General features: G+C 49.5%; 62 protein-coding genes and 5 tRNA genes (1 of these 67 running past the window's edge). 62 read left to right on the top strand and 5 right to left on the bottom strand.

The window, feature by feature from the left end; all coding sequences use genetic code 11:
• From rsmD to J2T37_RS04615, 51 genes are all read left to right on the top strand, one after another.
• A protein-coding gene (gene rsmD / locus J2T37_RS04865; RefSeq protein ID WP_253354169.1) for a 16S rRNA (guanine(966)-N(2))-methyltransferase RsmD crosses the window boundary here: on the top strand, positions 1-189 show its final stretch. Its footprint begins 384 nt before the window's first position; the window shows 189 of its 573 coding nt (coding positions 385-573); its start codon lies off the left edge, out of view; its stop codon occupies positions 187-189.
• A gap of 119 nt (positions 190-308) precedes the next feature.
• On the top strand, positions 309-560 hold the full coding sequence (locus J2T37_RS04860) for a YfhL family 4Fe-4S dicluster ferredoxin (protein ID WP_253354167.1): 252 nt from the start codon (positions 309-311) through the stop codon (positions 558-560).
• A 97-nt stretch (positions 561-657) separates the two neighbouring features.
• Positions 658-741: transfer RNA gene (locus J2T37_RS04855), tRNA-Tyr, on the top strand.
• Between the two features lie 30 nt (positions 742-771).
• A tRNA-Gly gene (locus tag J2T37_RS04850) sits at positions 772-845 on the top strand.
• Between the two features lie 11 nt (positions 846-856).
• A tRNA-Thr gene (locus tag J2T37_RS04845) sits at positions 857-931 on the top strand.
• Between the two features lie 52 nt (positions 932-983).
• Entirely contained in the window at positions 984-2174 is a 1191-nt protein-coding gene (tuf, locus tag J2T37_RS04840; protein WP_253354147.1) for an elongation factor Tu, read from the top strand.
• Between the two features lie 6 nt (positions 2175-2180).
• Positions 2181-2256: transfer RNA gene (locus J2T37_RS04835), tRNA-Trp, on the top strand.
• Positions 2257-2411: 155 nt separating this feature from the next.
• A complete protein-coding gene (gene secE / locus J2T37_RS04830) occupies positions 2412-2684 on the top strand; it encodes a preprotein translocase subunit SecE (RefSeq protein WP_253354164.1) in 273 nt (90 codons plus the stop codon).
• A gap of 2 nt (positions 2685-2686) precedes the next feature.
• Entirely contained in the window at positions 2687-3220 is a 534-nt protein-coding gene (nusG, locus tag J2T37_RS04825) for a transcription termination/antitermination protein NusG (RefSeq protein WP_253354163.1), read from the top strand.
• Between the two features lie 114 nt (positions 3221-3334).
• Positions 3335-3766, top strand: coding sequence for a 50S ribosomal protein L11 (gene rplK, locus J2T37_RS04820; RefSeq protein WP_253354162.1), 432 nt, complete (start codon positions 3335-3337; stop codon positions 3764-3766).
• Entirely contained in the window at positions 3766-4461 is a 696-nt protein-coding gene (gene rplA / locus J2T37_RS04815) for a 50S ribosomal protein L1 (protein WP_253354161.1), read from the top strand. The genes rplK and rplA overlap by 1 nt, the downstream gene beginning before the upstream one ends.
• A gap of 229 nt (positions 4462-4690) precedes the next feature.
• Positions 4691-5191, top strand: a complete 501-nt coding sequence (gene rplJ / locus J2T37_RS04810) for a 50S ribosomal protein L10 (RefSeq protein ID WP_253354160.1) — start codon at positions 4691-4693, stop codon at positions 5189-5191.
• Between the two features lie 57 nt (positions 5192-5248).
• Positions 5249-5620 (top strand): 50S ribosomal protein L7/L12, encoded by a 372-nt coding sequence (gene rplL / locus J2T37_RS04805; RefSeq protein WP_253354159.1) that lies wholly within the window; start codon positions 5249-5251, stop codon positions 5618-5620.
• 191 nt (positions 5621-5811) lie between these two features.
• Positions 5812-9990, top strand: coding sequence for a DNA-directed RNA polymerase subunit beta (gene rpoB, locus J2T37_RS04800; protein ID WP_253354158.1), 4179 nt, complete (start codon positions 5812-5814; stop codon positions 9988-9990).
• A gap of 144 nt (positions 9991-10134) precedes the next feature.
• Entirely contained in the window at positions 10135-14316 is a 4182-nt protein-coding gene (gene rpoC / locus J2T37_RS04795; protein ID WP_253354156.1) for a DNA-directed RNA polymerase subunit beta', read from the top strand.
• A gap of 153 nt (positions 14317-14469) precedes the next feature.
• Positions 14470-17538 (top strand): Eco57I restriction-modification methylase domain-containing protein, encoded by a 3069-nt coding sequence (locus tag J2T37_RS04790; RefSeq protein WP_253354154.1) that lies wholly within the window; start codon positions 14470-14472, stop codon positions 17536-17538.
• Between the two features lie 335 nt (positions 17539-17873).
• Positions 17874-18245: a 30S ribosomal protein S12 gene (gene rpsL / locus J2T37_RS04785; RefSeq protein ID WP_002218431.1), complete on the top strand. Its 372-nt coding sequence runs from the start codon at positions 17874-17876 to the stop codon at positions 18243-18245.
• A gap of 115 nt (positions 18246-18360) precedes the next feature.
• On the top strand, positions 18361-18831 hold the full coding sequence (gene rpsG / locus J2T37_RS04780; protein WP_253354152.1) for a 30S ribosomal protein S7: 471 nt from the start codon (positions 18361-18363) through the stop codon (positions 18829-18831).
• Between the two features lie 18 nt (positions 18832-18849).
• A complete protein-coding gene (fusA, locus tag J2T37_RS04775) occupies positions 18850-20955 on the top strand; it encodes an elongation factor G (protein WP_253354149.1) in 2106 nt (701 codons plus the stop codon).
• Between the two features lie 92 nt (positions 20956-21047).
• Entirely contained in the window at positions 21048-22238 is a 1191-nt protein-coding gene (gene tuf, locus J2T37_RS04770; protein WP_253354147.1) for an elongation factor Tu, read from the top strand.
• Positions 22239-22254: 16 nt separating this feature from the next.
• Positions 22255-22566: a 30S ribosomal protein S10 gene (rpsJ, locus tag J2T37_RS04765; RefSeq protein ID WP_244785050.1), complete on the top strand. Its 312-nt coding sequence runs from the start codon at positions 22255-22257 to the stop codon at positions 22564-22566.
• A gap of 258 nt (positions 22567-22824) precedes the next feature.
• Entirely contained in the window at positions 22825-23469 is a 645-nt protein-coding gene (gene rplC / locus J2T37_RS04760; RefSeq protein ID WP_253354145.1) for a 50S ribosomal protein L3, read from the top strand.
• Complete coding sequence (rplD, locus tag J2T37_RS04755; protein WP_066077362.1) at positions 23469-24089, top strand: 50S ribosomal protein L4; 621 nt, start codon at positions 23469-23471, stop codon at positions 24087-24089. Before rplC ends, rplD begins: the two co-directional genes overlap by 1 nt.
• Entirely contained in the window at positions 24086-24394 is a 309-nt protein-coding gene (gene rplW / locus J2T37_RS04750; RefSeq protein ID WP_253354143.1) for a 50S ribosomal protein L23, read from the top strand. The genes rplD and rplW overlap by 4 nt, the downstream gene beginning before the upstream one ends.
• A gap of 11 nt (positions 24395-24405) precedes the next feature.
• Positions 24406-25239: a 50S ribosomal protein L2 gene (gene rplB, locus J2T37_RS04745; RefSeq protein WP_253354141.1), complete on the top strand. Its 834-nt coding sequence runs from the start codon at positions 24406-24408 to the stop codon at positions 25237-25239.
• A gap of 5 nt (positions 25240-25244) precedes the next feature.
• Positions 25245-25523 carry a 30S ribosomal protein S19 gene (gene rpsS, locus J2T37_RS04740; RefSeq protein WP_002215422.1) on the top strand — a complete coding sequence of 93 codons (279 nt, stop codon included), beginning with the start codon at positions 25245-25247 and terminating at the stop codon, positions 25521-25523.
• Positions 25524-25531: 8 nt separating this feature from the next.
• Positions 25532-25861, top strand: coding sequence for a 50S ribosomal protein L22 (gene rplV / locus J2T37_RS04735; protein ID WP_253354139.1), 330 nt, complete (start codon positions 25532-25534; stop codon positions 25859-25861).
• Positions 25862-25870: 9 nt separating this feature from the next.
• Positions 25871-26563, top strand: coding sequence for a 30S ribosomal protein S3 (rpsC, locus tag J2T37_RS04730; RefSeq protein WP_253354137.1), 693 nt, complete (start codon positions 25871-25873; stop codon positions 26561-26563).
• Entirely contained in the window at positions 26547-26963 is a 417-nt protein-coding gene (rplP, locus tag J2T37_RS04725; protein ID WP_253354136.1) for a 50S ribosomal protein L16, read from the top strand. Before rpsC ends, rplP begins: the two co-directional genes overlap by 17 nt.
• On the top strand, positions 26963-27154 hold the full coding sequence (gene rpmC, locus J2T37_RS04720; protein WP_253354135.1) for a 50S ribosomal protein L29: 192 nt from the start codon (positions 26963-26965) through the stop codon (positions 27152-27154). Before rplP ends, rpmC begins: the two co-directional genes overlap by 1 nt.
• On the top strand, positions 27154-27417 hold the full coding sequence (rpsQ, locus tag J2T37_RS04715; protein WP_253354134.1) for a 30S ribosomal protein S17: 264 nt from the start codon (positions 27154-27156) through the stop codon (positions 27415-27417). The genes rpmC and rpsQ overlap by 1 nt, the downstream gene beginning before the upstream one ends.
• A 222-nt stretch (positions 27418-27639) precedes the next feature.
• Positions 27640-28008 carry a 50S ribosomal protein L14 gene (rplN, locus tag J2T37_RS04710; protein WP_066077345.1) on the top strand — a complete coding sequence of 123 codons (369 nt, stop codon included), beginning with the start codon at positions 27640-27642 and terminating at the stop codon, positions 28006-28008.
• 11 nt (positions 28009-28019) lie between these two features.
• Positions 28020-28343, top strand: a complete 324-nt coding sequence (gene rplX, locus J2T37_RS04705; protein ID WP_253354133.1) for a 50S ribosomal protein L24 — start codon at positions 28020-28022, stop codon at positions 28341-28343.
• Positions 28344-28352: 9 nt separating this feature from the next.
• Positions 28353-28892, top strand: coding sequence for a 50S ribosomal protein L5 (gene rplE, locus J2T37_RS04700; RefSeq protein WP_070496111.1), 540 nt, complete (start codon positions 28353-28355; stop codon positions 28890-28892).
• Positions 28893-28895: 3 nt separating this feature from the next.
• Entirely contained in the window at positions 28896-29201 is a 306-nt protein-coding gene (gene rpsN / locus J2T37_RS04695) for a 30S ribosomal protein S14 (protein ID WP_253354132.1), read from the top strand.
• A 14-nt stretch (positions 29202-29215) separates the two neighbouring features.
• Positions 29216-29608: a 30S ribosomal protein S8 gene (gene rpsH / locus J2T37_RS04690; protein WP_253354131.1), complete on the top strand. Its 393-nt coding sequence runs from the start codon at positions 29216-29218 to the stop codon at positions 29606-29608.
• A 13-nt stretch (positions 29609-29621) separates the two neighbouring features.
• Positions 29622-30155 (top strand): 50S ribosomal protein L6, encoded by a 534-nt coding sequence (rplF, locus tag J2T37_RS04685; protein ID WP_253354129.1) that lies wholly within the window; start codon positions 29622-29624, stop codon positions 30153-30155.
• Positions 30156-30168: 13 nt separating this feature from the next.
• Positions 30169-30522, top strand: a complete 354-nt coding sequence (gene rplR / locus J2T37_RS04680) for a 50S ribosomal protein L18 (protein ID WP_253354127.1) — start codon at positions 30169-30171, stop codon at positions 30520-30522.
• A 17-nt stretch (positions 30523-30539) separates the two neighbouring features.
• A complete protein-coding gene (gene rpsE, locus J2T37_RS04675) occupies positions 30540-31058 on the top strand; it encodes a 30S ribosomal protein S5 (RefSeq protein WP_123795173.1) in 519 nt (172 codons plus the stop codon).
• Entirely contained in the window at positions 31051-31236 is a 186-nt protein-coding gene (gene rpmD, locus J2T37_RS04670; RefSeq protein WP_003684808.1) for a 50S ribosomal protein L30, read from the top strand. Before rpsE ends, rpmD begins: the two co-directional genes overlap by 8 nt.
• A 1-nt stretch (position 31237) precedes the next feature.
• Positions 31238-31672, top strand: coding sequence for a 50S ribosomal protein L15 (gene rplO, locus J2T37_RS04665; RefSeq protein ID WP_253354125.1), 435 nt, complete (start codon positions 31238-31240; stop codon positions 31670-31672).
• A 13-nt stretch (positions 31673-31685) separates the two neighbouring features.
• Positions 31686-32999 carry a preprotein translocase subunit SecY gene (gene secY / locus J2T37_RS04660; protein ID WP_253354123.1) on the top strand — a complete coding sequence of 438 codons (1314 nt, stop codon included), beginning with the start codon at positions 31686-31688 and terminating at the stop codon, positions 32997-32999.
• Positions 33000-33004: 5 nt separating this feature from the next.
• Positions 33005-33223 (top strand): translation initiation factor IF-1, encoded by a 219-nt coding sequence (gene infA / locus J2T37_RS04655; protein ID WP_003684714.1) that lies wholly within the window; start codon positions 33005-33007, stop codon positions 33221-33223.
• An 18-nt stretch (positions 33224-33241) separates the two neighbouring features.
• Entirely contained in the window at positions 33242-33355 is a 114-nt protein-coding gene (gene rpmJ / locus J2T37_RS04650; RefSeq protein WP_003697674.1) for a 50S ribosomal protein L36, read from the top strand.
• Positions 33356-33422: 67 nt separating this feature from the next.
• Positions 33423-33785 carry a 30S ribosomal protein S13 gene (gene rpsM / locus J2T37_RS04645; RefSeq protein WP_253354121.1) on the top strand — a complete coding sequence of 121 codons (363 nt, stop codon included), beginning with the start codon at positions 33423-33425 and terminating at the stop codon, positions 33783-33785.
• A gap of 19 nt (positions 33786-33804) precedes the next feature.
• The gene (rpsK, locus tag J2T37_RS04640; RefSeq protein WP_002216249.1) at positions 33805-34200 is read left to right on the top strand and encodes a 30S ribosomal protein S11; all 396 of its coding nucleotides are present in this window, start codon (positions 33805-33807) and stop codon (positions 34198-34200) included.
• A gap of 19 nt (positions 34201-34219) precedes the next feature.
• Positions 34220-34840 carry a 30S ribosomal protein S4 gene (rpsD, locus tag J2T37_RS04635; protein WP_123795178.1) on the top strand — a complete coding sequence of 207 codons (621 nt, stop codon included), beginning with the start codon at positions 34220-34222 and terminating at the stop codon, positions 34838-34840.
• 25 nt (positions 34841-34865) lie between these two features.
• On the top strand, positions 34866-35852 hold the full coding sequence (locus J2T37_RS04630) for a DNA-directed RNA polymerase subunit alpha (RefSeq protein ID WP_253354120.1): 987 nt from the start codon (positions 34866-34868) through the stop codon (positions 35850-35852).
• A gap of 24 nt (positions 35853-35876) precedes the next feature.
• Complete coding sequence (gene rplQ / locus J2T37_RS04625) at positions 35877-36251, top strand: 50S ribosomal protein L17 (protein WP_253354119.1); 375 nt, start codon at positions 35877-35879, stop codon at positions 36249-36251.
• A gap of 100 nt (positions 36252-36351) precedes the next feature.
• Positions 36352-36540: a hypothetical protein gene (locus tag J2T37_RS04620; protein WP_253354118.1), complete on the top strand. Its 189-nt coding sequence runs from the start codon at positions 36352-36354 to the stop codon at positions 36538-36540.
• A gap of 274 nt (positions 36541-36814) precedes the next feature.
• Entirely contained in the window at positions 36815-37102 is a 288-nt protein-coding gene (locus J2T37_RS04615) for a hypothetical protein (RefSeq protein ID WP_253354117.1), read from the top strand.
• 114 nt (positions 37103-37216) lie between these two features.
• On the opposite strand, the gene J2T37_RS04610 is transcribed toward J2T37_RS04615, so the two are convergent.
• Together J2T37_RS04610 and J2T37_RS04605 are read right to left on the bottom strand one after the other, a co-directional pair.
• On the bottom strand, positions 37217-38173 hold the full coding sequence (locus J2T37_RS04610; protein WP_253354116.1) for an ABC transporter ATP-binding protein: 957 nt from the start codon (positions 38171-38173) through the stop codon (positions 37217-37219).
• A gap of 13 nt (positions 38174-38186) precedes the next feature.
• A complete protein-coding gene (locus tag J2T37_RS04605; protein ID WP_253354114.1) occupies positions 38187-39074 on the bottom strand; it encodes an NUDIX hydrolase in 888 nt (295 codons plus the stop codon).
• Between the two features lie 155 nt (positions 39075-39229).
• Here J2T37_RS04605 and J2T37_RS04600 point away from each other — a divergent pair, with 155 nt between their 5' ends.
• The 7 genes from J2T37_RS04600 to J2T37_RS04570 all read left to right on the top strand — a co-directional run bounded on the left by J2T37_RS04600 (position 39230) and on the right by J2T37_RS04570 (position 45222).
• A complete protein-coding gene (locus J2T37_RS04600) occupies positions 39230-39823 on the top strand; it encodes a beta-class carbonic anhydrase (protein ID WP_253354112.1) in 594 nt (197 codons plus the stop codon).
• A 171-nt stretch (positions 39824-39994) separates the two neighbouring features.
• Positions 39995-40603, top strand: coding sequence for a nicotinate-nucleotide adenylyltransferase (gene nadD / locus J2T37_RS04595; protein ID WP_253354110.1), 609 nt, complete (start codon positions 39995-39997; stop codon positions 40601-40603).
• A gap of 84 nt (positions 40604-40687) precedes the next feature.
• Complete coding sequence (gene rsfS, locus J2T37_RS04590) at positions 40688-41074, top strand: ribosome silencing factor (protein WP_253354109.1); 387 nt, start codon at positions 40688-40690, stop codon at positions 41072-41074.
• A gap of 81 nt (positions 41075-41155) precedes the next feature.
• Positions 41156-41611 carry a GNAT family N-acetyltransferase gene (locus tag J2T37_RS04585; protein ID WP_253354108.1) on the top strand — a complete coding sequence of 152 codons (456 nt, stop codon included), beginning with the start codon at positions 41156-41158 and terminating at the stop codon, positions 41609-41611.
• Positions 41612-41635: 24 nt separating this feature from the next.
• Positions 41636-42106: a 23S rRNA (pseudouridine(1915)-N(3))-methyltransferase RlmH gene (gene rlmH, locus J2T37_RS04580; protein WP_253354107.1), complete on the top strand. Its 471-nt coding sequence runs from the start codon at positions 41636-41638 to the stop codon at positions 42104-42106.
• A 383-nt stretch (positions 42107-42489) separates the two neighbouring features.
• The gene (locus tag J2T37_RS04575) at positions 42490-44505 is read left to right on the top strand and encodes an OPT family oligopeptide transporter (protein ID WP_253354106.1); all 2016 of its coding nucleotides are present in this window, start codon (positions 42490-42492) and stop codon (positions 44503-44505) included.
• A 180-nt stretch (positions 44506-44685) separates the two neighbouring features.
• Positions 44686-45222: a c-type cytochrome gene (locus J2T37_RS04570; protein WP_253354105.1), complete on the top strand. Its 537-nt coding sequence runs from the start codon at positions 44686-44688 to the stop codon at positions 45220-45222.
• A gap of 122 nt (positions 45223-45344) precedes the next feature.
• Here the strand turns inward: J2T37_RS04570 and J2T37_RS04565 are convergent, their stop codons facing one another.
• The 3 genes from J2T37_RS04565 to J2T37_RS04555 form a co-directional block, all read right to left on the bottom strand.
• Positions 45345-48011 carry a DEAD/DEAH box helicase gene (locus tag J2T37_RS04565; RefSeq protein ID WP_253354104.1) on the bottom strand — a complete coding sequence of 889 codons (2667 nt, stop codon included), beginning with the start codon at positions 48009-48011 and terminating at the stop codon, positions 45345-45347.
• A 41-nt stretch (positions 48012-48052) separates the two neighbouring features.
• Positions 48053-49384, bottom strand: coding sequence for an MFS transporter (locus J2T37_RS04560; protein ID WP_253354102.1), 1332 nt, complete (start codon positions 49382-49384; stop codon positions 48053-48055).
• A 309-nt stretch (positions 49385-49693) separates the two neighbouring features.
• Positions 49694-49770, bottom strand: a tRNA-Met gene (locus J2T37_RS04555).
• Between the two features lie 210 nt (positions 49771-49980).
• Between J2T37_RS04555 and hrpA the strand changes: the two genes are divergently transcribed.
• The 4 genes from hrpA (at position 49981) to J2T37_RS04535 (ending at position 56242) form a co-directional block, all read left to right on the top strand.
• Positions 49981-54201, top strand: a complete 4221-nt coding sequence (gene hrpA / locus J2T37_RS04550) for an ATP-dependent RNA helicase HrpA (protein ID WP_253354206.1) — start codon at positions 49981-49983, stop codon at positions 54199-54201.
• A 72-nt stretch (positions 54202-54273) separates the two neighbouring features.
• Positions 54274-55056, top strand: coding sequence for an ATP-binding protein (locus J2T37_RS04545; RefSeq protein WP_253354100.1), 783 nt, complete (start codon positions 54274-54276; stop codon positions 55054-55056).
• Entirely contained in the window at positions 55044-55616 is a 573-nt protein-coding gene (locus tag J2T37_RS04540; protein ID WP_253354098.1) for a hypothetical protein, read from the top strand. Before J2T37_RS04545 ends, J2T37_RS04540 begins: the two co-directional genes overlap by 13 nt.
• A gap of 143 nt (positions 55617-55759) precedes the next feature.
• Positions 55760-56242, top strand: a complete 483-nt coding sequence (locus J2T37_RS04535; RefSeq protein ID WP_253354095.1) for a hypothetical protein — start codon at positions 55760-55762, stop codon at positions 56240-56242.
• Positions 56243-56372: the final 130 nt, after the last annotated feature.

Genomic DNA, 56372 nt, shown 5'->3' with positions numbered 1-56372 from the left:
CCGCCGTTTGCCTGGCAGCAGTGGTCGGATTTGTTTGCCGCGCTGCAAGGCCGTCTGAAGGAGGGTGCGTTTGTTTATATTGAAGCGGGTGTCTTGCCCGAGTATCCGCAGTGGCTGTTTCCCTACCGCGAAGGCAAATCGGGCATGAGCCGCTTCGCTTTACTGCAATATGCGCAAGCAGTTGAATAGATTGTCATTTGAGAATCATTTCCGTGGTGTAAACATTCGTTTGCCGCCGTTTTCACGCAACAGTATGTGCTATAATCCGCGCCCGTCGGTTTTGAAAATTTAATGAAAAAGGAAAAATAATGTCGCTCTTTATTACGGACGAGTGCATCAACTGCGATGTCTGCGAGCCGGAGTGCCCGAATGATGCGATTTCTCAAGGTGAAGAAATTTACGAAATCAATCCGAATCTGTGTACCCAATGCGTCGGCCATTATGACGAACCGCAATGCCAGCAGGTGTGTCCGGTAGACTGTATTCTGATTGATGAAGAACATCCGGAAAGCCAAGAAGAACTGCAAGCTAAGTATATCCGCATTATTTCTGAAAAATAAATCCAATAATAATCATTGTGTTGAGATGTTTTTAAAAAAATAATGAAAAAAGTTCTTGACCGTTGGAAGTGATTTAAATAAACTAGCGTTCTCTTTTGGAGGGATTCCCGAGCGGTCAAAGGGGGCAGACTGTAAATCTGTTGCGTGAGCTTCGAAGGTTCGAATCCTTCTCCCTCCACCAAAAATATCTTACTTGGAGTAAGAGTAAGTAGCGGGTGTAGCTCAATGGTAGAGCAGAAGCCTTCCAAGCTTACGGTGAGGGTTCGATTCCCTTCACCCGCTCCAAGCACAATTTAGCCCATGTAGCTCAGGGGTAGAGCACTCCCTTGGTAAGGGAGAGGTCGGCAGTTCAAATCTGCCCATGGGCACCATCTTCGTTTTTACTCTTATATTTTTGTACAGCTATTAGGATAGGAAATTGCCATGGCTAAGGAAAAATTTGAACGTAGCAAACCGCACGTAAACGTTGGCACCATCGGTCACGTTGACCATGGTAAAACCACTCTGACTGCTGCTTTGACTACTATTTTGTCTAAAAAATTCGGTGGTGCGGCCAAAGCCTACGACCAAATCGACAATGCGCCGGAAGAAAAAGCCCGCGGTATTACCATTAATACTTCTCACGTAGAATACGAAACCGAAACCCGCCACTACGCTCACGTAGACTGCCCGGGACACGCCGACTATGTGAAAAATATGATTACCGGTGCCGCTCAGATGGACGGTGCAATTTTGGTGGTATCTGCTGCTGACGGTCCTATGCCGCAAACCCGCGAACACATCCTGTTGGCCCGCCAAGTAGGCGTACCGTACATTTTGGTGTTTATGAATAAATGCGACATGGTTGACGACGAAGAGTTGTTGGAACTGGTTGAGATGGAAATTCGCGACCTGCTGAGCAGCTACGATTTCCCGGGTGACGACTGCCCGATCGTTAAAGGTTCTGCCCTGAAAGCATTGGAAGGTGATACTTCTGAAATCGGCGAAACCGCAATCTTTGCATTGGCTGACGCTTTGGATGGCTACATTCCAACTCCGGAACGTGCTGTTGACAAACCGTTCCTGCTGCCGATCGAAGACGTATTCTCGATCTCTGGTCGTGGTACCGTAGTAACCGGTCGTGTAGAACGCGGTGTGATCCATGTGGGTGACGAGATTGAAATCGTTGGTCTGAAAGACACCCAAAAAACCACTTGTACCGGTGTGGAAATGTTCCGCAAACTGCTGGACGAAGGTCAAGCCGGTGACAACGTAGGTGTACTGCTGCGCGGTACCAAACGTGAAGAAGTGGAACGCGGTCAAGTATTGGCTAAACCGGGTTCTATCACTCCGCACACCAAATTTGAAGCAGAAGTTTACGTATTGAGCAAAGAAGAGGGTGGTCGTCACACTCCGTTCTTCGCGAACTACCGTCCGCAATTCTACTTCCGTACAACAGACGTGACCGGTGCGGTTACCTTGTCTGAGGGTGTGGAAATGGTAATGCCTGGTGAGAACGTAAAAATCACCGTAGAGCTGATTGCTCCGATTGCGATGGAAAACGGTTTGCGTTTTGCGATTCGTGAAGGTGGCCGTACCGTAGGTGCTGGCGTTGTTTCTAATGTAATCGCTTAAGTTTAGAGGCCAATAGCTCAATTGGTAGAGTATCGGTCTCCAAAACCGAGGGTTGGGGGTTCGAGACCCTCTTGGCCTGCCAAATAAAAAATTAACCGGCCTTGTGCCGGTTAATTTTTTTGTATCTGTTGGTTTGTATATATTCGGGCTAACAGTATTTATTTTAATGAATTGCCGCTTTATTCGAGTGTGTGAGCTGCCGGTCAGCTTGTACGAGGGGCGGTAAGCGAGTTTAAGATGACTGAACATACATCTGAAGATACTGCGAAAAAGCAGGGTCAACTTGTGAAGTCCGGCGGAAAGCCGCCTGCCCAAAAGAGAGAGGGTTTATTTGCCTATTTCCGTAATTCTTGGGTTGAATTTAAGAAGGTTGTATGGCCGTCACACGATGAAGCCGTCAAAATGACAATTTTTGTGGTAATTTTTGTTGCGGTATTGTCGGCATTTATTTATGTGGTTGATACCGGTATTTCCTGGTTATTTTTTGATATCTTGTTGAAGAGGGGATAAAAATGTCAAAACGTTGGTATGTCGTACAGGCTTATTCCGGCTTTGAGAAAAATGTCCAGAAAACGCTGAAAGAGCGTATTGCCCGCGAACAGATGGAAGACTATTTTGGTCAGATTCTGGTGCCGGTAGAAGAAGTTGTGGATATTAAAAATGGTCGTCGTACCATTACTGAGCGCAAATTCTATCCGGGTTATGTGCTGGTAGAAATGGAAATGACCGATGATTCTTGGCACTTGGTAAAAAGTACGCCGCGCGTATCTGGCTTTATTGGTGGTACTGCCAACCGTCCTGCACCGATTTCACAACGAGAAGCTGATGCAATTTTGCAACAAGTTAAAAGTGGTGTGGAAAAACCAAAACCGAAAGTGGAGTTTGAAGTGGGTCAGCAGGTGCGTGTCAACGAAGGTCCGTTTGCTGATTTTAACGGTGTAGTTGAAGAGGTTAATTACGAGCGCAATAAATTGCGCGTTTCCGTACAAATTTTTGGTCGGGAAACACCGGTTGAGTTGGAATTTGGCCAAGTTGAGAAAATTTAAGTAGTTTAATCGTTTGAAACACTTGATAAAAAAGTTTATTGCTTTTATAATTCCAAGTTCTGTTTGGGGAGCGGATATTTTCCGCGTTATACCCGTTTATTTAGGAGTCCTTAAGTGGCAAAGAAAATTATCGGCTACATCAAACTGCAGATTCCTGCAGGTAAAGCCAATCCATCTCCTCCGGTCGGCCCTGCGTTGGGTCAGCGCGGTCTGAATATCATGGAATTCTGTAAAGCATTTAATGCTGCAACCCAAGGCATGGAGCCGGGTTTGCCGATTCCTGTGGTGATTACTGCGTTTGCAGACAAATCATTCACTTTTGTGATGAAAACTCCTCCGGCTTCTATTTTATTGAAAAAAGCTGCCGGTATTCAAAAAGGTAGTTCTAATCCGCTGACTAATAAAGTGGGTAAAGTAACTCGTGCACAGTTGGAAGAGATTGCGACAACTAAAGAACCTGATTTGACTGGCGCAGATTTGGATGCACGTGTCCGTATTATTGCTGGTTCTGCCCGTTCTATGGGTTTGGATGTGGAGGGTGTATAATGGCTAAAGTATCTAAACGCTTGAAAGCATTGCGCTCTTCTGTTGAAGCCAATAAATTGTATGCCATCGATGAAGCCATTGCTTTGGTAAAAAATACGGCAACTGCTAAATTTGACGAGTCTGTTGACGTGTCTTTCAATTTGGGTGTCGATCCGCGTAAATCTGACCAAGTAATTCGTGGTTCTGTAGTATTGCCTAAGGGTACCGGTAAAACTACCCGCGTTGCTGTGTTTGCGCAAGGTGCAAATGCTGATGCCGCCAAGGAAGCCGGTGCAGATGTGGTCGGTTTTGAAGATTTGGCTGCCGAGATTAAAGGTGGTAATCTGAATTTTGACGTTGTGATTGCTTCTCCTGATGCAATGCGCATTGTCGGTCAGTTGGGTACTATTTTGGGTCCGCGTGGTTTGATGCCGAACCCGAAAGTAGGTACTGTAACCCCGAATGTTGCAGAGGCTGTGAAAAACGCCAAAGCTGGTCAGGTTCAATACCGTACTGATAAAGCCGGTATCATTCACGCTACTATTGGTCGTGCTTCTTTTGCTGAAGCTGACTTGAAAGAAAACTTTGATGCACTGCTGGACGCTTTGGTTAAAGCCAAACCGGCTGCGGCCAAAGGTCAGTATCTGCGTAAAATTGCCGTATCCAGCACCATGGGTTTAGGCGTACGTGTTGATACTTCAAGTGTTAGCAACTAAGAATTTCAGACGGCCTCGAGCTTTTCAAGAGGTTGTCTGGTTGGGCTACTTAGACAATAAGTAGATGTCCAAGACCGTAGGGATCGCGAGATTTAATCCGTAAGGCCCTACGCAGACGGTAGTCCTTGAAACAAATTACAAATCCTTTTGTAAGATGTCTTTTTAGGTTACCGCGCTGGTGGGGTAGGCCGTCCGGCTTGTCCTATTGATAAACAGTGGGAGGTAGACCTTGAGTCTCAATATTGAAACCAAGAAAGTAGCCGTCGAAGAGATTAGCGCAGCAATTGCTAATGCGCAAACTCTGGTGGTTGCCGAATATCGCGGTATCAGTGTTGCCAGCATGACCGAGTTGCGTGCGAATGCGCGTAAAGAAGGCGTATATCTGCGCGTTCTGAAAAATACTTTGGCTCGTCGTGCAGTAGAAGGTACTTCATTTGCAGGCTTAGCTGACCGTATGGTTGGCCCGTTGGTTTATGCTGCTTCTGAAGATGCTGTTGCTGCTGCGAAAGTGCTGCATCAATTCGCGAAAAAAGATGACAAAATCGTAGTTAAAGCCGGTTCTTACAATGGTGATGTGCTGGATGCTGCTCAGGTTGCTGAGTTGGCTTCTATCCCGAGCCGCGAAGAGCTGTTGTCCAAACTGTTGTTCGTTATGCAAGCGCCTGTATCGGGTTTTGCACGCGGTTTGGCTGCTTTGGCAGAGAAAAAAGCTGGCGAAGAAGCCGCTTAATCGATTTTGTTTCATTTAAACAGTTATTTTTAATACAATATTTGGAGTTTGAATAGCATGGCTATCACTAAAGAAGACATCTTGAGCGCAGTTGAGCAATTGACTGTAATGGAATTGAACGAGTTGGTTAAAGCGTTCGAAGAAAAATTCGGCGTTTCTGCTGCTGCTGTTGCCGTAGCTGGCCCGGCTGCTGGTGGTGCTGCCGCTGCAGAAGAAAAAACTGAATTTGACGTTATCTTGGCTGCTGCCGGTGACCAGAAAGTTGGCGTGATTAAAGTCGTTCGTGCCATCACTGGTTTGGGTCTGAAAGAAGCTAAAGACATCGTTGACGGTGCGCCTAAAACTATTAAAGAAGGTGTGTCTAAAGCTGAAGCTGAAGACATCCAAAAACAACTGGAAGAAGCCGGCGCTAAAGTCGAAATCAAATAATTATTTGATGCTTTCAGTCGAGGCTGGCAGAGTTTCTGCCAGCCTTATTTTGCTTCCCAGTAAATGGAAATTAACTTATTTACATTTATTTGCATTTAACTCTTTAGATAAATATAAATAAATGTAAATAACATCACAAGGCCGAACGGTTTCAGACGGCATCTTATTCAAAATCACCCTTCGGAGTACATATGAGCTATTCGTTTACCGAAAAAAAACGTATCCGTAAGAGTTTTGCTAAACGGGAAAATGTGTTGGAAGTCCCGTTCCTGCTGGCAACCCAGTTGGATTCTTACGCTAAATTCCTACAGTTGGAAAATCCTTTCGATCAGCGTACCGATGATGGTCTGCAAGCTGCATTCAATTCTATTTTTCCCATTGTGAGCCACAATGGTTATGCCCGTTTGGAGTTTGTACACTACACATTGGGTGATCCGTTATTTGATATTCCTGAGTGCCAACTGCGCGGTATTACTTATGCGGCGCCGCTGCGTGCACGTATCCGTTTGGTCATTTTGGATAAAGAAGCGTCCAAGCCAACCGTGAAAGAAGTGCGCGAAAATGAAGTGTACATGGGGGAAATTCCGCTGATGACACCAAGTGGTTCGTTTGTCATCAATGGTACCGAGCGTGTGATTGTGTCCCAGTTGCACCGTTCTCCGGGTGTGTTCTTCGAGCACGACAAGGGTAAAACCCACTCATCCGGCAAACTGCTGTTTTCTGCCCGTATCATTCCTTACCGTGGTTCATGGTTGGATTTTGAATTTGACCCGAAAGATCTGCTGTATTTCCGTATCGACCGCCGTCGTAAAATGCCGGTTACCATCTTGTTGAAAGCATTGGGCTACAACAACGAGCAGATTTTGGACACCTTCTATGACAAAGAGACTTTCTATTTGTCTAAAAACGGTGTACAGACTGACCTGATTGCAGGCCGTCTGAAAGGCGAAACTGCCAAAATGGACATCGTGGATAACGACGGTAACATTTTGGTTGCTAAAGGTAAACGCATTACCGCTAAAAACGTGCGTGATATTACCAATGCCGGTTTGACCCGTTTGGATGTGGAGCCGGAAAGCCTGTTGGGTAAAGCGCTGGCGACTGATTTGATAGTGCCGGATACCGGAGAAGTATTGGCTGTGGCCAATGATGAAATCACCGAAGAACTGTTGGCGAAGATGGATATCCATGGTATTGGTGAGATTACTACTCTGTATATCAATGAGTTGGGTCAGGGCGGCTATATTTCTAATACTCTGCGCACCGATGAAACAGCCGACCAACAGGCTGCGCGTGTGGCGATTTACCGCATGATGCGCCCGGGCGAGCCGCCGACAGAAGAAGCGGTTGAATTGCTGTTCAACCGCCTGTTCTTCAATGAAGATAGCTACGATTTGTCGCGTGTAGGCCGTATGAAATTTAATACCCGCACCTACGAGCAGAAACTGTCTGACACCCAGCAACATTCTTGGTATGGCCGTTTGTTGAACGAAACCTTTGCCGGTGCTGCCGACAAAGGCGGTTATGTATTGAGCATTGAAGACATTGTGGCTTCTATTGCTACTTTGGTGGAATTGCGTAACGGTCACGGCGAAGTGGACGATATCGACCACTTGGGTAACCGCCGCGTACGTTCGGTAGGCGAGTTGACTGAAAACCAATTCCGTAGCGGCTTGTCGCGTGTGGAACGCGCAGTCAAAGAGCGTCTGAACCAGGCCGAATCCGAAAACCTGATGCCGACCGATTTGATTAATGCCAAACCGGTGTCTGCTGCGATTAAAGAATTTTTTGGCTCCAGCCAGCTGAGCCAGTTTATGGATCAGACCAACCCGTTGTCCGAAGTTACCCACAAACGCCGTGTATCAGCCTTGGGCCCGGGTGGTTTGACCCGAGAACGCGCCGGCTTTGAGGTACGCGACGTACACCCGACCCACTATGGCCGTGTGTGTCCGATTGAAACGCCTGAAGGCCCGAACATCGGTCTGATTAACTCTCTGTCTGTTTATGCGCGTACCAACGACTACGGTTTCTTGGAAACTCCGTACCGCCGTGTGATTGATGGTAAAGTGACTACCGAAATCGACTATCTGTCCGCCATTGAAGAAGGCCGTTATGTGATTGCGCAAGCGAATGCCGAATTGGATGCGGAAGGCCGTCTGATTGACGAATTGGTTACCTGTCGCGAAAAAGGCGAAACCATTATGGCTACGCCAGACCGCGTGCAGTATATGGACGTGGCGACCGGTCAGGTAGTGTCTGTGGCTGCTTCGTTGATTCCGTTCTTGGAACACGATGACGCCAACCGCGCATTGATGGGTGCCAACATGCAACGTCAGGCCGTACCGTGTCTGCGTGCTGAAAAACCGATGGTCGGTACCGGTATCGAACGCTCCGTAGCCGTTGACTCGGCCACTGCCATTGTTGCCCGTCGCGGCGGCGTGGTGGAATACGTGGATGCCAACCGCGTGGTGGTGCGCGTACACGACGATGAAGCGACTGCAGGCGAAGTGGGTGTGGACATCTACAATCTGGTGAAATTTACCCGCTCCAACCAATCAACCAATATCAACCAACGTCCGGCCGTCAAAGCGGGCGATGTGTTGCAGCGCGGCGATCTGATTGCCGACGGTGCTTCTACCGATTTGGGCGAGTTGGCCTTGGGTCAGAACATGACCATCGCTTTCATGCCGTGGAATGGTTACAACTACGAAGACTCAATTCTGATTTCCGAAAAAGTGGCTGCCGACGACCGCTATACGTCTATCCACATTGAAGAATTGAACGTTGTGGCGCGTGACACCAAGCTGGGTGCGGAAGACATTACCCGCGATATTCCGAACTTGTCCGAGCGTATGCAAAACCGCCTGGACGAATCCGGTATCGTGTACATCGGTGCGGAAGTGGAAGCCGGCGACGTGTTGGTGGGTAAAGTAACACCGAAAGGTGAAACCCAGCTGACGCCGGAAGAGAAACTGCTGCGTGCGATTTTCGGTGAAAAAGCGTCTGATGTGAAAGACACTTCGCTGCGTATGCCGACCGGCATGAGCGGTACGGTGATTGACGTGCAGGTATTTACCCGCGAAGGCATCCAACGCGACAAGCGTGCGCAATCCATTATTGATTCCGAGCTCAAGCGCTACCGTCAGGATCTGAGCGACCAGCTGCGCATTTTCGACAATGACGCATTCGACCGTATCGAGCGCATGATTGTCGGCGCGACCGCCAACGGCGGCCCGCAACGCTTGGCCAAAGGCAGCGAAATTACCCGCGAATACTTGGCTTCAACCGCCAGCAAACACGACTGGTTTGACATCCGTCTGGCCGACGAAGATCTGGCCAAACAGTTGGAACTGATTAAACTGAGCCTGCAACAAAAACGCGAAGAAGCGGACGAGTTGTATGAAGTTAAGAAGAAAAAACTGACCCAAGGCGACGAACTGCAACCGGGCGTACAAAAAATGGTGAAAGTATTTATCGCCATCAAACGCCGCCTGCAAGCCGGTGACAAAATGGCCGGCCGTCACGGTAACAAAGGTGTGGTATCGCGCATTCTGCCGGTAGAAGACATGCCGTATATGGCCGACGGCCGTCCGGTCGATATCGTGTTGAACCCGTTGGGCGTACCGTCGCGTATGAACATCGGTCAGATTTTGGAAGTGCATTTGGGCTGGGCTGCCAAAGGTATCGGCGAACGTATCGACCGTATGCTCAAAGAGCAGCGTCAAGTGGGCGAATTGCGTGCCTTCCTCGACAAGCTGTACAACAGCAGCGGTAAAAAAGAGGATTTGGACAGCCTCTCCGACGATGAAATCATCGAATTGGCTTCCAATCTGCGCAAAGGCGCATCTTTTGCTTCCCCGGTATTCGATGGTGCGAAAGAAGCAGAAATCCGCGAAATGCTGAATCTGGCTTATCCGAGCGAAGATCCGGAAGTGCAGAAACTGGGCTTTAACGACAGCAAAACCCAGATTACCCTGTACGACGGCCGTTCGGGTGAAGCTTTCGACCGCCGCGTGACTGTCGGTGTGATGCACTACCTGAAACTGCACCACTTGGTTGATGAAAAAATGCACGCCCGTTCGACCGGTCCGTACTCTCTGGTAACGCAACAGCCGTTGGGCGGTAAAGCCCAATTCGGTGGCCAGCGTTTCGGTGAGATGGAGGTATGGGCACTAGAAGCCTACGGTGCCGCCTACACCCTGCAAGAAATGCTGACCGTGAAGTCCGACGACGTCAACGGCCGTACCAAAATGTACGAAAACATCGTCAAAGGCGAACACAAAATCGACGCCGGTATGCCGGAATCTTTCAATGTGTTGGTGAAAGAAATCCGCTCACTGGGCTTGGATATTGATTTGGAGCGTTACTAAACCTGTTTTCAAGACGGCCTTGCTGCCGTGAGGTCGTCTGAAAAATGCTTTGGTAAATAAATATGTATTGAAACCGGCCGAAGCCGCGTAACCCCGATTTCTTATCCGCCCAGCGGTCAAAAATACTTCCTCCTAGGAGCAAAAATGAATTTGTCGAACTTATTTAATCCGTTGCAAACCGCCAGCATGGAAGAAGAGTTTGATGCCATCAAAATCGGCATTGCCTCTCCCGAAACCATCCGCTCGTGGTCTTACGGCGAAGTAAAAAAGCCTGAAACCATCAACTACCGCACCTTTAAACCGGAACGCGATGGCCTGTTCTGCGCCAAAATTTTCGGCCCGGTCAAAGACTACGAATGTTTATGCGGCAAATACAAACGCCTGAAATTCAAAGGTGTAACCTGTGAAAAATGCGGCGTGGAAGTGACCTTGTCCAAAGTGCGCCGTGAACGCATGGGTCATATCGAACTGGCTGCGCCGGTTGCACATATCTGGTTTTTGAAATCACTGCCGTCCCGCTTGGGTATGGTATTGGACATGACCCTGCGCGACATTGAGCGTGTGTTGTACTTTGAAGCCTTTGTGGTTACCGACCCGGGCATGACTCCGCTGCAACGCCGCCAACTGCTGACCGAAGACGACTATTACAACAAACTCGACGAATACGGCGACGATTTCGACGCGAAAATGGGTGCGGAAGGCATCCGCGAGCTGCTGCGCACCTTGGATGTGGCCGGCGAAATCGAAGTATTGCGTCAGGAATTGGAATCCACCGGCTCCGACACCAAAATCAAAAAAATCGCCAAACGCCTGAAAGTATTGGAAGCCTTCCACCGCTCCGGCATGAAGCTGGAATGGATGATTATGGACGTGCTGCCGGTGCTGCCGCCGGATCTGCGCCCGCTGGTACCGCTGGACGGCGGCCGTTTCGCCACTTCCGACCTGAACGACCTGTACCGCCGCGTCATCAACCGCAACAACCGTCTGAAACGCCTGTTGGAGTTGCACGCGCCCGACATCATTGTGCGCAACGAAAAACGCATGCTGCAGGAAGCGGTGGATTCGCTGCTGGACAACGGCCGTCGCGGCAAAGCCATGACCGGTGCCAACAAACGCCCGCTCAAATCGCTGGCCGACATGATTAAAGGTAAAGGCGGCCGTTTCCGTCAAAACCTGTTGGGTAAACGCGTTGACTACTCCGGCCGTTCCGTGATTACCGTCGGCCCCTACCTGCGCCTGCACCAATGCGGTCTGCCGAAAAAAATGGCTCTGGAGCTGTTCAAGCCGTTTATTTTCCACAAGCTGGAAAAACAAGGCTTGGCCTCTACCGTGAAAGCGGCGAAAAAACTGGTTGAGCAGGAAGTGCCGGAAGTATGGGACATCTTGGAAGAAGTCATCCGCGAACATCCGATTATGCTCAACCGTGCGCCGACTCTGCACCGTTTGGGTATCCAAGCGTTTGAGCCGATTCTGATTGAAGGCAAAGCGATTCAGCTTCATCCGCTGGTTTGTGCCGCGTTCAACGCCGACTTCGACGGTGACCAAATGGCCGTCCACGTACCGCTGAGTCTGGAAGCGCAAATGGAAGCGCGCACGCTGATGCTGGCTTCCAACAATGTATTGTCGCCCGCCAACGGCGAGCCGATTATCGTGCCGTCGCAAGACATCGTATTGGGTCTGTATTACATGACCCGCGACAAAATCAATGCGCCGGGCGAAGGCAGCCTGTTTGCCGACGTGAAAGAAGTGCACCGCGCCTACCACACCAAACAAGTGGAATTGGGCACCAAAATCACCGTGCGCCTGCGCGAGTGGGTGAAAAACGAAGCGGGCGAATTCGAGCCGGTGGTCAACCGCTACGAAACCACCGTCGGCCGCGCGCTGTTGAGCGAAATCCTGCCCAAAGGCCTGCCGTTTGAATACATCAACAAGGCTTTGAAAAAGAAAGAAATTTCCAAGCTGATTAATGCCTCGTTCCGCTTGTGCGGCCTGCGCGACACCGTGATTTTCGCCGACCACCTGATGTATACCGGTTTCGGTTTTGCGGCCAAAGGCGGCATCTCGATTGCCGTGGACGACATGGAAATCCCGAAAGAGAAAGCCGCATTGCTGGCCGAAGCCAACGCCGAAGTGAAAGAAATCGAAGACCAATACCGCCAAGGTTTGGTGACCAACGGCGAGCGCTACAACAAAGTGGTGGATATTTGGGGTCGTGCCGGCGATAAAATCGCCAAAGCGATGATGGACAACCTGTCCAAACAAAAAGTTATCGACCGCGAAGGCAAAGAAGTAGACCAAGAGTCGTTCAACTCCATCTACATGATGGCCGATTCCGGTGCGCGTGGTTCGGCGGCGCAAATCAAACAGCTTTCCGGCATGCGCGGCCTGATGGCCAAACCGGACGGCTCGATTATCGAAACGCCGATTACTTCCAACTTCCGCGAAGGTCTGACCGTATTGCAATACTTTATTGCCACCCACGGTGCGCGTAAAGGTCTGGCCGATACCGCCTTGAAAACCGCCAACTCCGGTTATCTGACCCGCCGTCTGGTGGATGTAACCCAAGACTTGGTGGTGGTGGAAGACGACTGCGGCACTTCAGACGGCTTCGTCATGAAAGCCGTGGTGCAGGGCGGTGATGTTATCGAGCCCCTGCGCGACCGCATCCTCGGCCGCGTTACCGCCTCCGACGTGGTAGACCCCTCCAGCGGCGAAACGCTGGTGGAAGCCGGTACCTTGTTGAACGAACAATTGGTGGACAAAATCGACCAATCCGGTGTCGATGAAGTCAAAGTACGCACCCCGATTACCTGTAAAACCCGCCACGGTTTGTGCGCCCACTGCTACGGCCGCGACTTGGCGCGCGGTAAGTTGGTCAATGCGGGCGAGGCCGTCGGCGTGATTGCTGCCCAATCCATCGGCGAACCGGGTACCCAGCTGACCATGCGTACCTTCCACATCGGTGGTGCGGCATCACGTGCCGCCGCCGCCAGCCAAGTGGAAGCCAAATCCAACGGTACCGCCCGTTTCAGCAGCCAAATGCGTTATGTGGCCAACAACAAAGGCGAGCTGGTGGTCATCGGCCGCTCTTGCGAAGTGGTCATTCATGACGACATCGGCCGCGAACGCGAACGCCACAAAGTACCTTACGGCGCGATTTTGCTGGTGCAAGACGGCGAAGCCGTCAAAGCCGGTCAGACTTTGGCCACTTGGGATCCGCATACCCGTCCGATGATTACCGAACACGCCGGTTTGGTGAAATTCGAAAACGTGGAAGAGGGCGTAACCGTAGCCAAACAAACCGACGATGTGACCGGTTTGTCCACTTTGGTGGTAATCGACAGCAAACGCCGCTCCGCAGGCGCATCCAAACTGCTGCGTCCGACCGTGAAACTCTTGGACGAAAACGGCTTGGAAATCTGCATTCCAGGTACCTCTACCCCAGTATCTATGGCCTTCCCGGTAGGCGCGGTGATTACCGTGCGCGAAGGTCAGGAAATCGGCAAAGGCGACGTATTGGCGCGTATCCCGCAAGCCTCGTCCAAAACCCGCGACATTACCGGTGGTCTGCCGCGTGTGGCCGAGCTGTTTGAAGCGCGTATCCCGAAAGATGCCGGCATGTTGGCCGAAGTCACCGGTACCGTATCCTTTGGTAAAGAAACTAAAGGCAAACAGCGCATGATCATCACCGATGTGGACGGCGTGGCCTACGAAACCCTGATTTCCAAAGAGAAACAGATTCTGGTACACGACGGCCAAGTGGTGAACCGTGGTGAAACCATCGTCGACGGCGCGGTCGATCCGCACGACATCCTGCGTCTGCAAGGCATTGAAGCGCTGGCGCGTTATATCGTGCAAGAAGTGCAAGAGGTTTACCGTCTGCAAGGTGTGAAGATTTCCGACAAACACATCGAAGTCATCATCCGTCAAATGCTGCGCCGTGTGAACATCGCCGATTCCGGCGACACCTCGTTCATTACCGGCGAGCAGGTAGAGCGTGGCGAAGTGATGTTGGAAAACGAAAAAATGATGGCCGAAGGCAAAGAGCCGGCACGCTTTGAAAACGTGTTGCTGGGTATTACCAAAGCCTCATTGTCCACCGACAGCTTCATTTCTGCCGCATCGTTCCAAGAAACCACCCGCGTCCTCACCGAGGCCGCGATTATGGGCAAACAGGACGAACTGCGCGGCCTGAAAGAAAATGTCATCGTCGGCCGCCTGATTCCGGCCGGTACCGGCTTGAGCTACCACCGCAGCCGCCGTCTGCAAAGCCGGCCGGTTGAAGTGGAAACCGTGGAAACATCAGGCGAAGACGCTGCCGAGTAATCTTGTAGCGTTGTCTGCCAAGCAAACGCCGTACCTGAAAAGGTACGGCGTTTTTGTATATGATTCAGGTCGTCTGAAAAAGACCAATGTTTTCAGACGGCATATTCTGCTTTTGCTACAATACCGCCAAACACCTACATCGGGAAACGAAACATGTCATTCTTCCAGCAAACCGTTGTCAGCCAATACCTCAAGCAGCAGGATGCCGCAGTCATCCGCCGCCAGTGGGCGATCTTCCAAGCCATCTTCCATGATGCCGCCAAACAGCAAAACATCAGAAACTCCAAAGAAGAGCAATATCAGGAAGGCTTTTTGCGCGACCTGTTTGTCGCCGTATTGGGGCATACCATCAATCCCGAGCCCGATTGGAACCTGATTACCGAGCAGAAAAACCAAACCGACGGCAAAAAAGCCGATGCCGCCGTCCATCACGGCGGAAAAGTTATCGCCGTCATCGAGCTCAAAGGCACCGATACCACCGCCCTCGACAAAATCCAGGCTCAAGCCTTCGGCTATAAAAACAACCAAAGCGGTTGCCGCTACGTGGTTGTGTCCAATTTTCAAAAATTGCGCTTTTATATCGACAACGCCGTCGAATACCTCGAATGGGATTTGTTTGCCCTGACCGAAGCGCAATTCGGCCTGCTGTGGCTGTGCCTGCAACGGCATAATTTGGAAAGCGGTCTGCCCGCGCGTCTCAAAAGCGAAACCGTGTCCCGCGAAGAGGCCATTACCGCCCGGCTCTACCGCGACTACTCCGCCTTCAAGCGCGAACTGTTTGCCGATATGGTGGCCAACAACCCCCAATACGGCGAACTCGAACTCTTCAAAAAATCGCAAAAGCTGCTCGACCGCTTCCTGTTTATCCTCTTCGCCGAAGACCGCCACCTGCTGCCTGCCAACGAAATCAACACCATTATCGGCCAATGGCAGCAGCTCAAAGAGCTGGACGAAGACAAACCCCTGTATGAAAAAATCAAGCAGTATTTCAACCATCTGAATACCGGCCATCAGGCCAAGCGCGGCGAAATCTTCGCCTACAACGGCGGCCTGTTCAAGCCCGACGCGCTGCTCGACAGTCTTATCATCAGCGACAGCGTATTGCTTGCCCATCTGACGCGTTTGGCCGAATATGACTTCAACAGCGATGTCGACGTCAACATCCTCGGCCATATCTTTGAAAACTCATTAAACGAAATCGACGAAATCAAAGCCCGTATCAACGGCGAAACCATCGACAAAAAGCAAAGCAAGCGCAAAAAAGACGGCGTGTTTTATACCCCGCGCTATATCACCCGATACATCGTAGACCAGACCGTCGGCGCACTTTGCCGTGCCAAGAAAACCGAGCTGGCGATTGATGATGAAGATTACGCCTACACCAAACCCACCGCCAAAAACCGCCCCATTCTCGAAGGCCGTCTGAAAACCCTCGAAACCTACCGCGACTGGCTGTTGCAGCTCACCATCTGCGACCCCGCCTGCGGCAGCGGTGCTTTCCTCAACGAAGCCCTCAATTTCCTGATTGCCGAACACCGCTATATCGACGAACTTTCCGCCCGACTCGGCGGCGGCGAGTTGGTGTACCAAAACATCGAAAACAGCATTCTCGAGCGCAATCTCTACGGCGTAGACATCAACGAAGAAAGCGTGGAAATCGCCAAGCTGTCATTGTGGCTGCGCACCGCCCAGCCCCACCGCAAACTGTCCAGCTTAAGCAGCAACATCAAATGCGGCAATAGCCTCATCAGCGACCCTGCAATCGCAGGCGAGGCCGCCTTTGATTGGGAGAAAGAATTCCCTAATGTATTCAAGCAATTATCCCCCCCCGATAAATCGGGAAATACCGCATCAAAACAAGGCTTTGATGTCATTATCGGCAATCCGCCGTATGGGGCAAAGATTCAGAAGCAAGAGCAGAAATTTTATTTAGAGAATTATGAGACCCCTGCATATAAATTAGATAGTTATTCAATTTTTATTGAAAAATCAATGGATTTGGTTAAGCAAAATGGTTCGGTTGGTTTGATTGTGCCATATACTTGTTTGACTATCGAACAACATTTTAAGCTCAGACAGTTTCTTTTAAATTATGACTTTGAATCAATCATTAATTTACCGCAAAAGGTATTTACTGATGCTGATTTGGATACAATTATCATAAAAATTAACAAATGCTCTCCAAAGAAAATTATTCATCTGGGTTCAGCAAATGGAACAGAAATTATCAGTAATGAATCCATTATCAGATATGAAACAATTTCAAAAAATGCTGATTATTTGATAAATATGTACCTTTCAGATAATGATGTTCAACTTGTTGACAAGCTAAGGTCGTTTCCCGTTTTGTCCGAACAGTTTGATGTCTCTCAAGGTCTTATCCCTTATGATAAATATCGTGGGCATTCTGAAGAAACAATCAAAAACCGGATTTGGCACGCAGATTACAAAAAAGATGAAACTTATAAGAAGGAATTAAAGGGCGTCGATATTTCAAGATACTTCATCGAATGGAATGGAAATTTATGGGTGAGCTATGGAGACTGGCTTGCTGCTCCGCGTGAGAAAAAATACTTCACCAGCCCGCGAGTATTGGTTATGGAAATTACTCGGGGTGATTTTTATAAAATTAAATCTGTTTATACGGAAGAGGAATTTTATAATACGCCTTCAATTTTAAACATTATTAATAAGGATTTAAGTTCAAAAAATTTGAAGGAGTTGTCGGTAATTTTAAATTCGAGGCTGATAACGTGGTATCACATTAAAGCGCATTCAAAGGCAAATGCTGAAACCTCTATTCCCAAAATCTTGGTTAAAGACTTACGGAATATCCCTATACCGAAGAACTTAGAACAGCTAAAAGGATTAGCAGATAATTTGTTGGGTTTAAATCGCCAATTGTATGACACAATAACCCGTTTCCAACGCCTGATACAGCGGCGTTTCAAGCTCGATACCCTGAGCGGCCGTCTGCAAAGCTGGCACGAGTCCGATTATGCCGCTTTTGCCGCCGAATTGAAAAAAGCGCTTAAAAAAGCCAAACGCCCTGAAGATTTCGGCCTGAAAGCCGAATTGGAATGGGAAACTGTGTTTGAAGACGAACAAGAGGCGGTACGGGCGGTGCAGTCAGAGATTACAGCCGCTGAAGCCGCCACCGACCGCATGGTCTACGCCCTTTACGGCCTGACCGACGAGGAAATCCGTCTGATTGAAGCATAGGGCGGAGCGGCCGCCCGCCTGAATTTTGCGCCAAAGCCAACATGCCGTCTGAACATCCCGCATATTCAGACGGTATTGCTGCGGTACACACTACGGCTGCAGTCCGTTGAATGCCGTTTTCTTGTGGTAAAACAGCAAGGCCGTCTGAAAATTTGCGGTAATACGCCCGTGTTATTCTGTTTTTCAGACGGCCTTGGCCTGAATCTGGGTGTAAAAATGTTGCAAAATAAAAAGTTTAGCCGCTAATGCCTTGACTAAACCCTTGCCGGAAAACTATAATTCCGCTCTTGCCGACATGGTGTCGGTAAGTATTTCACTCAACAGGACGAGAAAATATGCCTACTATTAACCAATTGGTACGCAAAGGCCGTCAAAAGCCTGTGTACGTCAACAAAGTGCCCGCACTGGAAGCCTGCCCGCAAAAACGCGGCGTGTGCACCCGTGTGTACACCACTACTCCGAAAAAACCGAACTCTGCATTGCGTAAAGTATGTAAGGTGCGCCTGACCAACGGTTTCGAGGTGATTTCTTACATCGGTGGTGAAGGCCACAACCTGCAAGAGCACAGCGTGGTGCTGATTCGCGGCGGTCGTGTAAAAGACTTGCCGGGTGTGCGTTACCACACTGTACGCGGTTCTTTGGATACCGCCGGTGTTAAAGACCGTAAACAAGCCCGTTCCAAATACGGTGCGAAACGTCCTAAATAATTATTGGGGCTTTGATAGGCACGTCGGCCGCCTAGTGTGAAACGGCCGAGTAAGTGAATATCCGATGGATATTCATGGGAATGATTCCCGACTGAATAGATTAAAGGAAATTAAAATGCCACGACGTAGAGAAGTCCCCAAGCGCGACATATTGCCGGATCCGAAATTCGGTAGCGTTGAGCTGACCAAATTCATGAACGTGTTGATGATCGACGGTAAAAAATCGGTTGCCGAGCGCATCGTTTACGGTGCTTTGGCGCAAATCGAGAAAAAAACCGGCAAAGTCGCCATCGAAGTGTTCAACGAAGCCATTGCCAATGCCAAACCTATCGTGGAAGTGAAAAGCCGCCGTGTGGGTGGTGCAAACTACCAAGTTCCTGTTGAGGTTCGTCCTTCACGCCGCTTGGCTCTGGCAATGCGCTGGGTGCGCGATGCCGCCCGCAAACGCGGTGAGAAATCAATGGATCTGCGCTTGGCAGGCGAGTTGATTGATGCTTCCGAAGGCCGCGGCGGTGCGTTGAAAAAACGTGAAGAAGTACACCGTATGGCTGAAGCGAACAAAGCGTTCTCTCACTTCCGTTTCTAATTTTGAAAGGCTATTAAAATGGCTCGTAAGACCCCTATCGGCCTGTACCGCAATATCGGTATTTCTGCCCACATTGACGCGGGTAAAACCACCACAACCGAACGTATTTTGTTCTACACCGGCCTGACTCATAAACTGGGTGAAGTGCATGACGGTGCTGCCACTACCGACTGGATGGAGCAAGAACAAGAGCGCGGTATTACCATTACTTCTGCTGCGGTAACTTCTTACTGGGCAGGTATGGCGAAACAATTCCCGCTGCACCGCTTCAACATCATCGATACACCGGGACACGTTGACTTTACCGTAGAGGTAGAGCGTTCTATGCGTGTGTTGGATGGTGCGGTAATGGTTTACTGCGCAGTGGGTGGTGTACAACCTCAGTCTGAAACTGTATGGCGTCAGGCCAACAAATATCAAGTTCCGCGCTTGGCATTTGTAAATAAAATGGACCGTCAAGGTGCTAACTTCTTCCGCGTGGTCGAGCAAATGAAAACCCGTTTGCGCGCCAACCCTGTACCGATCGTGATTCCGGTGGGTGCGGAAGACAACTTCGAAGGCGTGGTTGATCTGCTGAAAATGAAAGCCATTATTTGGAATGAAGCCGACAAAGGTGTAACTTTCGAATATGGTGATATTCCGGCTGACTTGGTTGATACCGCTGAAGAATGGCGTCAAAACATGATTGAAGCCGCTGCAGAAGCCAACGAAGAGCTGATGGACAAATACTTGGGCGGCGAAGAGCTGACTGAGGAAGAAATTATCGGTGCTTTGCGTCAACGTACTTTGGCTGGTGAAATTCAACCGATGTTGTGTGGCTCTGCCTTTAAAAACAAAGGTGTACAACGTATGTTGGATGCGGTAATCGAATTGTTACCTGCGCCGACCGATATTCCGCCGGTACAAGGTGTAAAACCGGGTACTGAAGAACCGGATAGCCGCGAAGCCAGTGATGATGCACCGTTTGCTGCTTTGGCGTTCAAAATGATGAACGACAAATACGTAGGTAACTTGACCTTTATCCGTGTGTACTCAGGTGTGTTGAAATCAGGTGATACTGTGATCAACTCCGTTAAAGGTTCGCGCGAACGTATTGGTCGTTTGGTGCAAATGACTGCTAACGACCGTGACGAAATCGAAGAAGTACGTGCTGGCGATATCGCCGCTGCCATCGGTCTGAAAGACGTGGCAACCGGTGAAACCCTGTGTGCCGAGAATGCACAAATCATCTTGGAGCGCATGGAATTCCCTGAGCCGGTAATTCACGTTGCCGTTGAGCCGAAAACCAAAGCCGACCAAGAGAAAATGGGTATCGCCCTGAATCGTCTGGCTAAAGAAGACCCGTCTTTCCGCGTGCGTACTGACGAAGAATCCGGTCAAACCATTATTTCAGGTATGGGCGAGCTGCACTTGGAAATTATTGTTGACCGTATGAAACGCGAATTCGGTGTGGATGCTAACATTGGTGCGCCGCAAGTGGCTTACCGCGAAACCATCCGCAAAGAAGTCGAGTCTGAATACAAACACGCCAAACAGTCCGGTGGTAAAGGCCAATACGGTCACGTTGTCATCAAAATGGAACCGATGGAACCGGGTGGCGAAGGCTACGAGTTCATCGACGAAATTAAAGGCGGCGTGATTCCGCGTGAATTTATCCCGTCTGTGGACAAAGGTATCCGTGACACCCTGCCGAACGGTGTGGTTGCCGGCTTCCCGGTAGTAGATGTCCGCGTACGTTTGGTATTCGGTTCCTCGCATGATGTAGACTCTTCACAACTGGCGTTTGAATTGGCTGCTTCTCAAGCCTTTAAAGAAGGTATGCGCAAGGCTTCTCCTGCGTTGCTTGAGCCGATTATGGCTGTTGAAGTGGAAACTCCGGAAGAGTACATGGGCGACGTGATGGGCGACTTGAACCGTCGTCGCGGTATCGTACTGGGTATGGATGACGATGGTATCGGCGGTAAAAAAGTACGCGCCGAAGTACCGTTGGCTGAAATGTTCGGTTACTCTACCGACCTGCGCTCTGCCACTCAAGGCCGCGCAACTTACTCAATGGAATTCAAAAAATACGCTGAAGCTCCTGCGAACGTTGCCGCTGCTGTAACTGAAGCCCGCAAAGGCTAATCAGTAAACCAATAGGCCGTCTGAAAATCTGAACATGTTTCAGACGGCCTTAAATGCTCTTTAATCGATCTTTATTGAAAAGGAATTAGCTCATGGCTAAGGAAAAATTTGAACGTAGCAAACCGCACGTAAACGTTGGCACCATCGGTCACGTTGACCATGGTAAAACCACTCTGACTGCTGCTTTGACTACTATTTTGTCTAAAAAATTCGGTGGTGCGGCCAAAGCCTACGACCAAATCGACAATGCGCCGGAAGAAAAAGCCCGCGGTATTACCATTAATACTTCTCACGTAGAATACGAAACCGAAACCCGCCACTACGCTCACGTAGACTGCCCGGGACACGCCGACTATGTGAAAAATATGATTACCGGTGCCGCTCAGATGGACGGTGCAATTTTGGTGGTATCTGCTGCTGACGGTCCTATGCCGCAAACCCGCGAACACATCCTGTTGGCCCGCCAAGTAGGCGTACCGTACATTTTGGTGTTTATGAATAAATGCGACATGGTTGACGACGAAGAGTTGTTGGAACTGGTTGAGATGGAAATTCGCGACCTGCTGAGCAGCTACGATTTCCCGGGTGACGACTGCCCGATCGTTAAAGGTTCTGCCCTGAAAGCATTGGAAGGTGATACTTCTGAAATCGGCGAAACCGCAATCTTTGCATTGGCTGACGCTTTGGATGGCTACATTCCAACTCCGGAACGTGCTGTTGACAAACCGTTCCTGCTGCCGATCGAAGACGTATTCTCGATCTCTGGTCGTGGTACCGTAGTAACCGGTCGTGTAGAACGCGGTGTGATCCATGTGGGTGACGAGATTGAAATCGTTGGTCTGAAAGACACCCAAAAAACCACTTGTACCGGTGTGGAAATGTTCCGCAAACTGCTGGACGAAGGTCAAGCCGGTGACAACGTAGGTGTACTGCTGCGCGGTACCAAACGTGAAGAAGTGGAACGCGGTCAAGTATTGGCTAAACCGGGTTCTATCACTCCGCACACCAAATTTGAAGCAGAAGTTTACGTATTGAGCAAAGAAGAGGGTGGTCGTCACACTCCGTTCTTCGCGAACTACCGTCCGCAATTCTACTTCCGTACAACAGACGTGACCGGTGCGGTTACCTTGTCTGAGGGTGTGGAAATGGTAATGCCTGGTGAGAACGTAAAAATCACCGTAGAGCTGATTGCTCCGATTGCGATGGAAAACGGTTTGCGTTTTGCGATTCGTGAAGGTGGCCGTACCGTAGGTGCTGGCGTTGTTTCTAACGTAATCGCTTAATCAAGGATATAGACATATGGCAAACCAAAAAATCCGTATCCGCCTGAAAGCGTATGATTACAGTCTGATTGACCGTTCTGCGCAAGAAATCGTAGAAACTGCCAAACGTACTGGTGCAGTGGTAAAAGGCCCGATTCCTTTGCCGACTAAAATCGAACGTTTTGACATTCTGCGCTCTCCGCACGTGAACAAAACTTCTCGTGAGCAGTTGGAAATCCGTACGCACTTGCGTCTGATGGACATCGTTGACTGGACTGATAAAACTACCGATGCATTGATGAAGCTGGATCTGCCGGCCGGTGTGGATGTAGAAATTAAAGTCCAATAATCTGGTTTAGATTAGACAAACAAACCGGGCAGCTACGGCTGTTCGGTTTTGTTTTATCGGCTGAAAAGGCGATAATGCCGTCTGAAAAGCAGGTGTATCTGTTTTTAGACGGCATTTTACGCAAAACGCTAAGTTTTTATTGATATTTTTCTGTCTTATGCAGTATAATGGCGGACTTGGTACATTCGTATCAGGTTTTATTTTGTCCGAAGGCAGGCCAATCGTAGCCCGCCCCTTTACTTTAAAAGGAAAATAATCATGACTTTAGGTCTGGTTGGACGCAAAGTTGGCATGACTCGCGTGTTCGATGAACAAGGCGTTTCTATTCCGGTTACTGTGCTGGATATGTCTGCTAACCGCGTTACCCAAGTAAAATCCAAAGATACTGACGGCTATACGGCCGTGCAAGTTACCTTTGGTCAGAAAAAAGCAAACCGTGTCAATAAAACCGAAGCCGGTCATTTTGCGAAAGCAGGTGTTGAAGCCGGTCGTGGTTTGGTCGAGTTTGTTTTGACTGAAGAAAAATTGGCTGAATTGAAAGCAGGTGATGGAATCACTGTTTCCATGTTTGAAGTTGGCCAATTGGTTGATGTGACCGGTACCTCTAAAGGTAAAGGTTTCTCCGGTACAATCAAACGTCATAACTTTGATTCGCAACGTACTTCCCATGGTAACTCCCGTTCTCACCGTGTGCCGGGTTCTATTGGTATGGCACAAGATCCGGGGCGTGTATTCCGTGGTCAACGCATGGCCGGTCAATACGGCAACACTAAAGCAACTGTTCAAAAGCTGGAAGTTGTGCGTGTTGATGCCGAGCGTCAGCTGCTGTTGGTGAAGGGTGCTGTTCCTGGTTCGGTAAACAGTGATGTCGTGGTACGTCCCAGCGTGAAAGTAGGTGCGTAATGGAATTAAAAGTAATTGACGCAAAAGGACAGGTTTCAGGCAGCTTGGCTGTTTCTGATGCACTGTTTGCCCGCGAATACAACGAAGCTCTGGTGCACCAGTTGGTTACTGCGTTCTTGGCTAATGCTCGTTCAGGTAACCGAGCTCAGAAAACCCGTGCGGAAGTAAATCACTCCACTAAAAAACCGTGGCGTCAAAAAGGTACTGGCCGTGCGCGTTCCGGTATGACTTCCTCTCCGCTGTGGCGCAAAGGTGGTCGTGCATTCCCGAACAAGCCTGACGAAAATTTCACTCAAAAAGTGAACCGTAAAATGTATCGTGCAGGTATGGCCTCTATCTTGTCTCAGTTGGTACGTGATGAGCGTTTGTTTGCTATTGAGTCGCTGACTGCTGAAACGCCTAAAACTAAAGTTTTCGCCGAACAAGTGAAAAATTTGGGTTTGGAACAAGTCCTGTTTGTGACTAAACAGCTGGATGAAAATGTTTATTTGGCTTCACGCAACTTACCGAATGTACTGGTTTTGGAAGCCCAGCAAGTTGATCCGTACAGCTTGCTGCGCTACAAAAAAGTCATCATCACCAAAGATGCAGTTGCACAATTAGAGGAGCAATGGGTATGAATCAACAACGTTTGACTCAAGTGATTTTGGCACCTATCGTTTCTGAAAAAAGCAACGTATTGGCTGAACAACGCAATCAAATGACGTTTAAAGTATTGGGAAATGCAACTAAGCCGGAAATCAAAGCTGCTGTTGAGCTGCTGTTCGGTGTTCAGGTTGCCTCTGTGACTACTGTTACCATTAAAGGTAAAACCAAACGCTTTGGTCGCACTCTGGGTCGTCGTAGCGATGTTAAAAAGGCTTATGTGAGCCTGATCGCCGGCCAAGAGTTGGATTTGGATGCCGCTGCTGCAGCTGCAGAATAAGGAATAAGTAAATGGCAATCGTTAAAATGAAGCCTACCTCTGCAGGCCGTCGCGGCATGGTTCGCGTCGTAGCAGAAGGTTTGCATAAAGGTGCGCCTTACGCACCGCTGGTTGAGAAAAAAAATTCTACGGCCGGTCGTAATCATAATGGTCACATCACCATTCGTCATAAAGGTGGTGGCCACAAGCAACACTATCGTGTTGTCGATTTTAAACGTAACAAAGATGGTATTCCGGCAAAAGTTGAGCGTATCGAATACGATCCGAACCGTACTGCATTTATTGCTCTGCTGTGTTATGCGGATGGTGAGCGTCGTTACATTATTGCGCCTCGCGGTATTCAAGCTGGTGCAGTATTGGTTTCCGGTGCTGAGGCTGCGATTAAAGTTGGTAACACCCTGCCGATTCGTAACATTCCTGTTGGTACCACCATCCACTGTATTGAGATGAAACCTGGCAAAGGTGCGCAAATTGCTCGCTCTGCCGGTGCTTCTGCCGTACTGCTGGCTAAAGAAGGTGTATACGCCCAAGTGCGTTTGCGCTCTGGTGAGGTTCGTAAAATCCATGTAGATTGCCGAGCAACCATCGGTGAAGTGGGTAACGAAGAGCAAAGCCTGAAGAAAATCGGTAAAGCCGGTGCCAACCGTTGGCGCGGTATTCGTCCGACCGTACGCGGTGTTGTGATGAACCCTGTCGATCACCCGCATGGTGGTGGTGAAGGCCGTACCGGTGAAGCTCGTGAACCGGTTAGCCCATGGGGTACACCTGCTAAGGGTTACCGTACTCGTAATAACAAACGCACGGATAACATGATTGTCCGCCGTCGTTACTCTAATAAAGGTTGATTGATATGGCTCGTTCATTGAAAAAAGGCCCATACGTAGACCTGCATCTGTTGAAAAAAGTTGATGCGGCTCGTGCCAGCAACGACAAACGTCCGATCAAAACCTGGTCACGTCGTTCTACCATTTTGCCCGATTTTATCGGTCTGACCATCGCTGTGCACAATGGCCGCACTCACGTGCCGGTATTTATCAGCGACAACATGGTTGGTCACAAATTAGGTGAATTCTCATTGACCCGTACCTTTAAAGGCCACTTGGCCGATAAAAAGGCTAAAAAGAAATAAGGTGAATCATGAGAGTAAGTGCACAACATAAAAACGCCCGTATTTCAGCTCAGAAAGCCCGTTTGGTTGCTGATTTGATTCGTGGCAAAGACGTTGCCCAAGCTTTGAATATCTTGACTTTCAGCCCGAAAAAAGGTGCTGAGTTGATTAAAAAAGTTTTGGAATCAGCTATCGCAAATGCCGAGCACAACAACGGTGCTGACATTGACGAACTGAAAGTGGTCACCATTTTCGTTGACAAAGGCCCGAGCTTGAAACGTTTCCAAGCACGCGCTAAAGGTCGCGGTAACCGCATTGAAAAACAAACTTGTCATATCAATGTGACAGTGGGCAACTAAGGAAAAGCTATGGGACAAAAGATTAACCCTACAGGCTTTCGCCTGGCGGTAACCAAAGACTGGTCTTCTAAATGGTTTGCAAAAAGCAGCGAATTTCCGACCGTTCTGAAACAAGATATCGATGTTCGCAATTACTTGCGTACCCGCTTGGCGAATGCCTCTGTTGGTCGTGTAGTCATTGAACGCCCTGCTAAATCTGCACGTATTACTATCCATTCCGCTCGTCCGGGTGTGGTAATCGGTAAAAAAGGTGAGGACATCGAGATTCTGAAACGTGATCTGCAAGCCCTGATGGGTGTGCCGGTGCATGTGAATATTGAAGAAATCCGTAAGCCTGAGCTGGATGCGCAAATCATTGCAGATAGCATTGCTCAGCAATTGGAAAAACGCGTCCAATTCCGTCGTGCGATGAAACGTTCTATGCAGAATGCTATGCGCGCCGGTGCTAAAGGTATTAAGATTATGACCTCAGGCCGTCTGAATGGCGCGGATATTGCGCGCAGTGAGTGGTATCGCGAAGGCCGAGTGCCGTTGCATACTCTGCGTGCTAATGTGGATTACGCAACCAGCGAAGCGCACACGACTTACGGTGTGTTGGGTCTAAAAGTTTGGGTTTACACTGAAGGTGATGTGAAATCTTCAGCTAGACCTGAAGAGAAGAAACAAAGAAAGGCAGGTGGTCGTCATGCTGCAGCCAACTAGACTGAAATACCGCAAACAGCATAAAGGTCGTAATACTGGTATTGCTACCCGTGGTAACAAAGTAAGTTTCGGTGAATTCGGCTTGAAAGCCGTCGGTCGCGGTCGTCTGACTGCCCGTCAAATCGAAGCGGCGCGTCGTACCATGACCCGTCACATCAAACGTGGCGGTCGTATTTGGATTCGCGTATTCCCGGATAAGCCGATTACTGAGAAACCGATTCAGGTTCGTATGGGTGGCGGTAAAGGTAACGTTGAATACTATGTTGCCGAAATCAAACCAGGAAAAGTATTGTACGAAATGGATGGCGTAGCAGAATCATTGGCTCGTGAAGCCTTTGAGTTGGCTGCTGCCAAACTGCCGATTCCTACAACTTTTGTCGTTAGACAGGTAGGTCAATAATGAAAGCAAATGAATTGAAAGACAAATCTGTTGAGCAATTAAATGCTGATCTGCTTGACTTGCTGAAAACACAATTCGGCTTGCGTATGCAAAATGCCACCGGCCAGTTGGGTAAACCCAGCGAGCTCAAACGTGTGCGTCGCGAAATTGCTCGTATTAAAACCGTTTTAACTGAAAAAGGTGCCAAGTAATGAGCGAAGCTAAAAACGTTCGTACTTTGCAAGGCAAAGTCGTAAGTGACAAAATGGACAAAACTGTAACCGTATTGGTGGAACGTAAAGTAAAACATCCGCTGTATGGTAAAATCATCCGCCAATCTACCAAAATTCATGCTCATGACGAAAACAATGAGTTTGGCATTGGTGATGTGGTGGTGATTGCAGAGTCTCGTCCGTTGTCTAAAACCAAATCTTGGGTTGTTAAAGAACTGGTTGAAAAGGCACGTACTGTTTAATTTTTGAGACAGTAATGCATTAATAAGAAACGAAGTATTGCAGCAAATGGAATTTGCGTGTAAACTTCGTTTCTTGTCTTTCAGTGTCTTGCTGAAAGTTTCTTCCCGTCGGGATCCAAGACTGGTTTACTAGAACCGTGATGGTTTCATCTTGTGAACAACAATCGAGTTGTGAGCCTGATGAAAAGGGTAAATTAAGTTGGTTAATTTAAAGGTAATAACATGATTCAAATGCAGACCATCTTAGATGTGGCTGATAACTCTGGTGCGCGCCGTGTAATGTGCATCAAGGTATTGGGCGGATCTAAGCGTCGCTATGCTTCGGTTGGCGATATTATTAAAGTTGCAGTTAAAGATGCCGCACCTCGTGGCCGTGTAAAAAAAGGTGATGTTTATAATGCTGTTGTCGTTCGTACGGCAAAAGGTGTACGTCGCCCGGATGGTGCGTTGATTAAATTCGATAACAATGCAGCCGTTTTGCTGAATAATAAACTTGAACCTATGGGTACCCGCATTTTTGGTCCGGTAACCCGCGAGTTGCGTACTGAACGATTTATGAAAATTGTTTCATTGGCACCTGAAGTTTTGTAAGGAAAATAGCGATGGGCAAAATTATCAAAGGCGATCAAGTAATCGTTATTGCCGGTAAAGATAAAGGTAAGCAAGGTCAAGTGGTTCGTGTATTGGGTAAGAAAATTGTGGTTGAAGGTGTGAATGTTGTAAAACGTCATCAAAAACCAAATCCCATGCGCGGTGTAGAAGGTGGTATCGTTGCAAAAGAAATGCCGTTGGCGATTTCTAATGTGGCAATTCTGAATCCGGAAACCAATAAAGCAGACCGTGTCGGTATTAAACTGATTGAAGGCGAAGGTAAAGTAAAACGTGTTCGCTTCTTCAAATCTAACGGCTCTATCATCGGAGCGTAAGGAGATAATATGGCTCGTTTGAGAGAGTTTTACAAAGACACTGTTGTGCCTGAGTTGGTGAAGCAGTTCGGCTACAAATCTGTAATGGAAGTGCCACGTATTGAAAAAATTACCCTGAATATGGGTGTTGGCGAAGCGGTTGCGGATAAGAAAGTAATGGAACATGCTGTTTCTGATTTGGAAAAAATCGCCGGCCAGAAACCTGTCGTTACCGTTGCACGTAAGTCGATTGCAGGCTTTAAAATCCGCGATAACTATCCGGTCGGTTGTAAAGTAACTTTGCGTCGCGATCAGATGTTTGAATTTTTGGATCGTCTGATTACTATCGCATTGCCCCGTGTGCGTGACTTCCGCGGTGTAAATGGTAAATCATTTGACGGTCGCGGAAACTACAATATGGGTGTGCGCGAACAAATCATTTTCCCGGAAATTGAATACGATAAAATCGATGCTTTGCGTGGTTTAAACATCACTATTACCACTACTGCAAAAACTGACGAAGAAGCCAAGGCTTTGCTGTCTCTGTTCAAATTTCCGTTTAAAGGATAATCAATGGCTAAGAAAGCACTTATTAATCGCGAGCTGAAACGTCAGGCTCTGGCGAAAAAATATGCAGCTAAGCGCGAAGCGATTTTTGCAGTAATTAACGATGCAAACGCTACTGATGAAGAACGTTTTGAAGCGCGTTTGAAATTCCAAGCGATTCCTCGCAATGCAGCACCTGTGCGTCAACGTCGTCGTTGTGCTTTAACAGGTCGTCCTCGTGGCACATTCCGTAAATTCGGTTTGGGTCGTATTAAAATCCGTGAAATCGCAATGCGTGGCGAAATTCCGGGTGTTGTTAAAGCTAGCTGGTAATAGGAGTATTAATAATGAGTATGCATGATCCTATTTCCGATATGTTGACTCGTATCCGCAATGCACAACGTGCAAGCAAAGCTGCGGTTGCTATGCCTTCTTCTAAACTGAAATGCGCAATTGCCAAGGTTTTGAAAGAAGAAGGTTACATCGAGGATTTTGCGGTTTCTGCTGATGCGAAACCGGTATTGGAAATTCAATTGAAATACTATGCAGGTCGTCCTGTAATCGAACAAATCAAACGTGTTTCGCGTCCTGGTTTGCGTATTTACAAAGCGTCTAGCGAGATTCCTAGCGTCATGAACGGTTTGGGTGTTGCTATCGTTAGTACTTCTAAAGGTGTAATGACTGACCGTAAAGCCCGTTCCGAAGGTGTGGGTGGTGAGTTGTTGTGCATCGTAGCCTAGTGGAGAAAAATAAATGTCACGTGTAGCAAAAAACCCAGTGACTGTTCCTGCTGGGGTTGAAGTAAAATTTGGAACTGAGGCATTGGTCATCAAAGGTAAAAATGGCGAATTGTCTTTCCCGCTGCCTGCTGATGTCGCTATTGAGCTGAATGACAGCCAACTGACTTTTGCTGCTAAAAACGGCAGCAAACAGGCAAATGCAATGTCCGGTACTGCCCGTGCATTGGTAAACAATATGGTTAAAGGCGTTTCAGAAGGTTTTGAGAAAAAACTGCAACTGATTGGCGTGGGTTACCGCGCACAGGCTCAAGGTAAGACCTTGAACCTGTCTTTGGGTTTTTCTCATCCTATCGTTTACGAAATGCCTGAAGGTGTAGCCGTTCAAACACCTAGCCAAACAGAGATTGTTTTGACTGGTGCTGATAAACAAGTTGTTGGCCAAGTTGCTGCCGAAATCCGTGCCTTCCGTTCTCCTGAGCCTTACAAAGGTAAAGGTGTTCGTTATGTAGGCGAGGTGGTAGTGATGAAAGAAGCCAAGAAAAAATAATTGAGGTTCACTAATGAATAAACATGCAACCCGACTCCGTCGTGCACGTAAAACCCGTGCACGTATTGCGGACTTGAAAATGGTAAGATTATGCGTGTTCCGCACGAATAATCACATTTATGCTCAAGTAATTAGTGCTGAAGGTGATAAAGTATTGGCTCAAGCCTCTACCTTGGAAGCTGAAGTACGTGGCAGCCTGAAATCTGGCAGCAATGTTGAAGCGGCTGCGGTGGTAGGTAAGCGTATTGCGGAAAAAGCAAAAGCAGCAGGTGTAGAAAAAGTTGCTTTTGACCGTTCAGGTTTTCAATATCACGGTCGTGTGAAAGCTTTGGCTGAAGCTGCACGTGAAAATGGTTTAAGCTTCTAATATTCGGAGACTTTCAGATGGCAAAACATGAAATTGAAGAACGCGGTGACGGCCTGATCGAAAAGATGGTCGCAGTAAACCGTGTAACTAAAGTGGTCAAAGGCGGTCGCATCATGGCTTTCTCTGCGCTGACAGTTGTCGGTGATGGTGATGGTCGTATCGGTATGGGTAAAGGCAAATCTAAAGAAGTGCCAGTAGCCGTACAAAAAGCCATGGATCAAGCACGTCGCTCCATGATTAAAGTACCTTTGAAAAATGGTACTATTCATCATGAAGTGATTGGTCGTCACGGTGCGACCCGTGTCTTTATGCAGCCTGCTAAAGAAGGTAGCGGTGTAAAAGCCGGCGGTCCGATGCGTTTGGTATTTGATGCAATGGGTATCCATAACATCTCTGCTAAAGTACACGGTTCTACCAATCCGTACAATATTGTACGTGCGACTTTGGACGGTCTGTCTAAATTATATACTCCTGCTGATATTGCTGCTAAACGTGGCTTAACAGTAGAGGAAATTTTGGGAGCGAACCATGACTGAGCAAAAGAAAATCAAAGTAACTTTGGTTAAAAGCCTGATTGGTACAATTGAGTCTCATCGTGCTTGTGCACGCGGTTTAGGTTTGCGCCGCCGCGAGCATACTGTCGAAGTTTTGGATACCCCTGAAAATCGCGGTATGATTAACAAAATTAGCTACCTGTTGAAAGTGGAGTCGTAATATGTTTTTGAATACTATTCAACCTGCTGAAGGTGCTACTCATTCTAGTCGCCGTGTAGGTCGCGGTATTGGCAGTGGTTTGGGAAAAACTGGTGGTCGTGGCCATAAAGGTCAAAAAAGTCGCTCAGGTGGTTTCCATAAAGTTGGTTTTGAAGGCGGTCAAATGCCTTTGCAACGCCGCTTGCCAAAACGTGGTTTTAAATCATTGACTGCCGCTGCCAATGCAGAAGTTCGTTTAAGCGAGTTGGCACTGGTTGCGGTTGATGAAATTGATGTGTTGGCTTTGAAACAAGCTGGTTTGGTTTTTGCCAATGCCCAAAATGTTAAAGTAATTTCTTCAGGAGAAATCACTAAAGCCGTTACTTTGAAAGGCATTAAAGCAACTCAAGGCGCTAAGGCTGCAATTGAAGCAGCTGGCGGTAAAGTTGAAGAATAAGGCTTAAATCATAGTGGCTAATCAACAATCTTCATCAGGTCTGTCCAAGTTTGGGGATCTGAAAAAGCGTCTGTTGTTTTTGCTGGGGGCACTGATTGTTTTTCGTATCGGTGCCCACATCCCGGTGCCGGGTGTAGATGCTGTTGCTTTAGCTAAATTGTACGAAAGCGCTGGAAATGGCATCTTGGGAATGTTGAATATGTTCTCAGGTGGTTCATTGGAGCGCTTTAGTATATTTGCAATTGGCATTATGCCGTATATTTCGGCTTCGATTATTGTGCAGCTTGCTTCTGAAATTTTACCTTCTTTAAAAGCGTTGAAGAAGGAAGGTGAAGCTGGGCGTAAAATCATTACGAAATATACACGTTATGGTACGGTATTACTGGCAATTTTACAAAGTCTCGGTGTTGCTACATTTGTCTATCAGCAGGGAATTGTCGTTGCTTCTCCGATTGAGTTTCATATTTCAACGGTAGTGAGTTTGGTCACAGGAACCATGTTTCTAATGTGGTTGGGTGAGCAAATTACGGAAAGAGGCATAGGTAATGGTATTTCCCTTATCATTACAGCAGGTATTGCGGCAGGTATCCCTTCGGGTATTACAAAATTGTTGACCCTAACTAGTCAGGGTTCAATGAGTATGTTAACGGCAGTATCAATTGTCGTGGGTGCATTGTTGCTGATTTATATTGTGGTCTTTTTTGAAAGTGCACAACGTAAAATTCCGATTCATTATGCAAAACGCCAATATGGTAACAGTATGATGCAGGCTCAGAATACGCATATGCCGTTTAAGCTGAATATGGCAGGTGTGATTCCCCCTATTTTTGCTTCCAGTATTATCCTGTTTCCTTCAACACTGCTGAGTTGGTTTGGTTCGAACGATACGAATAGTTGGTTGCATAAGGTTGCTGGGATGTTACAGCACGGTCAGTCACTGTATATACTGTTGTTTGCAGCAACAATTATTTTCTTCTGCTATTTCTATACTGCGCTGGTATTTAGTCCAAAAGAAATGGCTGAAAATTTGAAGAAAAGTGGGGCTTTTGTACCAGGGATTCGGCCCGGTGAACAGACTTCTCGATACTTAGAAAGTGTTGTGTTGCATCTGACGCTTTTTGGTGCGATGTATATCACAATTATTTGTCTGATTCCCGAATTTTTGACAACAGCTTTAAACGTTCCGTTCTATTTGGGTGGTACATCGTTATTGATCTTAGTCGTTGTGACGATGGATTTCAGCACACAGATTAACTCATACCGTATGTCACAACAGTATGAAAATCTGATGAACCGACCAGATATGAAATCTTTATCACGTAAATAAGACTTATGGCTAAAGAAGATACCATACAGATGCAAGGTGAGATTCTCGAAACCTTACCGAATGCAACATTTAAAGTTAAGCTTGAAAACGACCATGTCGTATTAGGTCATATATCCGGTAAAATGCGAATGCACTATATCCGTATTTCTCCGGGTGATAAGGTAACCGTAGAGCTAACGCCTTATGATTTAACCCGTGCTCGTATCGTGTTCCGAGCAAGATAAGACTGAAAAGGAAAAAAAATGCGTGTACAACCTTCTGTAAAGAAAATCTGCCGCAACTGCAAAATTATCCGTCGTAATCGCGTAGTCCGCGTAATTTGTACTGACCCGCGTCACAAGCAACGTCAAGGCTAATAGGGTATATTCCTATAAGCCTGATTTTGTGGTATAGTGACACACTTTGCCCTAAAAAGGAAAAAATATGGCTCGTATTGCAGGGGTGAATATCCCTAATAATGCCCATATCGTAATTGGCCTGCAGGCTATTTACGGTATCGGTGCGACTCGTGCTAAATTGATTTGCGAAGCAGCAAATGTTGCTCCTACTGTAAAAGCAAAAGATTTGGACGAGACTCAGTTGGACGCTTTGCGTGAACAAGTTGCCAAATATGAAGTAGAAGGTGATTTGCGCCGTGAAGTGACAATGAGCATTAAACGACTGATGGACATGGGTTGCTACCGTGGTTTCCGTCATCGTCGTGGTCTGCCTTGTCGTGGTCAACGCACTCGCACTAACGCACGTACCCGTAAAGGTCCGCGTAAGGCGATTGCCGGTAAGAAATAATATTTAAGGAATTTGATTAATGGCTAAAGCAAACACAGCTTCGCGTGTACGTAAAAAAGTACGTAAAACCGTAAGCGAAGGTATTGTGCATGTACATGCTTCTTTTAACAATACCATCATTACAATCACCGACCGTCAAGGCAATGCGTTGTCTTGGGCTACCTCTGGCGGCGCTGGTTTTAAAGGTTCTCGTAAAAGTACACCGTTTGCTGCTCAGGTAGCAGCAGAAGCAGCTGGTAAAGTTGCCCAAGAGTATGGCGTTAAAAATCTAGAAGTACGCATTAAGGGTCCTGGTCCTGGTCGTGAGTCTTCTGTACGTGCGCTCAACGCTCTTGGTTTCAAAATTACCAGCATTACCGACGTTACCCCGTTGCCTCATAACGGATGCCGTCCACCTAAAAAACGTCGTATTTAATATTGGAGTGATTTGAAACATGGCACGTTATATTGGCCCTAAATGTAAATTAGCACGCCGCGAAGGTACGGATCTGTTTTTGAAGAGCGCACGCCGTTCTTTGGATTCAAAATGTAAAATGGATTCTGCACCTGGTCAGCATGGTGCGAAAAAGCCGCGTTTGTCAGACTACGGTTTGCAATTGCGTGAAAAACAAAAAATCCGCCGTATTTATGGCGTATTGGAACGTCAGTTCCGCCGTTATTTTGCAGAAGCTGCACGCCGTAAAGGTTCTACTGGTGAATTGCTGCTGCAATTGTTGGAATCCCGTTTAGATAATGTTGTATATCGTATGGGTTTCGGTTCTACCCGCGCAGAAGCCCGTCAGCTGGTTTCTCATAAAGCGATTACCGTAAACGGTCAAGTAGTCAATATTCCTTCTTTCCAAGTTAAAGCAGGTGATGTGGTTGCTGTTCGCGAAAAAGCGAAAAAACAAGTACGTATTCAAGAAGCGCTGAGTCTGGCTACTCAAATTGGTCTGCCAAGCTGGGTTTCTGTGGATGCAGACAAATTGGAAGGCGTATTTAAAAATATGCCGGATCGCTCAGAATTGACTGGCGATATTAATGAACAGCTGGTGGTAGAGTTCTACTCTAAATAATGCTAGCTCAGTGAGGGACAGTTAAATGCAAAACAGCACAACCGAATTTTTGAAACCTCGTCAAATTGATGTCGATACCTTGTCCACTACCCGTGCTAAAGTATCTATGCAGCCTTTTGAACGTGGTTTTGGCCATACTTTAGGTAATGCTTTGCGTCGTATCTTACTGTCATCCATGAATGGTTTTGCTCCTACCGAAGTTGCAATCAGCGGTGTGTTGCATGAATACTCGACTGTTGACGGTGTTCAGGAAGATGTTGTAGATATCTTGCTGAACATTAAAGGTATTGTATTCAAATTGCACGGCCGTACTGAAGCTCGGTTGACTTTGAAAAAATCAGGTGCCGGTACGGTTACGGCCGGCGATATCGAACTGACACATGATGTGGAAGTTTTGAATCCTGAACATGTTATTTGTCATTTGTCCGACAACGGCCAAATTGAGATGGAAATCAAAGTTGAGCAAGGCCGCGGCTATCAATCAGTTACCGGTCAACGCGTTACCCGCGATGAAAACCGTCAGATTGGTGCTATTCAGTTGGATGCGAGCTTTTCGCCCATCAGCCGTGTTAGCTTTGAAGTTGAACCCGCACGTGTCGAACAGCGTACCGACTTGGATAAATTGGTTTTAGATATTGAAACCAACGGTGCCATTGATCCGGAAGAAGCTGTTCGTAGTGCCGCACGTATCTTAATTGACCAAATGTCTATTTTTGCCGACCTGCAGGGTACACCGGTAGAAGAGGTGGAAGAAAAAGCGCCGCCGATCGATCCGATTCTGTTGCGTCCGGTAGATGATTTGGAATTAACCGTACGTTCAGCTAATTGTCTGAAAGCTGAAGATATTTATTATATTGGCGATTTGATTCAACGTACTGAAACCGAGCTTCTCAAAACTCCGAATTTGGGTCGTAAATCTTTGAATGAAATCAAAGAAGTGTTGGCTTCTAAAGGTCTGACACTGGGTTCTAAATTAGAAGCTTGGCCGCCTGTAGGCTTAGAAAAGCCGTAAGTTTGAAGATTAAAGGATAATGACATGCGTCATCGTAATGGTAACCGCAAATTAAACCGTACCAGCAGCCACCGCGCTGCGATGCTGCGCAATATGGCAAACTCTTTGCTGACTCACGAAACCATCGTGACTACTTTGCCGAAAGCAAAAGAATTGCGCCGCGTAGTAGAGCCCTTGATTACCTTGGGTAAAAAACCTTCTTTGGCTAACCGCCGTTTGGCATTTGACCGCACCCGCGACCGCGATGTTGTAGTTAAACTGTTTGACGAATTAGGTCCGCGCTTTGCAGCCCGTAATGGCGGCTATGTTCGCGTGCTGAAATACGGTTTCCGTAAAGGCGACAATGCTCCTTTGGCATTGGTCGAACTGGTTGACAAGGCTGCGGAAGCAGCCGAGTAATCGGCATAAAGTAAAAACCCCACCTATAAAAATAGGTGGGGTTTTTTTATGCATTTTTGAAAAGCACTATAGTGCTTTTCACTTGCTCTTGACGGAGCAAGTGAAACAATCTCTGCTAAACAAAAATACCTTATGGAGTGCGAGAATGACATCTTATCAGTTGATTAATAGTACAGTACAAAACAAAATAGATAACTTAAAAAATGAACCTGGCGTAACTGAAGAAAATGTGACCATTTTATTGCACTATACCCGCAACAGTCAAATCGGCAATGCAGCGGATTATTGATGAAAACCCTGCTTACCAATTCGATTATGAGCATGGAGCTAATCATTTAATCATCACGATTACAAGAAAATAGGGCGTAGCATGTTAAAAAGATATCGATCCATTGTGATATTGCTTTCGGCTTCTATGGGTTTGCATGGTTGTGCTTCAGGCCTGTACCTTACCCATGATTCTGCCCCGCAAGCTGCAAGATTGGTTTGTGGTGGTCAATTTAAAGGTTATACGCCTACAACGTTGCATTATAGGATTGGTGAAAGAGAGTTGAATCAAGGGTTTGCACCGACTGTTCCCTGTCAGGCTATATGGTTGGGGGGCAGTTGCAACTTACAAGAATCAAATTCCTGTGCAATCTAAAACACATCGCTATACAGCAACTGTGACGAGCCGTAATGTAACCAATGCAGACCTTCAATTTGCCGGACAGCGTCTGCAAGCCGCTATTGCTGCCCAAGAAGCTGCTGATAGAAATCTTGCCATTCAAAATATGAACAGACCGCGTAATATCAATACCTTTTGTAACAAAATCGGCAATTCGACTTTTTGTAACAGCAATGTGTTTTAATCTTAGTTTCTTTAGTTTTAAGAGTAAAATATCCTGATAGAATTGAAATCATATCGGCCATGGTATTGATAGATTAAAAAGCACCATCATTAGATGGTGCTTTTTAATCTTTAATTACTGTATATCAAGTGTTTTAGAAAAACGGATAATCCGTTCCTGATGAATGTGAATCGGTATGCCGTTCGATAATTCCATTTTGGTAATAATTTCTGCTGTGCAGTAAACATGTATTGCACCATACTGCGGATGACGGCAGCAAACACATATGCTTTCCGGCAGTTCGGTTACGCTGATAACGGGACAGAGCGGCGCATCAGTAGTCAGGCTGATGGCGTTTTGCGGGATATAAATCTGCTCGTTGACATTGGGTAAACCCAGCAGCAGGGCGGTTTCCCGACTGCTTGGATGGTGCAGTAACTGGTGCGGTGTACCGTATTGCAGAATCTGCCCATTGTGCATGACTGCGATAGAATCGGCTATACCGAGTGCTTCTTCGGGGCTGTGGGTCACAAGAATAGTAGGAATGGCGTATTTGTGGATTTGGCTGGTTGCCAGTTCGCGCAGCTGCTGGCGAAGATGGCTGTCTAGGCTGGAGAAGGCTTCGTCGAGCAGCAAGGCGTCGGGGCGGGTAACCAGTGCGCGGGCGAGTGCTAAGCGTTGCTGTTCGCCGCCGGAGAGTTTTTCTACGCGACGGTCGGCTTCATGTGCCAAGCCGACTTCGGTCAATAGCTGCATGGCGCGTTGCTTGGCTTCAGCTTTAGTAACGCCACGCATTTTCAGGCCGAAGGCGGCGTTGTCTATGACGTTTAAATGCGGGAATAGGGCGTAATCTTGAAACATCAGCGCGATATTGCGTTTTTCAGACGGCATTGCGGTTATGTCGGTACCGTTTAAACTGATTTTGCCGCTGTCGGGCGTTTCCAGTCCGGCGATCATTTTCAGCAGCGTGGATTTGCCGCAGCCGGATTGCCCTAATACCGCCAAGAGCTTTCCGGCAGCGATGTCCAGATTGATATCGGTGGCAACGGTTTTGTTGCCGAATGATTTATAGAGGTGGGTAAGTTGCAGCATAACGGGCTATTTTTCAGACGGCCTGACGTTGCAAGTCGGTGAGCCAAAGGGATAATGGGTGTTCTTGATACAGCAGACCGTAGCGCAAAAACGCATCCAGCGTGACCAACTGCGCGTCGTCCATCATCTCACCTTGCAGCATGGCCTGCGTTAGTCGGGGAATGTCCAGCAGCTCGAATCCGGCCACTTCGCCGTCTTGATTTTCCGGCTGGATTTCAGACGGCAGCACCACATCAAAGATATACAGAATTTCATTGTGCAGGCCGCGTTTGACCGGGCGCAGACTGTGCACACGGTTGCGCAGCGACAAAGCGCTTAGGTGTTGGGGCAGCAAACCGGCCTCTTCCTCACTTTCGCGCAACATGGCCGTGGTGACGTCTTCGCCGCTGGCGATACCGCCGCCAACCAGATTGTCCAGTTTGTTGGGATCAACCGCTTTATGCGCACTGCGGCGGCCGATCCAAAAGCGCCATTCACCGTCGATACAGGTCAGACCGTTCAAATGCACCGCATGGCTGAGTAAACCGAGCGGACGGAAGGCGGCGCGCTCCAGCGCAAACAGCACCTGACCGCGCTCATCGCAGACATCGAAGCGCTCATCACGCCAGCCGTGCAACAGCCCGAGGCATTTCCATTCAAAGGCCATATGCTGCAAACCGTCGCCCAGCGCCAGCCAGCTGTCGGCAGCCAAGTCGAGGCCGTCTGAAGATTCGTGCAGAATGCCCTGCCAATCTTGTTTGATTCGCGCCGACCAATGCAGGTTAACGCGGCCTAAAGGCAGGCCGTTGAGCCGCAAAGTTTGCCAGTCTCCGTGCAGACCGTAATGCGCTTGCGCCCATTGCCACAAGGCATCGTGAACGGATAAGGGCAGCGGTTCGGCAAAAGAAGGGCACTCGGACATCTCAATATTCTCAAAGCAATAAGGCATGATTGTAACCGCTCCGCGCCGATTTGCAACCGATACGGGCGGGCACAGAATTGCCGCGCCGACAGACCCCGCCACAGAAACAGGCTATAATGCAGGGTTGCACACATCAAAAAAAGAAAGGCCGCGCCATGAGCAGCGAATTGCAAACCATCTTGTCTTACAACCAACAATTTGTCGAATCCGGCGGCTACGGCGAATTTCTCACCGGCAAATACCCCGACCGCAAGCTGGCGGTGTTGTCCTGCATGGACGCGCGCATTATCGAGCTGCTGCCGCACGCGCTCGGTTTGAAAAACGGCGACGCCAAAATCATCAAAAACGCCGGTGCGTTGGTGACCCATCCGTGGGGTTCGGTCATGCGCAGCCTGCTGGTGGCCGTATTGGAATTGAAAGCCGAAGAAATCATGGTCATTGCCCACCACGATTGCGGTATGCAGAAGCTCCACGCCGACAGTTTTCTGAATAAAGCCGTCGCCGCCGGCATTCCGCAAGACCGCATCGACACCCTGCGAAGCGCCGGCATTGATTTGGACAGTTGGCTGACCGGCTTTGACAACGTCGAAGACAGCGTACGCCATACCGTATCCGTTATCCGCCGCCATCCGCTGATGCCCGTGCATATCGCTGTGCACGGTCTGGTCATCCACCCGACCACCGGCAAGCTCAATCTGGTGGTGGACGGCAGCCTGCCGCCTGCCGTTTCAGACGGCCAACCGGCTTAACCCTTAAACCGTTCACCTGATTCGCAAACCTTATGATGTTTCAACACACAGGACTGCACATAAGGCGCAGCCCTATGTGTTGCCCTGATTCAAACGGGGTTACGCTCCGCCTGAATAGACCCTGATCCTACTGCCATAAATGGCGGGGTTTCAACCATTAAGGAATTTTTGATGAAAAACATCGGACTTTTCGGCGGCACATTCGATCCCGTCCACAACGGCCATCTGCACATCGCCCGTGCCTTCGCCGACGAACTCGGCCTTGAGATGGTTGTGTTCCTGCCCGCAGGTGACCCTTACCACAAAGACCAAGCCACCCGAACCGCCGCCAAAGACCGCTTGGCGATGGTAGAGCTGGCGGTAGCGGACGAGCCGCGCTTTGCCGTCAGCAACTGCGATATCGTGCGCGAAGGTGCAACCTATACTTTCGACACCGTACAGATTTTCCGCCAGCAGTTTCCCGGTGCGCAATTATGGTGGCTCTTGGGCAGCGACAGCCTGATGAAGCTGCACACGTGGAAAAAATGGCAGACGCTGGTGCGCCAAGTGAACATCGCCATTGCCATGCGCTGGGGCGACAGCCTCAATCAAGCCCCGCGCGAGCTGCACGCCTGGCTGGGCGAAGGCCTGCAAACCGGCTGCGTCAAGATTTTACAAGCGCCGTTGATGAACATCAGCTCTACCGAACTGCGCGGCCGTCTGAAAAAAGGCGAACGCATTAACGACAGCGTGCCCAAAGCCGTGGCCGACTATATCGGCGCACGCGGTTTGTACCGTTAGGCCGTCTGAAAAACGGCCTTGTATTGGAAATACATCAACTTATCTATATAATCCCCCCTATTCAACAGTATTTATTGGAAACACATGAACGAACAAGAATTGCTCGACCTGCAAAAAATGGTAGAAGTCGCCGTCAACGCGCTGGAAGACATCAAAGCCAAAGACATTTCCGTTTTGGAAACCCAAGAAAAAACCTCGCTGTTTGCGCGCATGATTATCGCCAGCGGCGACTCTACCCGCCAAGTCAAAGCCTTGGCCAATAATGTGGCGGTGGATTTGAAAGAAGCCGGTTTCGAGATTTTGAGCACCGAAGGCGACAGCGGCGAATGGACGCTGGTGGACGCAGGCGATTTGGTGGTACATGTCATGCTGCCCGCCGTGCGCGATTTTTACGACATCGACACCCTGTGGGGCGGCGAAAAACCGAGCTTCCACGCAGGCGCGACCAAGCCGTGGCATGCGGCGGATTAAGTCGGATTGATTCGGAATCATGCAGGCCGTCTGAAAACCACAAGGCTGTTTTCAGACGGCTTTTTCTTAGAAGGAATCATTATGTCGGAAATGGTTATTCGCCCTCTGGTTGCTGCCGATTATCAGGCTTGGCGCGGTTTATGGGTAGCATGTTTGGATTTTTACCAAACAGAATTGGACGACAGCATCAGTCTGCAAACATGGCACAAACTGATGGCGCATCCGTTGCTAAACGGCTGGGGAGCGTTTGCAGATAATGGAGCTATGCTGGGCTTCGTGCATACTGTTCGACACCCAAACACATGGAATACCACGGATTGCTGCTATCTAGAGGATTTGTTTGTTGCTGAAAACGCCCGCCGTCAGGGAGTAGCACGGCGGCTGATTGAAACGGTATATGCGTTTGCTGAAGCGGAAGGGTTGAACCGCGTTTATTGGGTGACTGCTGCCGACAATCAGAGCGCACAAGCGCTGTACCGGAAAATGGCGCGTCAAACTGACATGGTACAATTCCGCCGCGATTTTCCGGCCATCTGAAAAACTTTTATAAGAAAGAGGAATATGAACATCACCGTTTTGGCCGTCGGCACCAAAATGCCGCGTTGGGTGGATGAGGCCGTGGGCGAGTATGCCAAGCGTTTCGGCCGCGACGTGAATTACACCCTCAAAGAAATCAAACCGGAAAAGCGCGGCGCGGGTGTGAATGCGGCGCAGGGCATGGCAGCGGAAGAAAAGCGTATCCTCGAAGCCGTCCCGCCGGGCGCGTATCTGGTGGTGTTGGACGAGCGCGGCAAAGCGCCGACTTCGGTCGAGCTGGCGGAACACCTGAAACAATGGCAGCAAAACGGCGAACACGTCTGCTTTGTTATCGGCGGTGCCGACGGCATGACCGACACCCTCAAGCAGCAGGCGCGCCTGATGTTGCGCCTCTCCAGCCTGACCCTGCCGCACGGCATGGTACGCGTATTGCTGACCGAGCAGCTCTACCGCGCCGTGTCGATTCTGCACAACCATCCGTATCATCGGGAGTAGGTCGGGTTGGTAACGGTTCATTAGATAGAAAATCACTAGATTTTCGTCATTCCCGCGCAGTCGGGAATCCAGACGTTTGGATTCCTGATACCTCAAAACATAACAGAAATATTAAGCTTCTGGATTCCCGACTGCGCGGGAATGACGAATCCTTGAGGATTTTGTCTGCTTATTAACAAAATGCATTGCTGAAATCTAAAAAGAGATACTCTATTGACTTATCTTGAGTGCATACCCCTCAAAGGCCGTCTGAAAAATTAAATGTTCAGACGGCCTTTGCCTGTCTTTATCCATACTACCTAACGCCCGCGCAACAAAACTTGACATTTCCTTGCAGAGAAAACATCATACCGCCTATTCGACAACAACAGCAAAGGCAAAACATGGCACATCATGACCCATACGCCGGATACCGCGAGCTGACGCTGCGCGGCATGATACTCGGCGCGCTGATTACCGTGGTGTTTACCGCGTCCAACGTTTATCTCGGCCTGAAAGTCGGCCTGACTTTCGCCTCGTCGATTCCGGCGGCGGTGATTTCGATGGCGGTATTGAAGTTTTTTAAAGGCAGCAATATTTTAGAAAACAATATGGTGCAGACGCAGGCGTCGTCAGCGGGTACGCTCTCGACGATTATTTTCGTGCTGCCCGGCCTGTTGATGATGGGTTACTGGAGCGGTTTTCCGTTTTGGCAAACCGCTTTGCTGTGTATGTCGGGCGGGATTATGGGCGTGATTTTCACCATTCCGCTGCGTTATGCGATGGTAGTGAAAAGCGATTTGCCGTATCCCGAGGGCGTGGCGGCGGCTGAGATTTTGAAGGTCGGCAGCCATGAAGACGGCGCTGCGCAGCAGGGCGGCAGCGGTATCCGCGAGATTGCGGCGGGCGGTATGCTGGCCGGACTGGTCAGCTTCCTCACCGGCGGCCTGCGCGTGATTGCCGACAGCGCCAGCTATTGGTTTAAAAGCGGCGGTGCGATTTTCCAACTACCGATGGGCTTTTCGCTGGCGCTTTTGGGCGCGGGCTATCTGGTCGGTCTGACCGGCGGCATTGCTATTTTGGTCGGTATTTTGATTGCTTGGGGCGGTGCTGCTCCCTATTTTTCTGCCACACTGCCGCAGCCTGAGGGTGTGGAAATGGCGGCGTTTGCCATGCAGCTGTGGAAAGAAAAAGTGCGCTTTATCGGGGCGGGTACGATTGGTATTGCCTCGGTATGGACGCTGCTGACCCTGCTCAAACCGGTGGCCGAGGGCATGAAAATGTCGCTGCGCACCTTGAAGGGCGGTTCGGAAGCACCGGCCGAGCGGGTGGAACAGGATTTGTCGCCCAAAGCCATGATTTTATGGGCATTGGGCATGATGCTGGTGTTGGGCGTGAGCTTTTACCATTTTATCGACGCCTCGCACATTTCCGGTGGCCTGGCTTGGCTGTTGGTGGTGGTGTGCACGTTACTGGCTTCGGTTATCGGCTTTTTGGTGGCGGCGGCCTGCGGCTATATGGCCGGTTTGGTCGGCTCGTCGTCCAGCCCGATTTCCGGTATCGGCATTGTGTCGATTGTGGTGATTTCGCTGGTATTGCTGGTGGTGGGCGAATCGGCCGGGCTGTTTGCCGACGAAGCCAACCGCTCGTTTTTGCTGGCGCTGGCGCTGTTTTGCGGCTCGGCCGTGATTTGCGTGGCCTCGATTTCCAACGACAATTTGCAGGATTTGAAAACCGGCTATCTGGTCAAAGCCACGCCGTGGCGTCAGCAGGTGGCCTTGATTATCGGCTGCGTAGTCGGTGCGCTGGTGATTTCGCCGGTGTTGGAATTGCTGTATGAAGCCTACGGCTTTACCGGCGCCATGCCGCGCGAAGGCATGGACGCGGCGCAGGCGCTGGCGGCGCCGCAGGCCACGCTGATGACCACCATCGCGTCGGGCATTTTCGCGCACAACCTGCAATGGGACTACATCTTTACCGGCGTTGCCATCGGCGCGGTGTTGATTGCGCTGGATGTGGTGCTGAAAAAATCCTCGGCGGGCAAATACAGCCTGCCGGTGTTGGCGGTCGGCATGGGCATTTACCTGCCGCCATCTGTCAACATGCCGATTGTGGTCGGCGCGGTGTTGGCAGCGGTGTTGAAACACCTGATTAGCCGCAACAAAAACAACGTCGAAGGCCGTCTGAAAAACGCCGAACGCATCGGTACGCTGTTTTCCGCCGGTCTGATTGTCGGCGAAAGTCTGATTGGTGTGGTGATGGCGCTGATTATCGCCGTATCCGTCACCAACGGCGGCTCGGACGCGCCGCTGGCGCTGAATCTAGCCAACTGGGACAGCGCCGCCACCTGGCTGGGCTTGCTCTGTTTTGTAATCGGCGTAATTGCTTTTACCAAGAGCGTATTGAAAGCAGGCCGTTAAACTGCTAGATACGCAAAGGCCGTCTGAAAACCCGCATGATGTCGCGGGTTTTCAGACGGCCTTTTGTGTTAACAAACGCAAAAAAGCAATCTGCGCTTTGCGCCGCGCCCAAGCTCTGTTACATTCCGCGCAACGCCACTACAAAGCGGCCATATTAAAAAATATCACAAGGATACAACCATGAACAAAACCCTGCTGGCTTTGGCCACTCTTTCCGCGCTGCTGTTGGGCGCGTGCGGCGGCCAAGCTGACCAATCCGCTGCCGCCTCGTCCGCACCGGTGGCGCAAATCGCCGCTTCCGACGCGCAGGCTTCCGCCATTTCACCCATCGCCGCCGTTGGCGCGACTGAGGATGTCAACGAGCGCGAGCGCCTGATGAAGCTGTTTAAAGAAAACTTCGGCGTGATGGGCAAAATGGTAAAAGGCGATGTGGATTTCAACGCCGCCGCCTTCCAAACCGCCGCCGGTATTTTGAATGAAAACGCCGACAAACCGTGGGCGCACTACACCGAAGAGAGCGCGACTTTGGAATCCGAAGCCAAGCCGGAAGTGTGGACGAAAGCCGCTGAATTTAAAAAAGAAGCCGACCATTTCGTCATTGCCGTTGCTGCGCTGAACACCGCCGCCAAAGAGGGCACGCTGGAAGCGGTCAAAGCGCCGTTCGGCGAAGTCGGCCAAAGCTGCAAATCCTGCCACAGCACATTCCGCAAGGATTAAGGCGGACTACTCATCGCGCTAAAAATGGAAAATGCCGTCTGAAAACGTAAAGGTTTTCAGACGGCATTTTTGATTGGGAACGCCGCAGGCTGGTGTTCATGCGCTTGCGGTCATTCAAACGCTTAAAATCCTTCCAGCAGCGCCATCACATCTGCTTCGCTCCATTTTGCCCCGTCCTCGTGATCGGCGGACAATACCGATTCGGCCAGCTGCGCTTTTTTCTGTTGCAGCGCGGTAATTTTTTCCTCAATGCTGCGCGCCGTAATCAGCTTATAGACAAACACCGGCTTGTCCTGTCCGATGCGCCAGACACGGTCGGAGGCTTGGCTTTCGGCGGCGGGATTCCACCACGGGTCGTAGTGGATAACGGTATCGGCGGCGGTCAGGTTCAAGCCTGTGCCGCCTGCTTTCAGGCTGATGAGGAACACGGGAATGTCGCCGTGTTGGAACGCTTCAATCACTTCGCTGCGCTTTTTGGTCTGGCCGGTGAGCTTGACCCACGCAATGCCGAGTTTGTCCAACTCGTTGCCAATCAAGCCCAGCATGGTGGTAAATTGCGAGAAAATCAGAATCTTGCGCCCTTCGCCGACCAGACTTTGCACCATTTCGCTCAGTTGCACCAATTTGGCCGACTCAATTTCAGACGGCCTTTTGGCGGATTTTTTGCCCTTTTCCGGCAGGGTTTCGGCTTTTAACAGCGCGGGCGAGCAGCACACTTGGCGCAGTTTCAACAGCGCATCGAGAATCTGAATTTGGCTGCGTTTAAAGCCCTGTTCGGCGATGATTTGGCGGATGTTTTGCTGCATGGCGGCGCGCACGGATTCGTAGAGCTTGGATTGCGCGTCATTCATTTCCACCGATACCTCGATGGTGGTTTTCGGCGGCAGCTCTTTGGCCACTTCGCTTTTCAGACGGCGCAACACAAACGGGCGCACGCGGCGGACAAGCCGCTGGCGCATTTCACTGTCGCCTTTTTTCTCAATCGGATGGCGGTATTTTTTGTTGAAGTCTTCTTGGCTGCCGAGAAAGCCGGGCATAAGAAAGTGAAACAGCGACCACAGTTCGCCCAAATGATTTTCCAGCGGCGTGCCGGTTAAGCATAATCTGTGCGCGGATTTCAGACGGCGTAACACCTGCGCCGCCTTGCTGCGCGGATTTTTGATGTTTTGCGCTTCATCGAGAATGATTTGATGGAACGAATAAGGCAGAAGCGATTCTTCGTCGCGCGGCAGCAGCGGGTAGGTGGTCAATACCATATTGTAATCGGCAATATGGGCCAACGCTTCTTTGCGCTTGTCGCCGTGCAGCAGCAAGACCTTTAAATCGGGGGTGAACTTGGCGGCTTCTTTCTGCCAGTTGCCCATCAGCGAAGTGGGCGCAACAATCAACACCGGCGCGTTTTTCAGACGGCCTGCCTGCTTTTCCAGCAGGATATGAGCCAGCGTTTGCGCGGTTTTACCCAAGCCCATATCGTCGGCCAAAATCCCGCCGTGTTCCGTATCGCGCAGAAATTGCAGCCACGCCAAACCCTGTTGCTGGTAGGGGCGCAGTTTGCCGTTGAATCCTGCCGGTGTGGGCAGACTGGATGAGTAGCCCTGTTTCAGCTTTTCCGCCAGTAAGTTTAGTTTGTCCGGCAGTTGCCAAGTTATGCCTGAATTTTGCGCCTGTTCGGACAGGTTCGCGGCGTCGTAAGCGTCGATACGGCGGTTGCCGCGTTCAAACAGCCCGCGCAAATGTTGCGCCACCGGCAAAATGTCTTGCAGCGGCACGGCCAGCGGCGGACGGTCTGCACCGACGGAAACGGTAAAGTAATGCTCGGGCGGCAGCTTATCGGCGATGTCGGGATCGAGCAGATAGCGGTGTTGCGCCAACAGCTCGGCGACAATATCGAGAAAATCATAGCGCGCGCCGTCAGCGGCAGTTATCGTGGCGCCGATGTCAAACCAGTTTTCACCGCTTTCCTTGAGTACCCACTCCGCAGCCGAGACCGTCAGAACGCGGACAGGGCTGTCGGCGCGGTGTTCAACCTGCCAGCCGTTGTCGGCCAAGCGATTGTGCGGCAGCAGGGCGGCAAAAATATCTTGTTCGCGTACCCATGCACCGCCATTCCGGGTTTGCCAAGCAAGCGACGGCAGTAAGTTTTTCAAGGCGGTTAAAGCGGCGGTTTCGGCAGCTTCATCGCGGTATTGGCGCACGTTTTGCCCGTCGTGCTTGCCGATGAAATAAGCCGTTGTGCTGTGGGCGGCAACTGTGCCGCAGGGATAGCGGAATCCGATGTGCGCATGGATACGCGGATTGGGCGGGCATTTGCCACCCGATCCGGCTTTCCCGCCGGATACCTGTCCGAAACGGATAAACGGCTGCGGCGTGCCATAGACGTTGGCGGTATCGGCCGTAATGCTTTCCGTTGCGTTCAGCTGCGCATGCAGCAGGCGAACCAATGCGGCGGCGTGTTTGCAGCGGTGTCCGACAGTACAGTTGCAGCGGGTTTTGCTGATTTTGCGCAAACGGCGGTTGTAACATACGCTGCATTCATAATTATATGCCTCGTCCACTTCGGCATAAGCCACGATGTTTTGCCCGTCGTCTTGAATGTTGAGCGTGGATAAAACAATCTGCCCCACACAGTCGCGGCTTTGCCGCACCGTGGCGGTGGAGAAAACAGAGAGCAGTTCGCTTAAAGGAGGCAGCGTATGGGACATAATATCGGCGGAAGGGTAAACGCTGCCAGTGTACGGGCAGAGCGCTTGTGTTGACAAGAAAAGGCCGTCTGAAAAACCAGCAGACATGCTGTTTTCAGACGGCCTTTTTCATCAGATTGGGCGGAAGCTTACACTTTCGACAAATCCACGTCTTTGGTTTCGTGGGTGGCCAAGAGCGCGATGATACTCAAGGCCGCGTTGACCGCCAGATAAATGCCCACGCCGATGATGCCGTAGGTACGGTTCAATTCGATGGCCACCAGCGTTGCCACGGAAGCGCCGACAATCGAAGCCAGGTTATACGCCAGCGACGAGCCGGAGTAGCGCACTTCAGTGGGGAACAATTCCGGCAGCAGCGCCGCCATCGGGCCGAAGGTCATGCCCATCAGAATCATGCCGACAATCAGGAAGGCCAAGACCGAAGCAGGCGTACCGCCGGTTAGGAACAGCGGCATACACAGGCCGAAAATCAGAATCGCCGCCGATACGTACAGCAGGAATTTGCGGCGACCGACTTTATCCGCATAAATGCCGGAGAAGCTGACGGCAATGCCGAACACCACCGCCGCAATCAGCAGGAAGCCGGTAAAGGTATTGGCCGGAATACCCAAGCCGAGCGGATGGCCGTTTTCCGATACGCCGGCCGGTGTTTTGGAATACACCTGTACGAATGCGGTCATGATGTAAAACAATACATACGTCGCCGTCATGATGAATGTGCCTTGGATAATCGGTTTCCAGTGTTTGGCAAATACCTCTTTTACCGGCGCGTCTTTGGTGCGGCCTTCCGCTTCTGCTTCCTGATAGACATGGCTTTCGTTCAGCGTCAGGCGCATCCACAGGCCGAGTGCCACCAAAACCACCGACAGCAGGAACGGAATACGCCAGCCCCATTCGACCAGCGCGTCATGGCCAATCACCGAGCTAATCAGGAAAAACACCCCGTTGGCCAAAAACAGGCCGATGGGGGCACCCAGCTGCGGGAACGTGCCAAACCAAGCGCGGCGGCCTTCCGGCGCATTTTCCGTCGCCACCAGCGCCGCGCCGCCCCATTCGCCGCCCAAGCCCAAGCCTTGACCCACACGGCACAAACACAGCAGCAGCGGCGCCCATACGCCGATTTGCTCATATGTCGGCAGCAGGCCGATAAAAATAGTAGAAAGGCCCATGGTCAGCAGCGAAGCGACCAATGTTTTCTTACGGCCGATTTTATCGCCGAAGTGACCGAACAAAGCCGAACCGATGGGGCGGGCAAAAAATGCCAGCGCCAAAGTCGAAAGCGACAGCAAAATCGCCACCGTCGGATTGCTCTTGTCAAAAAATTGGGTGTTAAACACCAATACGGCCGCCGCCGCATAAACATAATAATCGTAAAACTCAATAGCCGTACCCACCATGGAGGCAATCGCCACCTTATAGGGGTTGTTGCGTAACTGGTCTTTCGCGTGTGTTGCAGTCATAAAAATCCCGATTGATATGGTTTTTCATCAGGCGGTAGAAATGCCGTCGTCCTTGTTGCCTTGAGCAGCAGGCAATCGTTTAATATCACAAAAAGACATAATATAACCATCTTTAACACTATCGTCCAGCGGCAGCAGCTAGGCGGATAGAAAAAATGATGGAATATGCGGCGAAAAGGCAGCAAAACGGTGCAATAGAAGAAAAAAGATAAGGAGATGGTGGGCGGGAGGCGGCAAAGAAAAATGGGAACGGCTGTTACGGAAACTGTAAATACAAAAAAGCCCGCTTGCAAGCGGGCTTTCGTCATTTGGTTGCGGGGGCAGGATTCGAACCTACGACCTTCGGGTTATGAGCCCGACGAGCTACCATGCTGCTCCACCCCGCGTCAGAAGAATTAAACTATACCGAATGCAGGAGAAATTGTCAAGCGTTTGGGCGGAAATAATTTTCAGACGGCCTCGGCAGTGGTTAAAAGGCCGTCTGAAAGCGGTTTGCGGGTGGGCAGCGCAGCTGGCGCAGATGGTTTGCGGCCAACGGTTCAGACGGCCTTTTGCTATAATTGCGTTTTATTGATTTTGATTTGAAACGCCGCACCATGTCCCGCCCCGATTTAGCCCAAACCTTATCCAAAGACCGCCATTTCCTTGCCCAAGCCTTTAAAAATCCGCAACGCTACAGCGGTACGGAGGCGGTGCAGAAAAAATACCAAAAATCGCACGAAGCCTATCTGCAACGCTTGGGAAATCTGCCGCAGCCGCAATACAGTGGCGATTTGCCGGTGCACGAGCGTTTGGACGACATTAAAAATGCGGTTCAAAACCATCAGGTAACGATTATCTGCGGCGAAACCGGTTCGGGCAAAACCACACAGTTGCCGAAGATTTGTTTGGAACTCGGGCGCGGTGCGGCGGGTTTAATCGGCCATACCCAGCCGCGCCGTTTGGCGGCGCGTTCGGTGGCGGAGCGGATTGCGGAGGAGCTGCACAGCGAAATCGGCGCGGCGGTAGGCTACAAGGTTCGCTTTACCGACAACACTTCGCGTAACGCTTATGTGAAGCTGATGACCGACGGTATTTTGCTGGCGGAAACGCAGACCGACCGTTATCTGTCGGCCTACGACACGATTATTATCGACGAGGCGCACGAGCGCAGCCTGAACATTGATTTTCTGCTCGGCTACCTGAAAAAACTGCTGCCGCGCCGCCCGGATTTGAAGGTCATCATCACTTCGGCCACCATCGATGCAGAGCGTTTTTCCCAACATTTCAACAATGCGCCGGTATTGGAAGTGAGCGGGCGCACTTATCCGGTGGAGGTGTTGTACCGCCCCTTAAACGAAAAAGACGAAGACGAGGCGGAAATCGACATTCCCGAAGCGGTTGCGGACGCGGCGGATGAGCTGGCGCGTTATGGCGCGGGCGATATTCTGGTGTTTTTGCCGGGCGAGCGCGAAATCCGCGAGGCGGCGGAGGCTTTGCGCAAATCCCCGACGCGGCGCAACGATGAGATTCTGCCGCTGTTTGCGCGGCTGTCGGCGGCGGAGCAGCACAAGATTTTCCGACCCGACGGCAAAAAACGCCGTATCGTCTTGGCGACCAATGTGGCGGAAACTTCGCTCACCGTGCCCGGGATTAAATATGTGATTGATACCGGCTTGGCGCGGGTAAAACGCTACTCGGCGCGGGCGAAGGTGGAGCAGCTGCATGTGGAAAAAATTTCGCAGGCGGCGGCGCGCCAGCGGGCGGGGCGTTGCGGCCGCGTGTCGGCGGGCGTGTGCATCCGCCTGTATGCGGAAGACGATTTTAACCAACGGCCTACGTTTACCGACCCCGAAATCATCCGCAGCAATTTGGCAGCGGTGATTTTGCGCATGGCGGCGCTGCGGCTGGGCGATGTAGCGGCGTTTCCGTTTCTCGAAGCGCCCGACCAGCGCTATATCAACGACGGTTTCCAAGTGTTGCAGGAACTGGGCGCGGTGGATGATAAAAACGAACTCACCAAACTCGGCGAACAAATGTCGCGCCTGCCCATAGATCCGAAAATCTCGCGTATGCTGCTGGCGGCGAAAAAACACGACTGCGTGCAGGAAATGCTGGTGATTGTGGCCGCGCTGTCGATTCAGGATCCGCGCGAACGCCCGTTGGAAGCGCGGGAGGCCGCCGCCAAAGCGCACGAGCGTTTTACCGACAAGCAGTCGGATTTTCTGGCCTATCTGAATATTTGGGACAGCTTCCAGCGCGAGCGCGACAAAGGTTTGTCTAACAAGCAGCTGGTGCAGTGGTGCCATCAATATTTCCTGTCGCATCTGCGCATGCGCGAATGGCGCGAGTTGCACCGTCAACTGGCGGAAATCGCCATCGAACTTGGTTTGGCAAGCAAAGAAAATGCGTTCAGACGGCCTCCGGTGCAGGCGCAGCTAAGCCTGTCTGAAAACACCGGCGATCAAGATTTATCCACCAAACTGAAACAAAAACAGTTGGACAAAAAACAGCACCGCGCCGACATCCGCGCCGCCAAAGAAGCGGGCTACGAGCAAATCCACCGCGCCCTGCTCACCGGCCTGATCGCCAACGTCGGCCTCAAATCGCCCGACGGCAACGACTACACCGGTGCGCGCGGCAGCCGTTTCCATTTGTTCCCCGCTTCCGCGCTGTTTAAGGCCAAACCCAAATGGGTGATGGCCGCTTCGCTGACTGACACCGGCAAACTCTATGCCCGCGATGCCGCCGCCATCCAGCCCGAATGGATAGAGCAGGAAGCGGGGCATTTGGTGCGCTACCACTATTTCGAGCCGCATTGGGAACAGAAGCGCGGCGAAGTGGTGGCGAGTGAGCGCGTAACCCTCTACGGCCTGACCGTGTTGCCGCGTCGCGCCGTTGCCTACGGTAAAGTCGCGCCCGAAGAAGCGCGCGAATTGTTTATTCGCCGCGCATTGGTGGCGCAGGAAGCCGATATTCAGACGGCCTTTTTTGCCCACAACAAAAAACTGATTGCCGAAATCGTCGATTTGGAAAACAAAGCGCGGCGGCAGGATGTGTTGGTGGATGATGAGATTTTGTTTGAATTTTACAACCAACGCTTGCCGCATTTATTGGTAAAAACCGCCGATGGTTGGGCGGACGCGGCGGCAGTGGAACACGCCATGCCGTCTGAAAATGCCGACCATCAACAGCAAGCTGTTCCCTCCCCTCGTGGGGGAGGGTTGGGGAGAGGGCAGTATGACAGTAGGGTGGGTTTTAACTCACCATCTGATGCACTTGTGGAACATGGTGGGTTAAAACCCACCTTACGAAAAGCCGGTCATCAAGTGCCGTCGGCCAAACAAAAAACCTACCCCCTTGCCGACATCCGCACTTTCCTCGCCTGGCTGAAAAGCGCCGGGCAGGACAACCCGCGCCTGCTGTTTCTCAACCGCGACGACCTCATGCAGCACACCGCTGCGCACATTACCGAGGAGCAGTTCCCCAAATTCTGGCCGTCTTCCGACGGCAAATTCAAACTGGCCTACCGCTTCGAGCCGCACCACCCGCTCGACGGCGTGACCCTGACCCTGCCGCTGACCTCGCTCAACCGCCTGCCCGCCGCCGAACTGGAATGGCTGGTACCCGGTATGTTGCGCGAAAAAATCCAGCTTTTAATCAAAGCATTGCCCAAACAAGTGCGGCGCATTTGCGTGCCCGTGCCCGAATTTACCACCAAATTCTTGGAGAGCAACCCCGACCGCCGCGAGCCGATTATCCCGCAGCTGGCGCGGTTTATCGCCAAAACCGCCGGCGATATGCGCGTGTTGGCGCAGATAAACCAAGACGAATGGGCGGCGTTCAAACTGCCCGATTACTGCTACGTCAACATCCGCGTGGTCGATGACGGCGGACAGGAGCTCGCCGGCGAGCGCGTGTTGCACGAATTGCAGCAACAGCTCGGCCAAGCCGCCGCCGTGACCTTCCGCGACAACACCCAAGAATTCGAGCGCGACAAAGTTACCGCATGGGACATCGGCACGCTGCCCGAATCCATCAAGTTCGCCCGCGGCAAACAGCAGTTGCAAGGCTATCTCGCGCTGGCCAAAGAAAAAAACGGCAACATCGCCCTGCGCCTCTTCGATACCCCAGAAGCCGCCGCACAAGCCCACCGGCAGGGCGTTATCGAACTGATGAAACTGCAATTAAAAGAGCAGGTTAAGGATTTGAATAAAGGCTTGCAAGGCTTTACCCAAGCCGCCATGCTGCTCAAGCATATCCCCGCCGACACCCTGCGCGAAGACCTCACCCAAGCCGTGTGCGACCGCGCCTTTATCGGCGAGGACGGGCTGCCGCGCAGCGAAAAAGCCTTTAAAGAGCAGCTCAAACGCGCCCGCAGCCGCCTGCCCGCCGTTAAAGAAGCCGTGAGCCGCTACCTGCAAGACACCGCAGCCGCCTACGCCGAGCTGAACGGCAAACTCGGCAAACACCCGCTCACCCACCTTTTGCGCGGCCGCGTAGAAACTCTGCTCTACCTCGGTTTTGCCACCGCAACCCCCTGGAGCCAATGGCCGCGCCTGCCCGTGTACCTCAAAGCCATGACCCTGCGCATGGAAAAATACAGCAGCAACCCTGCCCGCGACGCCACCCGCGAAGCCGATATTCAGGAATTGGAACAGATGTGGCGCAAGAAAACCGATACATTAGTGAAACAAGGTCTGCCGGTTTCAGACGGCCTCGCCGCTTTCCGCTGGGCGATAGAAGAGCTGCGCGTGTCGCTGTTTGCGCAGGAGTTGAAGACGCCTTATCCGGTTTCGGTGAAAAGGTTGTTGAAGGAGTGGGGGAGTATAGAATAATGGGGCACAGATAATTTAATTATTATTAAATTTCGTAAAATTTGGACTGAATATTTTATAGGAGAATTACTTATGTCAAACTCGTATATTAAAAATGTATCTGCAGGGATTGACCATTTACAAAGGCTTTCCAAATCTACAATTGATAAAGCAATTGCTGAGTTAATATGGAATGCACTTGATGCTGATGCTACTGATATAAAAATTAATATTTCTGAAGGAGCTTTTGGCGCAGATAAAATCACCATTTCTGATAATGGTGATGGAATGCCATTGTTAAAAGCTGATAGGGCTTTTTCAAATCTTGGAAACTCATGGAAAAAGGGGTATACGCACACTAGGGGAGGTAAAAGTTTACATGGGGAAAAAGGAGAGGGAAGATTTAAAGCTTTTGCTTTAGGTAGAGTTGTAAATTGGAAAACTATTTATAAAGAAGATAATGAATTTTTTGCATATTCTATTCTAGCAAAATCTAGTAATTTACATGAAGTGGAGTTTTCTGAAAATAATAAATCTTATTTAAAATCAACAAGAACAATAGTTGAAGTAACGGAGTTGTTAGATAGTGTAGCAGGTTATGATTTTTCCTTATTAAAGGAAAAATTGACCGTAATCTTCTCTAGTTATCTTTTTACATATCCAAGTGTAAATATATACATATCCGGGGAAAAAATAGATCCAAATGATGCTGTGGAATCAAATACAACTATAAAAATAGATTGTCCAAGCGTTGCAGGCAGTCATGAGGTTAGATTAATTGAATGGAAAGATATTACAGAAAAAAACTTTTTTTGTGTAAGGAAAATGGATCAGTTCTGGATACCTATGATTCAGGAAGAAAGTTGCGTTCTTTAGGATATTCATTTTCTGCATATTTATGCAGCTCACTTATTGATAGGCTAAATCAGGATGGAAATATTGCATTGATAGAGATGGATGAAGATTGGGGAAAATTAAATATTAAACTATTTGAATCTTTAAATAAGCATTTCAAAGATAAACGTGATAGCGAGAATATGGAACGCGTTCAAAGATGGGTACAGGAAGGAATTTATCCATATGAGTGTAAAGAGGGGAGTGGAAATATTTTGAGTATGGAGCAAGATATTTTTAATATTTTAGCAGTTAATGTAGAAGAAAAACTTCCAAAGTTTAAACAATACGATACTACATCTAAAAGATTTACGTTTAAGCTTTTATCTCAAGCTTTACAAGATAATCCATCAGCGATTCAGAAAATTATTTCAGAGGTTCTAAGTCTAGATAAGAGAGATCAGGAAATTTTAGCAGAGTTGTTAGATAAGACAACTTTATCATCTATAATAAAATCTACAAAGATTGTTGCTGACCGTCTAAATTTTTTAGAAGGGTTAGAGGAGTTAATTTTCGCTCCTGAAAATAAAAAACTCTTTTAGAAAGAGATGAGTTACATAAAATTTTAGAAAAGGAATCTTGGGTCTTTAGTGAACAATATAACTTAACAGGGTCAGAATTAGGTCTCAAGAAAGTATTAGAAAATCACATTTCTCTACTTGGAAAGAGAAAAGATGATATAGATATGGAAACTACGGTTAAAATTGACGGAAAAAGTAGTGGCCGTGTAGATTTAATGTTGCATAAAAAAGTTGAAGTAAGGGAAGGTGAGTTTGACTATTTGGTAGTTGAATTAAAAAGGCCAAGTCAAAGGATTAATCTAGATATTATCGGGCAGCTTAAAAGTTATGCTGTAGCTGTTGCAGAGGATGAAAGGTTTGTAAAAGATAAATGTAGATGGAAATTTATTGCTGTTTCGAACGAGTTTGACAGAATGGCACAGAATGAGGCTAATCAGAAGGATATTCCCAAAGGTAGAGTTTATGCATTAGATAATGTAGAAATTTTTATCATGACTTGGTCGGAAGTGATTAGTAATGCAAAAGTAAGATTAAAACTTTATCGAGAGCAATTGAATTATGCTGCCGATGATGAATCCGCTCGTAAGTATTTGGAAGAAATTCATGCTGAATATCTACCCAATTCATATAAAGATTGTGTAGCATAAGCAAGCGTAGCCAACATGAAACATCAAATTCCTATGTAGCAACTGTGTTGCCAACCCGTCGGTCAGTAACATCAAACACGGTTAATTATGCACATTGCAGGCCGTCTGACTTCAGGTAATCCCTTACCCG

This window comes from Neisseria perflava (assembly GCF_024170405.1).
Taxonomy (GTDB): Bacteria; Pseudomonadota; Gammaproteobacteria; order Burkholderiales; family Neisseriaceae; genus Neisseria; species Neisseria perflava_B.
This window is presented reverse-complemented; position numbering and strand designations above follow the sequence as displayed.

Excerpts from the sequence above, each read along its gene's own strand:
- J2T37_RS04860 (WP_253354167.1), top strand. The coding sequence starts at position 309 with ATGTCGCTCTTTATTACGGACGAGTGCATCAACTGCGATGTCTGCGAG.
- tuf (WP_253354147.1), top strand. The coding sequence starts at position 984 with ATGGCTAAGGAAAAATTTGAACGTAGCAAACCGCACGTAAACGTTGGC.
- secE (WP_253354164.1), top strand. The coding sequence starts at position 2,412 with ATGACTGAACATACATCTGAAGATACTGCGAAAAAGCAGGGTCAACTT.
- nusG (WP_253354163.1), top strand. The coding sequence starts at position 2,687 with ATGTCAAAACGTTGGTATGTCGTACAGGCTTATTCCGGCTTTGAGAAA.
- rplA (WP_253354161.1), top strand. The coding sequence starts at position 3,766 with ATGGCTAAAGTATCTAAACGCTTGAAAGCATTGCGCTCTTCTGTTGAA.
- rplL (WP_253354159.1), top strand. The coding sequence starts at position 5,249 with ATGGCTATCACTAAAGAAGACATCTTGAGCGCAGTTGAGCAATTGACT.
- rpoB (WP_253354158.1), top strand. The coding sequence starts at position 5,812 with ATGAGCTATTCGTTTACCGAAAAAAAACGTATCCGTAAGAGTTTTGCT.
- rpoC (WP_253354156.1), top strand. The coding sequence starts at position 10,135 with ATGAATTTGTCGAACTTATTTAATCCGTTGCAAACCGCCAGCATGGAA.
- J2T37_RS04790 (WP_253354154.1), top strand. The coding sequence starts at position 14,470 with ATGTCATTCTTCCAGCAAACCGTTGTCAGCCAATACCTCAAGCAGCAG.
- rpsL (WP_002218431.1), top strand. The coding sequence starts at position 17,874 with ATGCCTACTATTAACCAATTGGTACGCAAAGGCCGTCAAAAGCCTGTG.
- rpsG (WP_253354152.1), top strand. The coding sequence starts at position 18,361 with ATGCCACGACGTAGAGAAGTCCCCAAGCGCGACATATTGCCGGATCCG.
- fusA (WP_253354149.1), top strand. The coding sequence starts at position 18,850 with ATGGCTCGTAAGACCCCTATCGGCCTGTACCGCAATATCGGTATTTCT.
- tuf (WP_253354147.1), top strand. The coding sequence starts at position 21,048 with ATGGCTAAGGAAAAATTTGAACGTAGCAAACCGCACGTAAACGTTGGC.
- rpsJ (WP_244785050.1), top strand. The coding sequence starts at position 22,255 with ATGGCAAACCAAAAAATCCGTATCCGCCTGAAAGCGTATGATTACAGT.
- rplC (WP_253354145.1), top strand. The coding sequence starts at position 22,825 with ATGACTTTAGGTCTGGTTGGACGCAAAGTTGGCATGACTCGCGTGTTC.
- rplD (WP_066077362.1), top strand. The coding sequence starts at position 23,469 with ATGGAATTAAAAGTAATTGACGCAAAAGGACAGGTTTCAGGCAGCTTG.
- rplW (WP_253354143.1), top strand. The coding sequence starts at position 24,086 with ATGAATCAACAACGTTTGACTCAAGTGATTTTGGCACCTATCGTTTCT.
- rplB (WP_253354141.1), top strand. The coding sequence starts at position 24,406 with ATGGCAATCGTTAAAATGAAGCCTACCTCTGCAGGCCGTCGCGGCATG.
- rpsS (WP_002215422.1), top strand. The coding sequence starts at position 25,245 with ATGGCTCGTTCATTGAAAAAAGGCCCATACGTAGACCTGCATCTGTTG.
- rplV (WP_253354139.1), top strand. The coding sequence starts at position 25,532 with ATGAGAGTAAGTGCACAACATAAAAACGCCCGTATTTCAGCTCAGAAA.
- rpsC (WP_253354137.1), top strand. The coding sequence starts at position 25,871 with ATGGGACAAAAGATTAACCCTACAGGCTTTCGCCTGGCGGTAACCAAA.
- rplP (WP_253354136.1), top strand. The coding sequence starts at position 26,547 with ATGCTGCAGCCAACTAGACTGAAATACCGCAAACAGCATAAAGGTCGT.
- rpmC (WP_253354135.1), top strand. The coding sequence starts at position 26,963 with ATGAAAGCAAATGAATTGAAAGACAAATCTGTTGAGCAATTAAATGCT.
- rpsQ (WP_253354134.1), top strand. The coding sequence starts at position 27,154 with ATGAGCGAAGCTAAAAACGTTCGTACTTTGCAAGGCAAAGTCGTAAGT.
- rplN (WP_066077345.1), top strand. The coding sequence starts at position 27,640 with ATGATTCAAATGCAGACCATCTTAGATGTGGCTGATAACTCTGGTGCG.
- rplX (WP_253354133.1), top strand. The coding sequence starts at position 28,020 with ATGGGCAAAATTATCAAAGGCGATCAAGTAATCGTTATTGCCGGTAAA.
- rplE (WP_070496111.1), top strand. The coding sequence starts at position 28,353 with ATGGCTCGTTTGAGAGAGTTTTACAAAGACACTGTTGTGCCTGAGTTG.
- rpsN (WP_253354132.1), top strand. The coding sequence starts at position 28,896 with ATGGCTAAGAAAGCACTTATTAATCGCGAGCTGAAACGTCAGGCTCTG.
- rpsH (WP_253354131.1), top strand. The coding sequence starts at position 29,216 with ATGAGTATGCATGATCCTATTTCCGATATGTTGACTCGTATCCGCAAT.
- rplF (WP_253354129.1), top strand. The coding sequence starts at position 29,622 with ATGTCACGTGTAGCAAAAAACCCAGTGACTGTTCCTGCTGGGGTTGAA.
- rplR (WP_253354127.1), top strand. The coding sequence starts at position 30,169 with ATGAATAAACATGCAACCCGACTCCGTCGTGCACGTAAAACCCGTGCA.
- rpsE (WP_123795173.1), top strand. The coding sequence starts at position 30,540 with ATGGCAAAACATGAAATTGAAGAACGCGGTGACGGCCTGATCGAAAAG.
- rpmD (WP_003684808.1), top strand. The coding sequence starts at position 31,051 with ATGACTGAGCAAAAGAAAATCAAAGTAACTTTGGTTAAAAGCCTGATT.
- rplO (WP_253354125.1), top strand. The coding sequence starts at position 31,238 with ATGTTTTTGAATACTATTCAACCTGCTGAAGGTGCTACTCATTCTAGT.
- infA (WP_003684714.1), top strand. The coding sequence starts at position 33,005 with ATGGCTAAAGAAGATACCATACAGATGCAAGGTGAGATTCTCGAAACC.
- rpmJ (WP_003697674.1), top strand. The coding sequence starts at position 33,242 with ATGCGTGTACAACCTTCTGTAAAGAAAATCTGCCGCAACTGCAAAATT.
- rpsM (WP_253354121.1), top strand. The coding sequence starts at position 33,423 with ATGGCTCGTATTGCAGGGGTGAATATCCCTAATAATGCCCATATCGTA.
- rpsK (WP_002216249.1), top strand. The coding sequence starts at position 33,805 with ATGGCTAAAGCAAACACAGCTTCGCGTGTACGTAAAAAAGTACGTAAA.
- rpsD (WP_123795178.1), top strand. The coding sequence starts at position 34,220 with ATGGCACGTTATATTGGCCCTAAATGTAAATTAGCACGCCGCGAAGGT.
- J2T37_RS04630 (WP_253354120.1), top strand. The coding sequence starts at position 34,866 with ATGCAAAACAGCACAACCGAATTTTTGAAACCTCGTCAAATTGATGTC.
- rplQ (WP_253354119.1), top strand. The coding sequence starts at position 35,877 with ATGCGTCATCGTAATGGTAACCGCAAATTAAACCGTACCAGCAGCCAC.
- J2T37_RS04610 (WP_253354116.1), bottom strand. The coding sequence starts at position 38,173 with ATGCTGCAACTTACCCACCTCTATAAATCATTCGGCAACAAAACCGTT.
- J2T37_RS04605 (WP_253354114.1), bottom strand. The coding sequence starts at position 39,074 with ATGTCCGAGTGCCCTTCTTTTGCCGAACCGCTGCCCTTATCCGTTCAC.
- J2T37_RS04600 (WP_253354112.1), top strand. The coding sequence starts at position 39,230 with ATGAGCAGCGAATTGCAAACCATCTTGTCTTACAACCAACAATTTGTC.
- nadD (WP_253354110.1), top strand. The coding sequence starts at position 39,995 with ATGAAAAACATCGGACTTTTCGGCGGCACATTCGATCCCGTCCACAAC.
- rsfS (WP_253354109.1), top strand. The coding sequence starts at position 40,688 with ATGAACGAACAAGAATTGCTCGACCTGCAAAAAATGGTAGAAGTCGCC.
- J2T37_RS04585 (WP_253354108.1), top strand. The coding sequence starts at position 41,156 with ATGTCGGAAATGGTTATTCGCCCTCTGGTTGCTGCCGATTATCAGGCT.
- rlmH (WP_253354107.1), top strand. The coding sequence starts at position 41,636 with ATGAACATCACCGTTTTGGCCGTCGGCACCAAAATGCCGCGTTGGGTG.
- J2T37_RS04575 (WP_253354106.1), top strand. The coding sequence starts at position 42,490 with ATGGCACATCATGACCCATACGCCGGATACCGCGAGCTGACGCTGCGC.
- J2T37_RS04570 (WP_253354105.1), top strand. The coding sequence starts at position 44,686 with ATGAACAAAACCCTGCTGGCTTTGGCCACTCTTTCCGCGCTGCTGTTG.
- J2T37_RS04565 (WP_253354104.1), bottom strand. The coding sequence starts at position 48,011 with ATGTCTGCTGGTTTTTCAGACGGCCTTTTCTTGTCAACACAAGCGCTC.
- J2T37_RS04560 (WP_253354102.1), bottom strand. The coding sequence starts at position 49,384 with ATGACTGCAACACACGCGAAAGACCAGTTACGCAACAACCCCTATAAG.
- hrpA (WP_253354206.1), top strand. The coding sequence starts at position 49,981 with ATGTCCCGCCCCGATTTAGCCCAAACCTTATCCAAAGACCGCCATTTC.
- J2T37_RS04545 (WP_253354100.1), top strand. The coding sequence starts at position 54,274 with ATGTCAAACTCGTATATTAAAAATGTATCTGCAGGGATTGACCATTTA.
- J2T37_RS04535 (WP_253354095.1), top strand. The coding sequence starts at position 55,760 with ATGGAAACTACGGTTAAAATTGACGGAAAAAGTAGTGGCCGTGTAGAT.